The 56,725-nt window shown below is 66.1% G+C and carries 54 protein-coding genes and 2 other RNA genes (1 of these 56 cut by a window edge); 32 read left to right on the top strand and 24 right to left on the bottom strand.

What is annotated here, in order from left to right:
• The 7 genes from LL964_RS17995 to LL964_RS17965 form a co-directional block, all read left to right on the top strand.
• Positions 1-556: the 3' end of a TldD/PmbA family protein gene (locus LL964_RS17995; RefSeq protein ID WP_104588695.1), read on the top strand. 779 nt of this gene lie to the left of the window's left edge; 556 of the gene's 1,335 nt are visible here — the last part of the coding sequence; its start codon lies off the left edge, out of view; it ends in the stop codon at positions 554-556.
• Positions 557-828: 272 nt separating this feature from the next.
• Positions 829-1,479: a DUF4159 domain-containing protein gene (locus tag LL964_RS17990; protein WP_208621491.1), complete on the top strand. Its 651-nt coding sequence runs from the start codon at positions 829-831 to the stop codon at positions 1,477-1,479.
• Between the two features lie 85 nt (positions 1,480-1,564).
• A complete protein-coding gene (locus tag LL964_RS17985) occupies positions 1,565-2,557 on the top strand; it encodes an AAA family ATPase (RefSeq protein ID WP_104588696.1) in 993 nt (330 codons plus the stop codon).
• Positions 2,558-2,573: 16 nt separating this feature from the next.
• Complete coding sequence (locus LL964_RS17980; RefSeq protein ID WP_104588739.1) at positions 2,574-3,464, top strand: DUF58 domain-containing protein; 891 nt, start codon at positions 2,574-2,576, stop codon at positions 3,462-3,464.
• A gap of 43 nt (positions 3,465-3,507) precedes the next feature.
• The gene (locus LL964_RS17975; protein WP_104588697.1) at positions 3,508-4,692 is read left to right on the top strand and encodes a BatA domain-containing protein; all 1,185 of its coding nucleotides are present in this window, start codon (positions 3,508-3,510) and stop codon (positions 4,690-4,692) included.
• Positions 4,689-6,983, top strand: a complete 2,295-nt coding sequence (locus LL964_RS17970; protein ID WP_104588698.1) for a hypothetical protein — start codon at positions 4,689-4,691, stop codon at positions 6,981-6,983. Before LL964_RS17975 ends, LL964_RS17970 begins: the two co-directional genes overlap by 4 nt.
• Complete coding sequence (locus LL964_RS17965; RefSeq protein WP_104588699.1) at positions 6,983-8,761, top strand: hypothetical protein; 1,779 nt, start codon at positions 6,983-6,985, stop codon at positions 8,759-8,761. The genes LL964_RS17970 and LL964_RS17965 overlap by 1 nt, the downstream gene beginning before the upstream one ends.
• Positions 8,762-8,954: 193 nt before the next feature.
• Here LL964_RS17965 and LL964_RS17960 read toward each other — a convergent pair whose 3' ends face one another.
• Positions 8,955-9,596 carry a DUF938 domain-containing protein gene (locus LL964_RS17960; protein WP_146092442.1) on the bottom strand — a complete coding sequence of 214 codons (642 nt, stop codon included), beginning with the start codon at positions 9,594-9,596 and terminating at the stop codon, positions 8,955-8,957.
• 812 nt (positions 9,597-10,408) lie between these two features.
• A complete protein-coding gene (locus tag LL964_RS17955; RefSeq protein ID WP_146092443.1) occupies positions 10,409-11,227 on the bottom strand; it encodes an EcsC family protein in 819 nt (272 codons plus the stop codon).
• 142 nt (positions 11,228-11,369) lie between these two features.
• Between LL964_RS17955 and LL964_RS17950 the strand changes: the two genes are divergently transcribed.
• Positions 11,370-11,828, top strand: coding sequence for an SRPBCC family protein (locus LL964_RS17950; protein WP_167395440.1), 459 nt, complete (start codon positions 11,370-11,372; stop codon positions 11,826-11,828).
• Positions 11,829-11,843: 15 nt separating this feature from the next.
• Here LL964_RS17950 and proP read toward each other — a convergent pair whose 3' ends face one another.
• The 5 genes from proP to LL964_RS17925 all read right to left on the bottom strand — a co-directional run bounded on the left by proP (position 11,844) and on the right by LL964_RS17925 (position 16,548).
• A complete protein-coding gene (proP, locus tag LL964_RS17945; protein ID WP_104588700.1) occupies positions 11,844-13,334 on the bottom strand; it encodes a glycine betaine/L-proline transporter ProP in 1,491 nt (496 codons plus the stop codon).
• A gap of 388 nt (positions 13,335-13,722) precedes the next feature.
• On the bottom strand, positions 13,723-14,064 hold the full coding sequence (locus LL964_RS17940) for a thioredoxin family protein (protein WP_104588701.1): 342 nt from the start codon (positions 14,062-14,064) through the stop codon (positions 13,723-13,725).
• Between the two features lie 17 nt (positions 14,065-14,081).
• Positions 14,082-14,480 (bottom strand): host attachment family protein, encoded by a 399-nt coding sequence (locus tag LL964_RS17935; RefSeq protein WP_104588702.1) that lies wholly within the window; start codon positions 14,478-14,480, stop codon positions 14,082-14,084.
• 250 nt (positions 14,481-14,730) lie between these two features.
• On the bottom strand, positions 14,731-15,771 hold the full coding sequence (locus tag LL964_RS17930; RefSeq protein ID WP_104588703.1) for an AI-2E family transporter: 1,041 nt from the start codon (positions 15,769-15,771) through the stop codon (positions 14,731-14,733).
• Positions 15,772-16,110: 339 nt separating this feature from the next.
• Positions 16,111-16,548, bottom strand: coding sequence for an NUDIX domain-containing protein (locus tag LL964_RS17925; RefSeq protein WP_104588704.1), 438 nt, complete (start codon positions 16,546-16,548; stop codon positions 16,111-16,113).
• Between the two features lie 146 nt (positions 16,549-16,694).
• On the opposite strand from LL964_RS17925, the gene LL964_RS17920 reads away from it, so the two are divergent.
• Entirely contained in the window at positions 16,695-17,351 is a 657-nt protein-coding gene (locus LL964_RS17920; protein WP_104588705.1) for an SDR family oxidoreductase, read from the top strand.
• Positions 17,352-17,996: 645 nt separating this feature from the next.
• Here LL964_RS17920 and LL964_RS17915 read toward each other — a convergent pair.
• Positions 17,997-18,470 (bottom strand): SRPBCC family protein, encoded by a 474-nt coding sequence (locus LL964_RS17915; protein ID WP_228329487.1) that lies wholly within the window; start codon positions 18,468-18,470, stop codon positions 17,997-17,999.
• 218 nt (positions 18,471-18,688) lie between these two features.
• On the opposite strand from LL964_RS17915, the gene LL964_RS17910 reads away from it, so the two are divergent.
• The gene (locus tag LL964_RS17910; RefSeq protein WP_146092444.1) at positions 18,689-19,858 is read left to right on the top strand and encodes an HDOD domain-containing protein; all 1,170 of its coding nucleotides are present in this window, start codon (positions 18,689-18,691) and stop codon (positions 19,856-19,858) included.
• A gap of 20 nt (positions 19,859-19,878) precedes the next feature.
• Here the strand turns inward: LL964_RS17910 and LL964_RS17905 are convergent, their stop codons facing one another.
• Positions 19,879-22,071, bottom strand: a complete 2,193-nt coding sequence (locus LL964_RS17905; RefSeq protein ID WP_425478215.1) for a PAS domain-containing protein — start codon at positions 22,069-22,071, stop codon at positions 19,879-19,881.
• 231 nt (positions 22,072-22,302) lie between these two features.
• Here LL964_RS17905 and LL964_RS17900 point away from each other — a divergent pair.
• Positions 22,303-22,372, top strand: a non-coding RNA gene (locus LL964_RS17900) — sX9 sRNA.
• Positions 22,373-22,658: 286 nt separating this feature from the next.
• Positions 22,659-22,850: a CsbD family protein gene (locus LL964_RS17895; protein WP_104588709.1), complete on the top strand. Its 192-nt coding sequence runs from the start codon at positions 22,659-22,661 to the stop codon at positions 22,848-22,850.
• 125 nt (positions 22,851-22,975) lie between these two features.
• On the opposite strand, the gene LL964_RS17890 is transcribed toward LL964_RS17895, so the two are convergent.
• Positions 22,976-23,383, bottom strand: coding sequence for a VOC family protein (locus LL964_RS17890; RefSeq protein WP_104588710.1), 408 nt, complete (start codon positions 23,381-23,383; stop codon positions 22,976-22,978).
• Positions 23,384-24,257: 874 nt separating this feature from the next.
• Here LL964_RS17890 and LL964_RS17885 point away from each other — a divergent pair.
• The 4 genes from LL964_RS17885 to LL964_RS17870 all read left to right on the top strand — a co-directional run bounded on the left by LL964_RS17885 (position 24,258) and on the right by LL964_RS17870 (position 28,653).
• Positions 24,258-24,788: a hypothetical protein gene (locus LL964_RS17885; RefSeq protein WP_104588711.1), complete on the top strand. Its 531-nt coding sequence runs from the start codon at positions 24,258-24,260 to the stop codon at positions 24,786-24,788.
• 16 nt (positions 24,789-24,804) lie between these two features.
• Positions 24,805-26,691 (top strand): XVIPCD domain-containing protein, encoded by a 1,887-nt coding sequence (locus tag LL964_RS17880; protein WP_104588743.1) that lies wholly within the window; start codon positions 24,805-24,807, stop codon positions 26,689-26,691.
• Between the two features lie 384 nt (positions 26,692-27,075).
• Positions 27,076-27,297 carry an XAC0095 family protein gene (locus LL964_RS17875; RefSeq protein ID WP_167395441.1) on the top strand — a complete coding sequence of 74 codons (222 nt, stop codon included), beginning with the start codon at positions 27,076-27,078 and terminating at the stop codon, positions 27,295-27,297.
• Positions 27,298-27,489: 192 nt separating this feature from the next.
• Positions 27,490-28,653 (top strand): MFS transporter, encoded by a 1,164-nt coding sequence (locus LL964_RS17870; protein WP_228329486.1) that lies wholly within the window; start codon positions 27,490-27,492, stop codon positions 28,651-28,653.
• A gap of 115 nt (positions 28,654-28,768) precedes the next feature.
• Here the strand turns inward: LL964_RS17870 and LL964_RS17865 are convergent, their stop codons facing one another.
• On the bottom strand, positions 28,769-29,101 hold the full coding sequence (locus tag LL964_RS17865; protein WP_104588714.1) for a winged helix-turn-helix transcriptional regulator: 333 nt from the start codon (positions 29,099-29,101) through the stop codon (positions 28,769-28,771).
• A gap of 254 nt (positions 29,102-29,355) precedes the next feature.
• Here LL964_RS17865 and LL964_RS17860 point away from each other — a divergent pair, with 254 nt between their 5' ends.
• The 3 genes from LL964_RS17860 (at position 29,356) to LL964_RS17850 (ending at position 31,891) form a co-directional block, all read left to right on the top strand.
• The gene (locus LL964_RS17860) at positions 29,356-29,967 is read left to right on the top strand and encodes an NAD(P)H-dependent oxidoreductase (RefSeq protein WP_104588715.1); all 612 of its coding nucleotides are present in this window, start codon (positions 29,356-29,358) and stop codon (positions 29,965-29,967) included.
• A 224-nt stretch (positions 29,968-30,191) separates the two neighbouring features.
• Positions 30,192-30,929 (top strand): SDR family oxidoreductase, encoded by a 738-nt coding sequence (locus LL964_RS17855; protein WP_104588716.1) that lies wholly within the window; start codon positions 30,192-30,194, stop codon positions 30,927-30,929.
• 62 nt (positions 30,930-30,991) lie between these two features.
• Complete coding sequence (locus tag LL964_RS17850) at positions 30,992-31,891, top strand: SDR family NAD(P)-dependent oxidoreductase (protein WP_104588717.1); 900 nt, start codon at positions 30,992-30,994, stop codon at positions 31,889-31,891.
• Positions 31,892-31,916: 25 nt separating this feature from the next.
• On the opposite strand, the gene trhA is transcribed toward LL964_RS17850, so the two are convergent.
• Positions 31,917-32,582, bottom strand: coding sequence for a PAQR family membrane homeostasis protein TrhA (gene trhA / locus LL964_RS17845; protein ID WP_167395443.1), 666 nt, complete (start codon positions 32,580-32,582; stop codon positions 31,917-31,919).
• A 170-nt stretch (positions 32,583-32,752) separates the two neighbouring features.
• Here trhA and LL964_RS17840 point away from each other — a divergent pair, with 170 nt between their 5' ends.
• Together LL964_RS17840 and LL964_RS17835 are read left to right on the top strand one after the other, a co-directional pair.
• The gene (locus LL964_RS17840) at positions 32,753-35,248 is read left to right on the top strand and encodes a DEAD/DEAH box helicase (RefSeq protein ID WP_167395444.1); all 2,496 of its coding nucleotides are present in this window, start codon (positions 32,753-32,755) and stop codon (positions 35,246-35,248) included.
• Positions 35,245-36,747 (top strand): ribonuclease H-like domain-containing protein, encoded by a 1,503-nt coding sequence (locus LL964_RS17835; RefSeq protein ID WP_104588719.1) that lies wholly within the window; start codon positions 35,245-35,247, stop codon positions 36,745-36,747. Before LL964_RS17840 ends, LL964_RS17835 begins: the two co-directional genes overlap by 4 nt.
• A gap of 207 nt (positions 36,748-36,954) precedes the next feature.
• Here LL964_RS17835 and LL964_RS17830 read toward each other — a convergent pair whose 3' ends face one another.
• A complete protein-coding gene (locus tag LL964_RS17830; protein ID WP_104588720.1) occupies positions 36,955-38,316 on the bottom strand; it encodes an MFS transporter in 1,362 nt (453 codons plus the stop codon).
• A 115-nt stretch (positions 38,317-38,431) separates the two neighbouring features.
• A complete protein-coding gene (locus LL964_RS17825; RefSeq protein ID WP_104588721.1) occupies positions 38,432-38,983 on the bottom strand; it encodes a YdeI/OmpD-associated family protein in 552 nt (183 codons plus the stop codon).
• 248 nt (positions 38,984-39,231) lie between these two features.
• Here LL964_RS17825 and LL964_RS17820 point away from each other — a divergent pair, with 248 nt between their 5' ends.
• Together LL964_RS17820 and LL964_RS17815 are read left to right on the top strand one after the other, a co-directional pair.
• A complete protein-coding gene (locus tag LL964_RS17820) occupies positions 39,232-39,780 on the top strand; it encodes an RNA 2'-phosphotransferase (RefSeq protein ID WP_104588722.1) in 549 nt (182 codons plus the stop codon).
• A gap of 166 nt (positions 39,781-39,946) precedes the next feature.
• Entirely contained in the window at positions 39,947-41,212 is a 1,266-nt protein-coding gene (locus LL964_RS17815; protein WP_167395445.1) for a phospholipase D-like domain-containing protein, read from the top strand.
• Between the two features lie 3 nt (positions 41,213-41,215).
• Here the strand turns inward: LL964_RS17815 and LL964_RS17810 are convergent.
• Positions 41,216-41,292: non-coding RNA, sX9 sRNA (locus LL964_RS17810), on the bottom strand.
• A 61-nt stretch (positions 41,293-41,353) separates the two neighbouring features.
• A complete protein-coding gene (locus tag LL964_RS17805; RefSeq protein WP_104588746.1) occupies positions 41,354-41,887 on the bottom strand; it encodes a CcdC protein domain-containing protein in 534 nt (177 codons plus the stop codon).
• A gap of 242 nt (positions 41,888-42,129) precedes the next feature.
• On the opposite strand from LL964_RS17805, the gene LL964_RS17800 reads away from it, so the two are divergent.
• Complete coding sequence (locus LL964_RS17800; protein ID WP_104588723.1) at positions 42,130-42,336, top strand: hypothetical protein; 207 nt, start codon at positions 42,130-42,132, stop codon at positions 42,334-42,336.
• Entirely contained in the window at positions 42,323-43,435 is a 1,113-nt protein-coding gene (locus LL964_RS17795) for a type II toxin-antitoxin system RelE/ParE family toxin (protein WP_104588724.1), read from the top strand. The genes LL964_RS17800 and LL964_RS17795 overlap by 14 nt, the downstream gene beginning before the upstream one ends.
• Positions 43,436-43,924: 489 nt before the next feature.
• Here the strand turns inward: LL964_RS17795 and LL964_RS17790 are convergent, their stop codons facing one another.
• On the bottom strand, positions 43,925-44,326 hold the full coding sequence (locus tag LL964_RS17790; protein ID WP_104588725.1) for a DUF2384 domain-containing protein: 402 nt from the start codon (positions 44,324-44,326) through the stop codon (positions 43,925-43,927).
• Between the two features lie 637 nt (positions 44,327-44,963).
• On the opposite strand from LL964_RS17790, the gene LL964_RS17785 reads away from it, so the two are divergent.
• Positions 44,964-45,512, top strand: coding sequence for a hypothetical protein (locus tag LL964_RS17785; protein ID WP_228329485.1), 549 nt, complete (start codon positions 44,964-44,966; stop codon positions 45,510-45,512).
• 531 nt (positions 45,513-46,043) lie between these two features.
• The gene (locus tag LL964_RS17780; protein WP_208621492.1) at positions 46,044-46,475 is read left to right on the top strand and encodes a hypothetical protein; all 432 of its coding nucleotides are present in this window, start codon (positions 46,044-46,046) and stop codon (positions 46,473-46,475) included.
• 408 nt (positions 46,476-46,883) lie between these two features.
• Here LL964_RS17780 and LL964_RS17775 read toward each other — a convergent pair whose 3' ends face one another.
• The 7 genes from LL964_RS17775 to LL964_RS17745 all read right to left on the bottom strand — a co-directional run bounded on the left by LL964_RS17775 (position 46,884) and on the right by LL964_RS17745 (position 53,090).
• Positions 46,884-47,561: a hypothetical protein gene (locus tag LL964_RS17775; protein WP_228329484.1), complete on the bottom strand. Its 678-nt coding sequence runs from the start codon at positions 47,559-47,561 to the stop codon at positions 46,884-46,886.
• Complete coding sequence (locus LL964_RS17770) at positions 47,558-47,872, bottom strand: hypothetical protein (protein WP_228329483.1); 315 nt, start codon at positions 47,870-47,872, stop codon at positions 47,558-47,560. Before LL964_RS17770 ends, LL964_RS17775 begins: the two co-directional genes overlap by 4 nt.
• 349 nt (positions 47,873-48,221) lie before the next feature.
• Entirely contained in the window at positions 48,222-48,701 is a 480-nt protein-coding gene (locus LL964_RS17765) for a nuclear transport factor 2 family protein (protein ID WP_104588729.1), read from the bottom strand.
• Between the two features lie 19 nt (positions 48,702-48,720).
• Positions 48,721-49,299: a TetR/AcrR family transcriptional regulator gene (locus LL964_RS17760; protein WP_104588730.1), complete on the bottom strand. Its 579-nt coding sequence runs from the start codon at positions 49,297-49,299 to the stop codon at positions 48,721-48,723.
• A gap of 291 nt (positions 49,300-49,590) precedes the next feature.
• Entirely contained in the window at positions 49,591-49,848 is a 258-nt protein-coding gene (locus LL964_RS17755) for a hypothetical protein (RefSeq protein WP_228329491.1), read from the bottom strand.
• A 133-nt stretch (positions 49,849-49,981) separates the two neighbouring features.
• Positions 49,982-50,878, bottom strand: coding sequence for a pseudouridine synthase (locus tag LL964_RS17750; protein ID WP_104588732.1), 897 nt, complete (start codon positions 50,876-50,878; stop codon positions 49,982-49,984).
• Between the two features lie 169 nt (positions 50,879-51,047).
• Positions 51,048-53,090 (bottom strand): TonB-dependent receptor, encoded by a 2,043-nt coding sequence (locus tag LL964_RS17745; RefSeq protein ID WP_104588747.1) that lies wholly within the window; start codon positions 53,088-53,090, stop codon positions 51,048-51,050.
• Positions 53,091-53,349: 259 nt separating this feature from the next.
• Between LL964_RS17745 and LL964_RS17740 the strand changes: the two genes are divergently transcribed.
• The 5 genes from LL964_RS17740 to LL964_RS17720 all read left to right on the top strand — a co-directional run bounded on the left by LL964_RS17740 (position 53,350) and on the right by LL964_RS17720 (position 56,654).
• Positions 53,350-53,607: a hypothetical protein gene (locus tag LL964_RS17740; RefSeq protein ID WP_228329493.1), complete on the top strand. Its 258-nt coding sequence runs from the start codon at positions 53,350-53,352 to the stop codon at positions 53,605-53,607.
• Positions 53,608-53,648: 41 nt separating this feature from the next.
• Positions 53,649-54,470, top strand: a complete 822-nt coding sequence (locus LL964_RS17735; RefSeq protein ID WP_244181112.1) for an alpha/beta fold hydrolase — start codon at positions 53,649-53,651, stop codon at positions 54,468-54,470.
• The gene (locus LL964_RS17730; protein ID WP_228329490.1) at positions 54,461-54,781 is read left to right on the top strand and encodes an alpha/beta fold hydrolase; all 321 of its coding nucleotides are present in this window, start codon (positions 54,461-54,463) and stop codon (positions 54,779-54,781) included. The genes LL964_RS17735 and LL964_RS17730 overlap by 10 nt, the downstream gene beginning before the upstream one ends.
• Positions 54,782-54,969: 188 nt before the next feature.
• A complete protein-coding gene (locus LL964_RS17725; protein ID WP_104588733.1) occupies positions 54,970-55,464 on the top strand; it encodes a hypothetical protein in 495 nt (164 codons plus the stop codon).
• Complete coding sequence (locus LL964_RS17720; RefSeq protein ID WP_228329481.1) at positions 55,461-56,654, top strand: hypothetical protein; 1,194 nt, start codon at positions 55,461-55,463, stop codon at positions 56,652-56,654. Before LL964_RS17725 ends, LL964_RS17720 begins: the two co-directional genes overlap by 4 nt.
• Positions 56,655-56,725 lie beyond the last annotated feature (71 nt).

The raw sequence follows: 56,725 nt of genomic DNA, 5'->3' as shown, positions 1-56,725 counted from the left end.
GGGCGGCGGCAACAAGCTCGGCGAGCAGGTCTACGACCCGCGCGTGAACATCACCGCCGATCCGTGGGACGCGCGCGCCGCGGTCATGCCGTGGGACGAGGAAGGCCTGCCGCGCGAGAAGATGTCCATCGTGGAGAACGGCAAGATCGCCAACCTGCAGTATTCGCGCTATTGGGCGCAGAAGAACGGCAAGCGTGCGGTCGGCGAACCGGGCAACCTGCTGATGGCCGGTGGCGACAAGAACATCGCCGAGCTGGTGCGCGGCACCGAGAAGGGCATCCTGGTCACGCGCACCTGGTACATCCGCATGGTCGATCCGCAGACGGTGCTGCTCACCGGGCTCACCCGCGATGGCACGTTCTATATCGAGAACGGGCAGATCAAGTACCCGGTGAAGAATTTCCGTTTCAACGAATCGCCGGTGATCATGCTCAACAACATCGACGAGCTGGGCAAGCCGGTGCGCGTGGCCGGCGATGAATCCAGCTACGTGATGATGATTCCGCCGATGCGCCTGCGCGATTTCACGTTCACCTCGTTGTCGGATGCGGTGTGAGTAGGGGCCGGGACTCGGGGTTCAGGAGCCGGGACTGGGGACCCGGGACCCGGGACCCGGAAGGCAACGGCGGGGCTTTGCAGTCCGAGCCATTGCCGCCTTGCATGCCATGCGAACGTCCGGGTTCTCTGATCGCCGAAAGCGAGAACGCTTCACTGCCATCCGAAGTCTTACCGAGATTCTCACTCCGGGTCCCGGGTCCCGGGTCCCGAGTCCCGGCTCTGACCTCCCGCCGCCACGCCCTGGGTCTGCTGCTCGGTAGCGTCGCCACTCTGGCGCTGCCATGGCCGGTGCGTGCGGCCGGCAACTACGATTTCTGGTTCACGCGGTTGCGCTACGACTCCGGGGATTGGGATGTGGATGCGCGCATGCCGTCCAACCTGATCACCTCGTTGATCGACTACACGCAGTTGCGGGTGGACCCGCAGGAACATGTGGTCGACCTGGCCGATCCACGCATGCTGCAGGCGCCGTTCTGCTATCTGTCCGGACACAAGCTGGTGGAGTTCAATCCGGCCGAGCGGCGCAACTTCGAACGCTATGTGCGCAGTGGCGGTTTCGTGTTCGTGGACGATTGCAACCACGACATCGACGGCTTGTTCGCCACCTCGTTCGAAGCGCAGATGCGCGCCATCTTCGGCACCCACGCCCTGCAGAAGTTGCCCAATACCCATCGCCTGTACAGCGCGTTCTTCAAGTTTCCCGATGGCCCGCCGGCCACCAGCTTCGAACTCAATGGCTGGGGCGACGATCTGGTGCACGATTACCTCAAGGGCATCCACATCGACGGGCGGCTGGGAGTGCTCTACAGCAACAAGGACTATGGCTGCGAATGGGATTACGACTGGCGCAACAAACGCTTCCTGGCCGAAGACAACACCAAGTTCGGCGTGAACATCGTGATGTACGCGCTGACCAACTGAACGGCCGCGCAGGCAACCCGCACAGAGTCAGCACAACCGTTCAATCACGCCAGCCACGCACGTCGCCACATAACGAGATCGCCGCATGACGTCCCCGAACGAACAAACGCTCGCCGCCCAGCTCTTGGAACTTGGCGCGCTGCGCGCTGCCCTGGCGCAGGCCGTGGTCGGGCAGGAGGCGGTGGTGGAGCAGCTGCTGATCGGCCTGCTGGCCGGTGGCCACTGCCTGCTGGAAGGCGCGCCCGGCCTGGGCAAGACGCTGCTGGTGCGTTCGCTCGGCCAGGCCCTGGAGCTGCAGTTCCGCCGCGTGCAGTTCACCCCCGACCTGATGCCCAGCGACATCCTGGGCACCGAATTGCTGGAAGAGGACCACGGTACCGGGCACCGGCATTTCCGCTTCCAGCAGGGGCCGATCTTCACCCATCTGCTGCTGGCCGACGAACTCAATCGCACGCCGCCCAAGACCCAGGCCGCGCTGCTGGAAGCGATGAGCGAACGCACCGTCAGCTATGCCGGCACCACCTACGCCTTGCCGGCGCCGTTCTTCGTATTGGCCACGCAGAACCCCATCGAGCAGGCCGGTACCTATCCGCTGCCGGAAGCGCAGCTGGACCGTTTTTTACTGCACGTGCGCGTGGATTACCCCAGCGAACAGGAAGAGCGCGACATCCTCGCCCAGACCACCGGCACGGCCAGCGCACAGGTGCCCAAGGTGATGGACGCCGCCAGCGTGCAGGCGCTGCAGCGCCAGGTGCGCGAGGTGCATGTCGGCGCGGAGTTGCTGACCTGGATCAACCGTCTGGTGCGTGCCAGCCGGCCCGGTCCGCAGGCCAGCGACGCGGTGCGTCAGTGGATCAAATGGGGCGCCGGCCCGCGCGCCGGCCAGGCGCTGGTGCTGGCATCGAAAGCACGTGCGCTGTTGCATGGCCGGCTCGCGGCCACGCGCGAAGACGTCGTGGCGCTGGCCGCACCGGTGATGCGCCATCGCCTGCTGCTGTCCTTCGCCGCCGAGGCGGAACAACGCACCGCCGACGATGTGATCGCCATGTTGCTGCACGCCGTGCCGTTCCCGTCCTGATCGGGCCGTGGCGCAGATGCCGTTGCCGCCGCTGATTCCCGCCGATGTGCGCAGCCGCCTGCGCGGCCTGCAGCTGCGTGCGCGGCACGCACAGGGCACGCATGGCGTTGGCCAGCATGCCAGCCGCAGCCGTGGCGCCGGGCTGGAGTTCGCGCAGTACCGCGCCTACGAGCCGGGCGATGCGCTGCGCCAGATCGACTGGAAACTCTACGCACGCTCGGACCGCTTCTTCGTGCGCGAAGCCGAACGCGAAAGCCCGCTCACGCTATGGCTGCTGCTCGATGCCACCGCTTCGGCGGGGCAGGCCGACAGCGCGCGGCCGGATCACACCCGCCTGCAGACGATGGCGACGCTGGCCGCCTGTGCTGCAGAGGTGGCGCTGCAGCAGGGCGACCGGGTCGGCCTGTACGCCTTGCATGGCGGCGGCCTGGTCGCGGTGCCGGCCGGTGTCGGCAGTCGCCAGCGCGACCGGCTGTGGCTGGCCCTGCATGGCTTGCGCGCGGGCGGCCGCTGGCCCGGGCTGGACGCGCTGCGGCCGCTGTGGGAACGCATCGCCGTGCACGATCTGCTGCTGTCCATCGGCGACGGTTTCGATGAGGAGCTGGCCGGCGCACTGGAGAAATTCGCCACCGCGCGTCGCGACGTGCTTCAGCTGCAGGTGCTGACCTGCGACGAGCGGGACTTCCCGTTCGACGGTGGCCATCGCTTCCGCGACCCGGAAACCGGGCAGGAGCTGCTCGGCGACGGTGCGGCCATGCGCGCGGACTATCTGCAGCGCTTTGCCGAAGCGCAACGCGCACGGCAGGCCCGCTGGCAGGCCGCCGGCATCCGCCACGCCGTGCACTATCTGGATGCGCCGGCCGATGCCGCATTGCGCCAGTTGTTCGCGCAAGGCGCGCCCCGATGAGCGGGCTGTTGGTCCGCGCCCACGCCGTCGGGTTGGTGCCGCAGTGAACCTGCTGTTGCTCTTCCCGGCCGGCCTGGCGGCGCTGGCGGCGCTGTTGATGCCGCTGCTGATCCATCTGGCACGGCGCAGCGAGCATCGGCCCACCGACTTCGCCGCCCTGCGCTGGCTGCGTGCGATGCCGCGCCCGCGCCACCGGGTGCGCTTGGACGAGTGGCCCTTGTTGCTGCTGCGCCTGCTGTTGCTGGCCGCGCTGGCGCTGCTGCTGGCCGAACCGGCACTGCGCGACCGGCCGGACAGCCGTCCGCGGATCGCGGTCAGCCCGGGCGTGGATCTGGCTGCGGCGCGTGCCTTGCCGCATGCCGACGATGCGCAGTGGCTGTGGCTGGCGCCGGGCTTTGCACCGATCGATGTCACCAACGCGGACCACGATCGCACGACGCTCGGCACTCCGCAGCCGGTCGGCAGCCTGTTGCGCGAACTCGATGCCGGCCTGCCGGCCGAGGCCACGCTCAGCGTGATCGTGCCCGCGCAATGGGGCGCACTGGATGCGCGACGCGTGCAACTCGCGCGTGCGGTGCACTGGCAGGTGCTGCCGGGCCGCTCGCCGCTCGCGCCGGCGCCGGCCCGCGCCCCGCCATCCCTGCTGGCGGTGGCCGACACCCCTGCCATGCCGGCGTTGCGCTATCTGCGCGCCGTGCATGCGGCCTGGGCGCTGCCGGGCAGCTTGCCGGTGACCACGCCCGCGGCAGCGCAGCCCGCGCGCTGGGCACCCGGCACGGTGGTGATCTGGCTGTCGTCCACCCCTCCGTCCGCATCGGTCATCGCCTGGGTCGCGGCCGGTGGGCAGCTGGTGCTGGGGGCGCAGGCGCCGGTTCCGCACGCATCGGCCGCCCCGCTGCAAGCGGTGGGTGAGCCCGATGGCGACGCGCTGCTGGACGCCGCGCCGCTGGGCCGCGGCCGCCTCCTGCGCTGGAGCGCGCCGCTGGAACCGCAGCACCTGCCCGCCGTGCTGGAGGCCGACTTCCCTGCCCGCCTGCGTACCGCGCTGCAGCCGCCCCCCAATCCGCAGACCGCGCCGGCGCAGACCCAGTCCCCGCAGCGTGGCGCCGCCATCCGGCTGCGCGTGCCGCCGCAGTCGCTGGCGCCGTGGCTGATCGGCCTGGTGCTGCTGCTGTTCGCCCTGGAGCGCTGGCTGGCCACCGCACCCCGCCGGAACGCGGCGCCATGAGCACGCCACAGCTGCAGCGCGCGTGGCAGGCCGCACGCCGGCGCACGGCATCCGGCGTGCTGTTGTTCGGGCTGCCGCTGGCGGTGCTGCCGGCGGTGCTGGCCTGGCGTCTGCAGATGCAGGCCGCGCTCGTTCCGCTGTTGCTTGCAGGCCTGCTGGCGCTGGCCGCGGTGGCGCTGCAGGCGGCACGCCGGCTGGACCAGGCCTGGCTGATCCGCCGGCTGGACCGTGCGCCGGAGCTGGAAGACAGCAGCGATCTGCTGTTCGTGCCCACCGATCGGCTCGGCCCGCTGCAGGCGCTGCAGCGGCAGCGACTGGAGCAGCGCCTGCGCAGCACCCCGCGCGACCTGCGCCCAGCCTGGCCGTGGCGGCGCGCCGGGCCCTGGAGCGCACTGGGCGTGCTGGTCTGCGCCACGCTGCTGCTATGGCCATCGCGTGTGTTGCCGCCAGCGGAAAAGGTGGACCGCGCCGCCGCCCGTGCCATCGGCGCAGGGCCCACGCTGCGGCAGGCACGGCTGCAGAGCACGCCGCCGGCCTACACCGGCCTGCCGGCCGCACGGCTGCCCGGCCTGGACGCCCGGGTGCCCGCCGGCACCCGGCTGGACTGGCAGCTGCAGGTCGGCCCTGCCGCGCGCACGGTGGCGCTGCGGCTCGGCGACGGCCGCCTGGTCGCGCTGACCCGGCAGGGCCGCTCCGACCACTGGCACGGCCAGTGGCTGGCCCTGCAGCCGGCGCTGTATCGCATCCTGATCGACGGCGCACCGGCCGACGGCACGCTGCACCGGCTGGACGTGCTGCCGGACCGCCCGCCGCAGGTGCGGGTGCTGGCGCCCGAACAAAGCCTGGTGCTGTGGACACCGGCACCCACCGGCGATCGCGGCTGGGTGCTGCAGTTCGAGGCCAGCGACGACTATGCGGTGGCCGCCAACGCCGAGCTGCGGCTGACCCTGGCCCAGGGCAGCGGCGAGAACATCACCTTCACCACCCAGCGCCGCACGCTCACCGGCAGCGGCCCCGCCAACCGCCGCCGCTTCGCCGCCACCGTGCAGCCACAGGCGCTGGGCATGGCTGCGGGCGACGACCTGATCGCCCAGCTCATCGTCCACGACACCCGCCAACCCGGCCCGCAGGAAGCGCGCAGCGCCAGCGTGATCCTGCGCTGGCCGCCGCCGGAAGCAAACATGGCCGCCGGCCTGGAGGCCAGCGTCAAACGCACCCTGCCCGCCTATTTCCGCAGCCAGCGCCAGATCATCATCGACGCGGAGGCGCTGCTGAAGGAGAAGCCGCGCCTGGACGCGAGTACCTTCCTCAGGCGCTCCGACGCCATCGGCGTGGACCAGCGCCTGCTGCGGCTGCGCTACGGCCAGTTCCTGGGCGAAGAGAGCGAAGGCGCGCCCCAGGCCCCGCCCACCGCCGACGCCGACGCCGCGCCCGGCAGCGCCGCGCCGGCCGACGATCTGCCCACCGCAGACATGCCCACCGCCGATGCGCCAAGCGCACCCGCCGCCCGTTCGGACACTCAAGCGCACGCCGGGCATGACCACGACGATCACGACCATGACGCCCATGCCGCCGAATCCGGCGCCGCCGCGCTGGACGACCACGATCACGACCACGGCGGCGGCAACGGCCGGCCCGAGCGCAGCGGCTTCGGCCAGGCGGAGAACGTGCTTGCCGAATTCGGCCACACCCACGACCACGCCGAAGCCGCCACCCTGCTCGACCCGCAGACCCGTGCCCTGCTGCGCGCTGCGCTGGATCAGATGTGGCAATCGGAAGGCGAGTTGCGCCAGGGCCATCCCGAGCGCGCGCTGCCCTATGCCAACAAGGCGCTGGGCTTCATCAAGCAGGTGCAGCAGGCCGAGCGCATCTACCTGGCGCGCGTGGGCACGCAACTGCCGCCGATCGACCCCAGCCGGCGCATGAGCGGCAAGCGCGACGGGCTGGTCCGCGGCGCCGATGCGCTGGTGCCCCGCACCACCGCCGATCCGCAGCCGGTGGCGCTGTGGCAGGCGCTGGGCGAACCCGTCGGCAGCGGCGATCGCGCCGCACTGGACGCCTTCGCGCGCTGGCTGCCCGCGCACGCCACGGCCATCGACGGACCGCTCGACCTGGCCGCCGCGGTGGAGACCCTGCGCACCACGCCGGCTTGCGCCGCGTGCCGGCAGCGCCTGCGCGCACTGCTGTGGCCGCTGCTGGTTCGCCCACCGGCCGCCGTGCAACCGCGCGTGGCGCCGGATGTCGGCGGCCAACGCTATCTCGATGCCTTGCACGCACCGGAGCGCCCCTGATGCCGGCATGGACCGCCCTGGCCACCGTGGTCACGATCACCCTGCTGGCCTGGTGGCGGCTACACCGTGCGCGCCTACCGGCCCGGCGTAAGGCCGCGGTGCTGGTGCTGCAACCCGTCTGCGCGGCGCTGCTGTATTGCGCCCTGCTGCCGCCCTCGCAGCCCGGCGGCACGGGAACCCTGGTGGTGGCCACCGCCGGCGCCAGTACTGCGGCGTTGCAGGCCGCCGCTGGCGACACCGTGATCGCCCTGCCGGAAGCGCCCGCGGCCCTGCGCACGGCCGAGCGCATGCCCGATCTGGCCACCGCCCTGCGGCGTCATCCCGGCACCACCGCGCTGCGTATCGTCGGCGCCGGCCTGCCCGCGCGCGACCGCGACGCCGCGCGTGGCTGGCCGCTGCGCTACAGCCCGCCACCGCCCGCGCCGGGCCTGAGCGCGCTGGGCACGCCGGCGCCCGTCGCACCCGGCAACGAGGTGACGATCCAGGGCCGCATCGCCGGCCTGCGCGCCGCCAGGCTGGAGCTGCTGGATCCGGCCGGCCGCCGCGTGGATCTGGTCGCAGCCGGCGACGATGGCCGCTTCCAGCTCACCGGCAACGTGCGCGCCGCTGGCGACAGCGTGTTCCTGGTGCGCGTGCTCGGCCCCGATGGGCGCGCGCGCGACCAGGCCAGCGTGCCGGTCTCGGTGGTGGAGAGCCCGGCGGCCAGCCTGTGGATACTGGCCGGCGCGCCGCAGCCCGAACTCAAGTATCTGCGCCGCTGGGCGCACGACGCCGGGCTGCAACTGCACACCCAGATCGCCACCGGTGGCGGCATGCAGCTGGGCGATGCGCCGCGTACGCTCGACGCCGCCACCCTGGACCGCAGCGACCTGTTGATCGTGGACGAACGCGCACTGTCCGCACTGTCGCGCGCGCAACGCAGCGCCCTGCGCGCCGCAATCGAACGCGGACTTGGCGTGCTGCTGCGCCTGAGCGGCCCGCCCGATGCCGCCCATCGCAGTGCGATCGCCGAACTCGGCCTGGCGCTGCGGGGCGATGGCGCCGCGGCGCCCGTGCGGATGGCCGCCGCCGCCGTGCCACCCGCTGCGGCGACGGCACAGCCGCCGGTCACCGCGGCAGGCGACCCCGCAGCGGACGCCTTACCCGTGCTGGAACGTCGCGCCGTGCTGCCCGCCGATGCCGACGCCATCGCCGTGCGACGCACGCCCGACGGCACACCGTATGTCTGGTGGCGTGCACTGGGACGCGGGCGCGTCGGCCTGGTCACGGTCACCGACAGCTACCGCCTGGTACTGAGCGGCCGCCCAGACCTGCACGCTGCGGTGTGGAGCCGCACGCTCGCGGCGCTGACCCGCGCCAAAGCCGTCGCCTACGCACCTGTCCGTAGTGGCTGGCGCGACCAGCGCAGCGACGTGTGCGGCCTCGGCAACGCAGCGCGGCTGCAGGCGCCGGATGGCAGCGTCGGGCCGCTGCTGCCGGCCCCCGACACCGGTCATGCCGCCTGCGCGGGCATCTGGCCCGAACAGACCGGCTGGTATCGCTGGCAGGACGGCAGGCGCAGCGGCGCGCTCTATGTCCGCGCTGCCGCCGATGCACCCGCGCTGTTCGCCAACATGCAACGCAGCGCCACGCTGGCACTGGTCAACACCGGCGCAGCGCCGCATGCGGCAACGGCCACATCGCGGCCGGGGCCGCGCTGGCCGTGGTGGCTGGGATTCGTGCTTGCCGCGGCGTTGCTGTGGTGGCTGGAACGGCGGCCCAACCCACGAGCGAGGTAGGCAGCCCGGTCGTTGTCGGCATGCACAGCACGCGGTTCCGCACCCCTGCATGGCCAAGCTGGATGCGCGTGCGGATGGCATGCGATTGATCTTGCCCATGGCAGCAAGGCTGCGCACGCGACGCATCCGCCTTTGCGGCAACGTCTCCCGGCGGGAACACCAGCCACCTGCCGCATCGTGGGTCGGATGAGGGCTACCTGCGCAGCCATACCCGGCAATGGTTGTTGGCCGGCAACGCCACATCGTCGATCAGGCGCAATCCGGCCGCTGCCGCCAGCGCATCCACCGCCTCGGCATCGCGGATGCCCGATGCAGGATCGCGCTCGCGCAGCATCGCATCGAAGGCACGGTTGCTGTCGCTGGTGAACTGGCCGTTGCGATTGAAGGGGCCGTAGATCGCCAGCACCGCATCGGGCGCCATCAGTGCCGGCAGCCCGGCGAACAGGGCCTGCACCTGCGGCCAGCCCATGATGTGCAGGGTGTTGGCGCTGTAGATCGCGTCGAAACCGCGCTGGCCATCCGGCAGCACGGGCATGGCCGGGAGCGGCGCAAGCCCGGGCGCAGGCATCACCACCGCCTGCAGTGGAATGGGCGGCGGCGTATTCGGCAGCGCCGCTTCGTCCAGCCACTGCTGCATGCCCGGCAGATGATCGGCATGGTCGCTGGCCTGCCACTGCAACCACGGCATCGCCGCAGCGAAGTGCACCGCGTGCTGGCCGGTGCCTGCACCGATTTCCAGCACGTGGTGGCGATCGGCGAAATGCCGCTGCAACACCGCAAGAATCGGATCGCGGTTGCGCGCGCAAGCGGGTGAGAACGGCTTGGAAATGGTCATGTGTCTTTATAGCCTTTAGCGATTATCCGCCACGGCGCAACTGCGTGATCTGCGCCGCTGCCGTGCCGATCAGGGAAATAGTGCGAAAAAATGGTGACTGTGGAAAAGGTATCGCAGCACCCACGTACTGAGCGACTGGTCACAAACAACGTACGCACTCTGAAAATGTTTGGAATGAATTGATGAAGATCGTTTCAATCTTTGTTTCTTCGAGAAGGTTCTTCTTCAAAAGCGAAGCTACGTTCAATGAGAAAATCATACTCATATAGTGTGCGACTGCATCGTTCGATCGATGCACTCGACCGACACTCAACGACCACGCATAAGAGGCCTAGATATGAAATCTCGCCATGATCGATTCCTGAGTTCCAGAACACTGGCGCTCTGCGTGCTTTTCGCCGCTACGCTTTCGACTGTACAACATGCCCAAGCGCGCGATATCGGCTTGGTCAGAGTGACAGGCACTGTTACCGGAGATCCAAGAAATGCAAGGCCTACCAACCAAGAAGTCTTCAATTCGCTCTGGGGCGCAGGTTACGCCGCTTGCAGGACCCGAAACGGCGCCACGAAGTCGATAGCCTTGAGACGGGCGGCTGTTCCGCAAAGCAGTCTGACCGGAAGATGGGAAAATGTCACTGCAGAATGGGTATGCCGCGACACCCCATGACGCCCAGCTCGGAAAATCGGTCATATTCGGCTGATGTTTGTTGTCCAAAGGCACGTTTCTGCTGGTTTGCCAATATCTTGGGACGCTGGAAGGTGATTGGAGTTGCGCGCTGCGGATCGCGGCGCGCGTTAGAAGAAGACTCTTTTCACCGCGGCGCAGACAGCGCTTCATACGCCCGCCGCACCGCCTCCTCGCCGAAGCGCCGCTCCAGCCGGCGCACGATGAAGTGCCCGCGGGCCATTGCCTGGAAGTGGCGCATGAACACAGTATTGAGCGTGGCGCCGCTGACCGCGCCCACCAGCGGCACCGCCTGCACGGCCAGCTTTTCGCCCACGTTGACCGAGAACTTGGCGGCGATGCGCGACAGCAGCGACACCAGCGCCGGTGCACCCTTGCTGGCGAAGCCGTGCGCCGCCACGTGGCGGGCGGCGGCACTGAGTTGCTGCGCCATTGCCGCACGCACTGCGAAATAGCCCGATTCGGCGCCATCGTCGACCGCGCTGCGGCCGCCGTGCGCCAGCACTTCCAGGCAGGCCAGCGCGGTATCCGGATCCTGCAGCGATTCTCCTTCTGCGCGGGCGATGTCGGCGATCGAGCGCAACATCACCGTGGTGGTCAACGGCAATTCCACCATCAGCCCGGGCAGCCCGAAGAAGCCGCCCGCACCGCCCGCCACCGCAACTGCCACCGTATGCCGTGTGGTGGCGGCCGGTTGCAGCGCCGGAGCATCGCCACGCAAGCTCAGCAGCGCCGACTTCATCGCCACCTGCAGGGCACGGCGGGTCACACCGTCGATGCTGCGGGTGACCAGTTTCGGCAGCCGTTTGCTGATCAGGCTTTCCAGCGGCGCGCCCAGCGCGTTGGCGAGCTGCGCCGCCACGCCGGGGTTTTCCAGCAATGCGTGGGCAGCGGCCAGATCACGCTGCGCCGCAGCATCCAGTACGGGAATCGGAAGCGTCGTCATGCCTGCTCTCGTCGTGGAAGGGCTGCTGCGATGGTACCCAGCGCCGTGTGAGTATTGGACGAGCGCGCCCGACCAGCCGCGACCGCTGCAATCTGCAGGCAAAATGCGCGATCATCGGTATCCACGCCGCCAATCCCGCCAGATGACCCGTGAGATCCGCCACCGCTTCGTGATTGCCGCCGCACCGGAAGTGGTGTCGGCCGCACTGTCCGAGCCCGCACAGCTGGGGCGCTGGTGGACGCGCGAGGTGCGCCAGCTGGAAGACCGCGTCTGCCTGGGCTGGAGCGGGCATGGCTGGCAGGTGGAATTGCGCATCGACGAAGACGCCGACCACCGGCAGGTGTGCTGGCGCTGCGCGCGCTCCAACATGCTCGACACCGATGCCTGGGAGGGCACGGTGCTGCGCTTCGATCTGATCTCCACCAGCGAAGGCACCCAGGTGGAGTTCGTGCAGTCCGGTTACCGCGATTCGCCGTGCTTCGACACCTGCGCGCAGGGCTGGCGCTTCTTCCTGGGCAGCAGCCTCAAACGCTATGTCGAGACCGGGCAAGGCATGCCGTATCCGGACATGCCCGATACCCGCGACCCGGCGCTGCGCTGAGCGCAGCCTGCGCGCTTACGCGGTCCGCGCCTGGCCGACCGCAGGTGCGGGACTCACCGGCAACTGCGCGTCCACCGTGACCGGGCTGTCGGTCTGCAGCAGCGCGCGCGCTTCGGCATCGCTGGCCACCGCAGGCGGCGAGCCACGCAGCGGCAGGCCGGCGGTTTCGCGCACGAACAGCATGGTGACCAGGCCGATCGCCGCAGCGCCCATCAGGTAATACGCCGGCATCAACGGGTCACCCGTGCGTTCCACCAGCCAGGCGGTGATCAGCGGCGTGGTACCGCCGAACAGCGATACCGAGACGTTGAAGGCGATCGACAATGCGCTGTAGCGCACCGGCGTGTAGAACAGCGCCGGCAGCGTGGACGGCATCGAACTGGTGAAGCACACCAGCGCCAGGCCGAGCAGCATCAGGCCGGCGAAGATCAGGCCGTCGTGGCCGCTGCCGATCAGCAACAGGCAGGGAATCGCCAGCGCGAACAGCGCGATGCAGGCGCCGATGATCATCGGGCGGCGGCCCAGCTTGTCGCTGAACAGCCCACCGACGATGTTGAGCGGCATCATCACCAGCATCACCAGGATGATCAGCAACAGGCCCTTGCTTTCCGCATAGCCCATCGTGACGCTGAGATAGCTGGGCATGTAGGTCAGCAGCATGTAGTCGGTGACGTTGAACACCAGCACCAGTCCCACGCACTTGAGCAACTGCGGCCAGTGCAGGCGCAGCAGCGTCATCAGGCCCTGGCCGGCGGTCTGGCGTTCGCGTTGCTCGGCCTGCTCCGCATAGGCGCGAAACGCCGGGGTTTCCTCCAGTTTCATGCGCATGTACAGGCCCAGCAGACCGAGCGGGCCGGCGATCAGGAACGGCACCCGCCAGCCCCAGTCCAGCATCTGCGCCGGGGTGATGCTCATATGCAGCGCGGTCACCGTGGCGGCACCGGCGATGTAGCCGCCCAAGGTGCCGAATTCCAGCCAGCTGCCCATCAGGCCGCGATTGCGGTCGGTGGCGTATTCGGCAATGAAGGTGGCCGCACCGCCATACTCGCCGCCGGTGGAAAATCCCTGCACCAGACGCGCGATCAGCAACAGCGCCGGCGCCCACAGGCCGATGCTGGCGTAGGACGGGATCAGACCGATGCTGAAGGTTCCCAGCGCCATCAGGATCATCGTGGCGGCCAGCACCTTCTGCCGCCCGTAGCGATCGCCCAGCGGGCCGAACACCATGCCGCCGATGGGCCGTACCAGGAACGCGACGGTGAAGGTGGCGAAAGTGGCGATCAGCTGCGCGGTGGGGTTGCTGGCGGGAAAGAACACCTGGCCCAGCGTCACCGCCAGATAGCCGTACACGCCGAAATCGAACCATTCCATCGCATTGCCCAGCGCGGCGGCACCGACCGCCTTGCGCAGCATGCCGCGGTCCACCACGGTGACATCGTCCAGCTGCAGCTGGCGGCGGCGTTTGAACCAGCCGAAATGCGATCGGATCGCGCGGGTATCGTGCATAGGTGCAGTCTCCAGACGTGTGCTCCAGAAGCGGCCACCGCTGCCTGCTCGTCCCGGCCAACGCACAGGACACGGCCCATCACCACGCACGGCAGTCGCACATGCACCGAAGAGCCGGAGGCATTCCCGGACGGCCGCGTCAACTCAGCGGCGCTGCGGGACAGATGACCAAAGGGGTGGGCGGATGCCCAAGGATTGATCGGCGCTTATGGTACTACAGCTCGCCCAAGCCTGCAGACGCGAGCGTGTGCCAGACGCCCGGCAGTCTGATTTTTCAGCGGTTTTCCAGTGATTTATCGCAGGTCATCGCGATGTCGCAGATGCGTCGATGAGGTTGGCACCTGTGCCGTGCACATGCATGATGCGTCTGCACGTGCGCATCACGCGATCAGCGTGCGTGGTCGCGTGTCTCCAGGATCTCCAGCATGGCCTGCAGATCCTGTCGGGTCTGCGGCCGCACCGCACGCGCGAGTTCTTCGCCATCGCGCAGCAGGATCACCGTGGGCCAGAGCTTGACCTCGAAGGAGCGGCCCAGCGGCCGCCCCTTGCCATCTTCGACCTTGCGATAGTCCAGATCCGCGTAGCCTCCCAGCAGCTTTTGCAGCAAGGGCTGCGCGGCGATGCAGTGGCCGCACCAATCGGTGCCGAATTCCAGCAGTTGCAGACCGGCGTGTGCATCGACCGCGCGACGCTCGGGTGCCTGTGCAGCGTAGTCGCGGACGAACCCCATCGGCGGTCTCCGATGTTTCAGGACAACGCGCGCTGGATGTCTTCCAGCGGCAGGTTGGTCAGATCCTTGGCCAGATCGCCAACCAGCCGTTGCTGGGTTTCCTTGTGCAGGAGCGGGCGCACACGGCCCAGCGTGGTCGGGTCGGCCACCAGCACGAGATGCGTGTAATCCTGCTTCAGGGCGCCATCGTTCAATGCCTGCGACAGCTGCTTGGCGAAGGTCGCTTCGTCCAGGTCCGCCTCGGTGAGATCGCGTGGTGCCTTGCCTGCGGGGCCCTCGTCGTCGACGTTCTGCACATCGGTGCGCGCGTGCTGGCGCAGCACCACCCTGGTTTCGTCGCCGGTGTTGGTAAACCAGCGCGCTTCGCCACCGTCGGCCACCACGACCAGGGCGCCCTGAGGAATTCGCAGACTCATCCGATTTCTCCTTTGCTGTCTTCGGCGCGATGCGTGTGCACCGCGATCTCAACCTAGGCGAGAAGATGTAAGCATTGCGGCTAGCCGGTGTCAGCATGGCGTTAGCGCGAATGGCCGAGCCTTCGACGTCGCGCACCTCGGTCGAGGCAGCGGTTGATCGCCGCCCCATGCGCTGCTGCGTGCGCGCCCGATGCACAGCGCGCCGCACGTCCCGTGCTGGCTACGACGCGTTACGCGCAGCGCTCAGCGCTCAGCGCTGTGCTTGCCCCGGAATCGACGTGGGCGTGCCCAGCGCTTCCTGCACGTACAGGCGCTTGATCAGCACGAACGCCACCACCGTCAGCGGTGCGGCCAGCAGCACGCCGGGCGGGCCGAGCAGCATGCCGATGCCGAACAGCGAGAACAGCAGCAGCACCGGCGGCAGGTCCACGGTGCGTTGCTGGATCAGCGGCAGCAGCAGGTTGCCTTCGATCTGCTGCACCACCACGAACAGCGCCGCCGTGGCCAGGGCCATCTGCGGGCTGACCGTGAATCCCAGCAGGATGGCCGGGATCGCCGCCACGATCGGCCCCACGATCGGCACGAAATCCAGCAGGCCGGCGAGGATGCCGAGCGCCAGCGCACCGGGAATGCCCAGTGCCCACAGCCCGAGGCCGGTCAGCACCCCGACCACCGCCATGGCCATCAGCTGGCCACGCAACCACAGCCGCAATGCGGTAGCGCTCGCCTGCAACGCCTCGTCGGTGGTTGCCCTCACGTGCGCCGGCAGCAGCAGCAACACCCCGCGCCGGTACAGCTGCGGCTGCGCGGCCAGATACACCGCCCCGGCCAGTACCAGGAACAGGTTGGCCACGCTGCCGGTGAGCCCCAGCGCGAAGGCGCCGGCACGCGGGGCCAGATTGGACACGCGCGTCGGCGCCTGGCGCGTCAGCTCGTGCAGCGCCGGCCCCAGTGGCCCGGCCGCGATCCAGTCGTGCAGACGCGTCCACGCCTGCGGCAGCGTGCGCTGCAGGGCACCGACTTCCGACGCCAGCTGCGAGCCGAACAGCCAGGTCAGCGCCACCAACACCACGGTCAGCACGATCACCACCACTGCCAGTGCCCAGCCGTCGGACAGGCGCGTATGCCGGGTCAGCCGGCTGGTCAACGCGCGCAGCAGCACCGCCACCACGATCGCACCGAACACCATCAGCAACAGATCCGCCAGCTTCCAGAGCAGGCACGCGCACGCCACCAGGGCCAGGACAAGGATCACCCGGACAACGAAGGCGCGAAGCTCGGAGGAAGGCATGGGCGGCTCACTGCAGAATCGGCCACCAGCCTAGCGAGGGTGACGAGAAGAGCATGTGCCCGCGCGCGCGGCAGGTGCCCCGGCCGGCGCCCGCAGGATCGGCCGCGTGCACGCGACCAGCCGCTGAGACGCGATGCCCACGGCCGCTGCGGCAACGGCAGGGTCGCCTCACTGCCACGCGTCCGTGCAGCCTTGCCGGGCCATACGGCAACCGAGCGGCATAGCGGAAGCCACTGCTGCCGGGCACTGGCGACCGGCGCGGCGCCTGTCGCTGCGCGGTCGATGTCGGGCGCGCAGGCGGCCGGCAGCGATGCCGGGTTCAACGCGACAGCTGGCCCATCACACGGTGGCGTCGCGCTCGGCCTGCACCTGCTGCACGGCCTGTCGCGCCGAGCGGGTCAGCGGCGTTGGCAAGGCATCCAGCTCGAACCAGCCGATGTCGTGCAACACCTGTGGCTCGCGCAACTGCGCCTGTTCGCTGCCTTCGATGCGGGCAAGGTACACCGGCGCCACCCAGTGCTGCGGCGGCTGCATGTCCGGTTCGAAGTGGCTGACCACGCACAGCACGCGTTGCGGGTGTACCTGCAGGCCGGTTTCTTCCAGCACCTCGCGCACCACGGTGGCTTCCACCGTTTCCATCCAGTCCACCTTGCCACCCGGCAACCCCCAATGCCCCGGCTCGGGTGCACGCCCGCGCAGCACCAGCAACACGCGGCCATCGGCACGCTGGATGAAGGCACCGCAACCGACACGGGGGCGGAGATCGGAGGTGGGCATGGCAGGTCTCGTAATCGGGTCTGGGGATGAGTGTCCCAGATGTCGCCGCTGCGGTCAGTGCCCGCACCGAGTGCGGGCACTGACGCGCGCTTAGCGCAGCGCTGGTGAGAATGGCGACCTTGCACGCACGTCCTGCTGGAGCTCGTATGTCTCGTCTATTGGTGGTTGGTGGTCATGGCAAGGTCGCACGCTTGCTCACTCCGTTGCTGGTGCGCGGCGGGCACCAGGTCACGGCGCTGTTCCGCAATCCCGAGCATGAAGCCGATCTCGTTGCCGATGGCGCCACCCCGTTGCTGTTCGACATCGAGCATGCCGACACCGCCGCCATCGCCGCGCAGCTGGCCGGCCACGATGCGGTGGTGTGGTCGGCCGGTGCCGGCGGTGGCGATGCCGCGCGCACCTATGCGGTGGATCGCGATGCGGCGATCCGCTCGATGCAGGCAGCCGAACAGGCGCGCGTGCGCCGCTATGTGATGGTGTCGTATCTGGGTGCCGGGCTGGAACACGGCATCGGGCCGGACGATCCCTTCTTCGCCTATGCCCAGGCCAAGGGCGCGGCCGACGCCTACCTGCGCGGTACCACGCTGGACTGGACCGTACTCGGGCCCGGCCGGCTGACGCTGGATCCGCCCACCGGCCGCATCGCCTGCGACCCCGGCAGCGACGCCGATGGCGGCGTTTCGCGTGCCAATGTGGCCCAGGTGATCGCTGCTGCGCTGGCGACGCCGGCCACCATCGGCAAGACGGTGGGCTTCATCGACGGGCAGACCCCGATCCCGCAGGCCTTGTCGCAGCTGGACTGAACACGCGCCCTGCCGGCACCTTCGCCAACAGTCGCCGGTGCCTGATCGATTTCGCCACACTCCCGACGCGGCGATGCGCCCCAGCTGCACTGCCCTTCTGTAGAGCGTCCCTGGGCGCGAGGGCCGTACCGGTAACGCCCGTCGCGCCCGGGAACGCTTCTACGGGAACGCTGTCGGCGAGATGGCCTGGACAGCAGCATGCTCACGTCCAGCCCGTTGGCCTTGCGCACCACATTTGCGCACTACACAAACGAAAACAGACACCGCGCGGTACGCGATGTCTGCAGGAAGTGGTCCAACTGCGGATGCCTGCACCCTTTAAGCTGCCTAGATGCTCTAGAACTGCACAGCTGGTGACGCATGGTGAGGCCATGCGCGTTAGCGCGGCGTGCAGCACAGCGGTCAGTGCGAAGACACCTCAGTCATGCTGCACTGCAGCTTGGCCAGCGTGCGCAGCATGCCGCACGGGTGCACGCGTCTGGCGCGATGACATGCGGCGACATGGAATCGATACAAGGCCGCTGCACCAGGCATTCGTCGCATGGCGGCACCTGCGCAGCCCGTCTGCGTAGGCAACGTCGCGATGAACGCAGCCAGAGCCGACGAACGCGCCGGCCCGATGCACAGCGGCGCGGACCACCCAGGCTAGCCTTGCGGCGGCGCTTCCAGCAGATGGGCCAGCAAGGTCAGCGAGTCCTGCCAGCCCAGATGGCAGGCGTACGCCGGAATCTGCTCGGGAATGCCTTCCTGCACGATCTGCAGATCGGTACCGCAGGGCAGCGGGTGCAGGCGAACCGTGGTGTGCAGGGTACCCGGCAGGGACGGATCGTCGAACACGTCGTTGTAGCGCAGCAAGGCGCCGGGCTGCAGCTCCAGATAGGTACCGCCGAAGGCATGGCGCTGCCCGCTGGCGAAATGGGTGAAGGCCATCCGGAAGGTGCCGCCGACCTGGGGATGCAGATGCTCGATGGTGCCGGTGTAGCCGGACGGCGGCAGCCACTTGACCATGGCATCGGCATCCAGGAAAGCCCGATAGACCAGCTCCGGGCTGGCACGCACAACACGGTGTAGCGTCACGGTGGACATGGACGGGCCCTCGGCTGGAAGTGGAACACCCATGCTACCGGCCAATGGCGCGCGCGGAGATGTAACGCGTGCGCGACCGGCGCAGCCCCGGTCGGGTCCGGTCGTCTGCAGTGCACCGCTGTCCTCGCGGACGTGCGCGGTACGCTATCGTCCGGGCGCGCGCGCAGCCGGCAGCGTCACGAACGCATTCCGCATTGCCGCCGTGGCCGGCATCGCCGATAGTCGCGACACTGATCGAACGACTGCCCACAATGCTCGCCAACGTGTTGTTGCTCGCTGCCGGATGCGTCGTTGCCGCGACGATCGTCGGTGCCCTCGTATGGATGCATCTGCGCCGGCGGGCGCCGTCGTCCGTTGCCGCCGCGGCCACGACGACCACCGCGGCATCCGGTGCCCCGGCCGACCCGGTCGCTCCCTCGCCGGTGCCCATCCCCGAAGCCCCGCTCTCGCCGCCAGCGCCATTGGCCGCCAGCGCGCAGCCATTGCAGACCGCACCGCCGCCGATGCGTCCGCTGCTGCGGCGTATGTATGCCGCGGTGATGGCCACCCCATCGCTGGCCGATGGCCACTTACCGACCGATCCTGCACAGGCGGCCGTGCTGGAGGCCGTGGGCGGTGCGCTGGCGCATGTCGACCTGCGCCCGCAGCTGCTGCCGCGACGCCCGCATCTGTTGCCGCAGCTGATGCGCGCGGTCAACGACCCGGACGCCTCCGGCCGCGGCATCGCCGCGATCATCGCGCAGGATCCGGCGCTGGCCGCCAACCTGCTGCGCATCGCCAACAGCGCACTGTATCGCCCGCAGGGCGCCCCGCTGGAAAGCCTGGAACGCGCAGTGGTGCATATCGGCACCGAAGGTGTGCGCCAGATCGTCGCCGCGGCCGTGATGCAGCCGGTGTTGAGCCTGGACGGTGGCCTGCATGCGCGCCTGCCCGCCGCAGTGTGGGATTACGCCCTGCGTACCGCCACCGCGGCGGCGGCCTATATGCGCGAACGCGGCGGCGACACCTTGTCGGCGCAACTGGCCGGCCTGCTGCAGGGCCTGGGCGCGGTGGTGATCCTGCGCGTGCTGCGCGATGCCTATGCCGAACGCCCAAACCTGCCCTACAGCCTGGAGGTGGCCGCCGCCCTGGTCGAGCGGCACACCGCGACCGTGGCCAAGACCATCGCCACCACCTGGGAACTGCCGCCGCAGCTGGGCGCCGCGCTGGACGAACAACGCCCCGAACACGACGCCACCCTGTTGGCCACCACCCTGGGCCGCGCGCTGCAGTACGGCCGCCTCGCCGCAGCGCTGGCCATGCTCGCCCGCCACGGCGCCGAGCAGGAAGGCAGCGCCCTCGGCATCCTCGCCACCCTGGAGCCGGACGAGACCGCCAACGCCGCGTTGTGGCAGCGGCTGGTGGCGACGAGCGTGGAGTGAGCGCCGGCGCACCGATGCACTCACCCCTGGGTGGCGATCAACTCCTTCACCCGCGCAGTCAGCACGCTCACGCTGAAGGGCTTGGTCAGCACCGCCATGCGCGGCTCCAGGTGATGGTCGTCCAGCAGCGCGCTCTCGGCGAAGCCGGTGATGAACAGCACCTTGAGATCGGGGCGGTGCGCGCGGCTGGCATCGGCCATCTGGCGGCCGTTCATACCGCCGGGCAGGCCCACATCGCTGATCAGCAGATCGATGCGTGCCCCCGATTGCAGGATCTCCAGGCCAGCCGCGCTGTCGCCGGCTTCGATCACCGTATAGCCAAGTTCCTGCAGCACCTCGCCCAGCAACTGGCGGATGGTGGGTTCGTCGTCGACGATCAGTACCGTCTCGCCATCGTCGGTCGGCGTCAGTTGCAGTAGCGGCGTGTTCGTATCGGCATGTGCCGGATCGCTCAGATGGCGCGGCAGGTAGATGCATACCCGCGAGCCCTTGCCCACTTCGGACTGAAGACGGACCTGCCCGCCGGACTGCTTGGCGAAGCCGTAGATCATCGACAATCCCAGCCCGGTGCCCTCGCCGAGCGGCTTGGTGGTGAAGAACGGATCGAAGGCACGCGCCACCACATCCGGCGGCATGCCGGTGCCGGTATCGCTGACGCACAGCGACAGGTACGGCCCCTCGCGCATGCCCAGTTGCTGCGCCAGATCGTGGTCGATCCAGTGGTTGCTGGTGTCGATGCGCAGCCGTCCTCCGTCGGGCATTGCGTCGCGCGCGTTGATGCACAGATTGAGCAAGGCGTTTTCCAGCTGCGAGGCATCCACCAGCGCCGGCCACAGCAGCGGGCTGGGCACGTTCTCCACGCGGATGCCCGGGCCGACGGTGCGCTGCACCAGCTCCAGGATATCGGCGATCAGCTGGGTGACATCGGTGGGCTTGGGCAACAAGGTCTGGCGGCGCGCGAAGGCCAGCAGACGGTGGGTCAACGCCGCTGCGCGGGTGGTGGCGCTCTGCGCGATGCCCAAATAGCGCGGCAGCTCCGCAAACCGCTGCTGTTCCACCCGCAGGGTCATCAGTTCCAGCGCGCCGGAGATACCGGCAAGCAGATTGTTGAAGTCGTGCGCCAGCCCGCCAGTGAGCTGGCCCACCGCTTCCATCTTCTGCGATTGCCGCAGCGCTTCCTCCACCACCATCAGTTCGCCGGTGCGCTCGCTGACGCGCTGTTCCAGGGTCTCGCTCAGCTCGCGCAAGGCGACCAGGGCGCGGTCGCGTTCTTCGGACAGCGCGTGGCGTGCGTCGATGTCCAGCAGCACCCCCGGAAACCGCAGCGGCGTGCCATCCGGCGCGCGCTCCACGCGCCCGTTCGCCTCCAGCCAGTAGTAATTGCCGTCGCGGCGCCTGACCCGGTACTGGTGCGCATACGCACCGCCACGCGCCAGGGCTTCGCCGATCGCCGCACGCAGGCCGTCGCGATCGTCCGGATGCACATTGGCGAGTACCGTTTCCATCGGCAGGTCGGTCCGGCTGCTGGACGGATCGAAGCCGAAATTTTCCGCGAATGCCTCGTCCACCGAGAACGCATCGTTGGGCACGTCCCAGATCCAGGTCCCGATGATGGCGCCGGCCGCCAGCGCCAATTGCACGCGCTCGGCATTGCGGCGCGCGGCGGTCTCCGCCTCCAGCGCCCGATCGCGCTCGCTGGTACGGTTGACCACCTCGTGCACCAGATGCGTGTTCTCGTTGCTCAGCATGGCGTTCTGGATATCGCGATGCCGGTCGGCCGCCACTTGCGCAGTGGTTTCGATGGCGATGTTGAGCAGCCCCACGATGCTGCCGTCCTCGCCGCGGATGGGAGAGGCGGTGGCATTCCAGTAGGTGGTTTCGCGCACCCCGTTGCGCAGCATCGGCAAGGCGACCACGCCCTGGCCGTAGCCCTCGCCGGTGCGCATCACCCGCGCGAAATCCTCGGCGATCGGCGCATAGGTGTCGCCCCACACCTCGGCCACTGGCTGCCCCAGCGCATGAGGGTGACGGTCGCCCAACGATTGCAGATACACATCGTTGTAGAACAGGCGCAGCTGCGGCCCCCAGAGCACCGCACCGAGCAGCCTGGCATTGAGTACCATCGACAGCGCCGAGCGCAGCGACTGCGGCCAGGTCTGCGGCGCGCCCAGCGGCGTGGCGGCCCAATCGTGCGCGCGGATCGTCGCGCCCATGACCCCACCACCGGACAGAAACTCCAGGCCGCTCGGCGCAACGACAGGATGGACTGTGCTCACGTGGCAGCCGTGCCCGGTAGGAAGTGGCCGCATTGTGGCATGCACGCCAGGACAGAATGTGGGTCGCAGGGGACGGGGCGTTGACCAAAACCAACGCATTAACCTGGAGCGGCCAACAAGACGACCGTGTCCGCCCCCAGACGGGCGTGGGCGGTGCCCAGAAACTGCATATACCATGCGTACCCTCCGGTTCCTGCGCGCCGTCCACACCCACCAGACGGCTGCTGTTTCGTTGGCCGTTCTTCACCGGCGCTGCGTGGCAAGCGGCAGGCAGGCAACTGCTGGCGTCCGGATCGACCCTTGCGTCTGCGTGCACCCTGCAGCCCCCGGGGTGTGCCGGGCGGCGAGCGGCTGCCGGTGTTCCGCTGTCAACACCTCGACCCGTACGCGGTCGCATGTAATGAAACTTCACGTGCCGACGGCACGGCGTAACGGCAGCTGAGTGCGGCGGACGCGAGCGCACGCCATGCTCACACAGGCATGCACAGACTGGCCGCGTTCCCCAACACTATGCGAGACATCCAATGGATAAGAACCGTATCGAAGGTGCCGCCAAGCAGGTCAAGGGTTCGGTAAAGGAAGCGGTTGGTCGCGTTACCGGCAACAGAAGCACCGAGCTGGAAGGCGCCGCCGAAAAGAACATCGGCAAGGTACAGCGCAAGGCTGGCGAAGTCGCCGACAAGGTGCGCGACGCATCGAAGCAGTCACGGCACTGAGTTCGCGGTTTACAGGCAACTCCGCGCCTCACCAGCAACGTAGCAGAACGCCCCGACCTGGTCGGGGCATTTTGTTTGCGGCGAGTGTTATCCACGCGGGATAACGCGTGTTGGGCTTCGATCGATCAGGACGCCACGGCGTCGTAGCCGGCCGCCGTGAACTCGATCAGGCAATAGCCATGCCCGAATGGATCGGCCATCAGCGCGATGCGGCCCCATGCGTTGTCACCGATCGCCTGCTCTTGCGTCGCGCCAGCAGCGAGCGACTGCGCAATGGCATGCTCAAGGTCGTCGACAACGAAATCCAGATGGATCGGTGTCCAGTGCCGTTCGTAGCATCTCGGCTGATCCGCATGCGAGACCGCCTGCGTGCCTGCCGCTTTCGCCAGCAGATAGAGCTTGGACGAAGTGCCAATCAGCTCAACCGCGTCCCTGCCGAACCTGCGTGCGGGCCGAAGGGCGAACGCGGCGCAGTAGAAGCGCTCGGCGGCTCCGATATCGTCGACGTCGATGTTGACCAGAATGTCGGACATGGCAATTGTTCCCAAGGTTTGGCGATCTACGGAATTTGGATGAGTACTCTTGCACGGCGGCAGGTATCGTGTGCGGCCATGCACACTTGCCAGCGTGTCCCTGATTGGACGTAGCCTTTGGGCAGACTGGTGCCGTGGCTTGAAAGCCGGCAACGAGAGAGTTGTTGACAGCCTTAGTTAGCACAACTAACCTCACACCCTCGAGCCGCAGAACGGAACCAGCCAGTCAGCCAGCGATGGCTGCGCGATACTGGAAGTATCGCCTTGATCGCGGCCTTTGGCAGGCCGGGTAACAGGTGATGAAGTCGTCTGCAAGTCAGAAACTAGCCCAGTTCATCGCTCGGCGTCTGAGGGTATACCGCGTACTCAGCAAGCGTTCGTTATGGCGGTCCACAAGAACGAATGATTGAAGCAACACTCCGGATCCAAATGGTCCAGCCTTTCTCCTGAAGACGAGCGGATAGGGGCCATGGAGAAGGGCGATACTGGCATTGTTCGAAAAGTGGTAACCGGCTCATCAAGCCAGACGTGCATTAAATCCATCACCACGCTGAATGGTAGGCAATACGCTAATGGACGTGCTGATTCACAGCCGTAAGCTCAAAGCCGCATAGTCCCCACAGCCAATCATAGGTCCGAGTGAATCGATTTGATGGCAATCGAAGGTTTCACAAGTAGGTTACGTATGCGCACGAAATAGCTGATGCCGCCTTTAACTTCCTAAAGTATCATGACTAGCCCACATGGACGATTGCTGATGAGACCCAAAAGAGCTGCGTTACTCTCACTTCTCGTCCTTGGCCAAAGCATGCTTTGTGCATGTGCGCATACGCCTGCTAACTCAACCTCGCCACTACCAGAAGAGCCACGCGCAATGACAACGCCTGAGACCTCGTCGGTCAATCCTACGCTTAGCGCTGTTGAAATTGGTGAGAGTTTTTTGAAGTTGCTCCAAGGCTTGGAGTCCAGAAAAGATTTGACAGTTGAGCGGGTACGTGAAGTCACCGGAGTTTCTTTGAGAAAAGTCTCTTTCCCAGCCGAAAATCTTGATTCATACATCTATGGCCAAGCGCTTGGCAATGGTTGGAGCTACTCACTGGAACTCATCCCCGAGTCTCGCTCACTGAAGCAGGGGATAAGCCTGTCTTTCGTCAACGAAGAGAATGAATATTCCAGGCTGGAGCACAATTGCATCGATTTTGAGAGATACAAGAATTCTCTGGTGGAAGCTGGATTCGTGGATTCGCCTGTGTACGGGGAGATTGGTCAATTACAGAGCTGGCGGCTTTCGAAATTTGCGAAAGACGGAAGTGATAACAATATTGTTATCTCGATCGTTCCACAGAACGAGACGCCTGGTTCGCCTAGTAGGCTCTGCGTCAAATCAATTGGCACCTTGAACTAGCCAAGGATGGATGCTGATGATGATCCCGAATCAACAACTTGAAGCGGCGTTAGCTCAGTTTGTTGGATCTGGCGTTACGCCGGATCAGGCAGCGCAGTTGCGCGGCGCAATTGTGGCGGACCCCAGATTGTTACAGCAGTTCAACCACCAAGCACAAGCTGGCCATCTTCGGAGCTTCGCCCTACAAGCTGCGTCCGGCTCGGCGGCAAATCTTGCGGGAACTTACGATATACAGAGCGGCGTAGTGACTCTTCCGCTAGCCGATGTCCAGCCTACCGGGAATACGTCAAGCAGCAACCTGAGAGCGACGCTACAAGTTCAGCAGATGTCCATAGCGTTTGCACACAGCACCTACCAAGACGCTGCAAGAGCTAGTCATCCTGTCACGCAGGACATGGTCGATAACCTGCAATCAACGATCAATGGTTCACCGTTTTTAGCTACAGAGATCAAGAGGTCGGCAACGACAATCGATCAATCGGATACGCAAAACCCGAAGAGAGCACAACTTGAGGGCTTTGGGTTCCTAGGGCCGGGCATAGCGGCTGGGGGTACCTACGACGGTGGCAGAAAAGTCATGAACTTGCCGCCGATAGGGCTGCAAACTGGCTCAGCGGCCAATCCTCGAGGGATGTTCAACGACAAGGACATGACATTCGTACTTGGGCATGAGATCCAGCATAGCTTTAACCACGCTGCAAAGACACAGGCAACGCAGAAGTTCTTGACTGACGTTGAAACTCAGTCGAAAGCTCGGGGCCCTGTACATGACTACACGGACGAGCTTCGTGCGTACATACAGGCTGGACGTGAGGATGAGGCGAGGGCGGAGATTGCTGGTTGGAATGCATTGCTTAGTAAGCAACAGCAGATGAACCCCAACGCAGGCCTCAAGGAGATGCAAGCAACTCAAATCGACAGGGTCAAGGACTTCATTGCAAATCATCCTTCCACCGGTATTGTCGTCGGACGTCCGGGTTTGACATTCAATCAAGACGGCAGTCTCTCTCAGACGTCGGGCAACATTGCCGCAATGGGTCAGCACTACTTCGATCGACCCTCCCCGCTCTACGCACAGCCTGGCCAGCGCCCGGTGGGTATTGGCGAGCATCGCAATCAGGCAGGCCAGCTGCAGCCGACGGCGGACTATGCCAACTACTACGGCACCTGGGGAATTGAGCAGATCCTGCAGGCAGAAGATCGTGCAAACGTATTGCATCAGGGCGCGCGGCCGCGTGTCACCATCGACATGGCTGCGCTGGGATTGAAGGAACACCTGATTGAGAACGAAGGCCTGGACCGCGGGCAGAACAAGGCACCGTTTCCCTACCACGACAGCAGCACCACTCCGCCGACGCTGCACCATTTCGATCATACGCAGAATGGCAGCGTGAATCCCGCGCACGACCATACCTACGTGCCCGTCGTCCCCAGCGCGCCTGCGACGATTCGCCCACGTGGGCCCGACGATCCTGCGCACCCGGACCACACCATGCTTGAGCAGATCCGTAGCGGTGTCCGCAAGATCGACGACAGCGTGGGCAAGCCCTACGACGAGATGAGCGAGCGCGTGAGCCGCTGCCTGCTGGCGGCCTGCAAGGACAACCGCGATGCCTATCCGGGTGTGGGCGAGCGCTCGCTGGCTGACAACGCGTTGAGCCGGGCGGATCATGTGGTGATGGGCAAGACCGGTCACCTCTTCGCTGTGGAAGGCCGGCTGGACGACCCCGCGCACAAGCGGGTGCATGTGGAGCTCGATCAGGCGATCCGCACGCCGGTCGAGCAATCGGACCACAAGCTGCTGGCCGCCAATCAGGCCATCGCCCAGGAAGCCGCGCTCGCCCAACAACTGGAGCTGGCGCATGGACTGCACGAGTCGGGTCACCCTGCTCCAACGCGGTAGACCAATGAATGTCGCACCAACGCGACAGCAAGCCCACCGCCATCTTTCGCATGCGCAAGACGCGCGAGCCGTCTTCGAAGAGCAGTCACCATGGGCAGCGGACAGGCATTGATCGCCGTGCTGCTTGACCCCTGTGGGGCGCCGTCGCACACTCCTACCCGGAGCCTAGAAACTCCATACAGACAGCGGCACCCACCTCCGAGAATTTGGTGGGTTTTTTGTGTCCGGCCGAAAGGCTTGGCACGGCTCGGCGTTCCTGCGCCGGGAGGGCGGCGAATACAATACCCGCAAGGGGAATAAGCCCGCCGGCTGTCTGCGGTTTCTAGCCTCCCGGCATCCCGCTGCGTTGTGCAGCGGGAGCTGCCACCTGGCAAGGAGAGCGGCATGCACGACGAACCCGGCTACTGGATGTCCGAAGGCACGCAATACCACCTGCTACGCGTCCGCGACCAACTGCACTTGCTCGCCACCCTGGCCACGCCGCGCACGCGCGAAGAAGGTGCCATGGGCATGCCGGCCATCCCGTTGCAGCAATGGGCGCATTGCCTGCAGCAACTGGCTGAGCAGGTCGATGACGTACTCGATGATCTGAGTGGCGCCCCATAGTCCTTCCGTGCACTCGCCATTTTGGCGTGCAGTCAACCGCCTCACGGGCTTTTGCCAAGTGGACCGAAGCACTGAAAAGCCACATGCGCCCCCAAGTCTCCACGCAGCTTCAGGCATGATCTGGCGATGCGCACCGATCGGGCCGACTCCATGAGTTCCGCAATTACGACATCCAGACGCTCGAGCGCTGCGTTGGCGACGATTGTCGTGGCGCAGTTGTTCGGCACGTCGCTATGGTTCTCCGCCAATAGCGCGGCCGACGATGTGATGCGCCAGTGGAACGTGGGTGCGGCAGCCATCGGCTGGCTGACCATGGCCACGCAGGTGGGCTTCATCCTGGGCACGTTGAGCTTTGCGCTGAGCGGGTTGGCCGACCGGTTTGCGGCCAGCCGCCTGTTTGCCTGCTGTGCGGTGGCAGGAGCGGCGTGCAACCTGGGTTTTGCGCTGTTCGCCAGTGACGTGGCCACAGGCGTGCTCTGGCGCTTCGCAGTCGGACTGTGCCTGGCCGGCATCTACCCGATCGGGATGAAGCTGGTGGTGCAGTGGGCGCCGCAGCATGCAGGCAAGGCGCTGGCGTGGCTGGTGGGCATGCTCACGCTGGGCACGGCGCTGCCGCAGGGCATCAAGGCGGTGGGTGGGTCACTGCCTTGGCAGACGCCGATGGTGGCGGCCTCGGTGCTGGCGGTGATTGCAGCGGTGATGATCCTGCGCCTGGGGCAGGCACCGGGTGCACCACCACAAGCGGGCGGCAGGCTGGCGTTCGGTGCGGTGTGGCAGTCGTTTGCGTTGAAGGACTTTCGTGCGGCCACTTTCGGCTATTTCGGCCACATGTGGGAGCTGTATGCGATGTGGACGCTGACGCCACTGCTGATTGCGCGCACGGGGTTGGCGCAAGCGCTGGGGGTGAGCGCGGCGACCTTGGCGTTTGTGGTGATCGCTGCTGGCGCAGCAGGCTGTGTGCTGGGTGGGCAGTTGAGTGCGCGCATCGGCAGCGCGCGCGTGGCGGCGTTCGCGATGGGGGTATCGGCGCTATGTTGCCTGGCATTTCCGTGGGTGGCTGCACAGACCGCGACTGCTGCGCTGGCCTTGATGGTGATCTGGGGTGCCAGCGTGGTGGCAGATTCACCGCAGTTCTCCGCCCTGGCTGCACGCGCATGCCCTGCCCCCATCGTCGGCAGTGCGTTATCGATACAGAACGCGATCGGTTTTGCGATAACGGTGGTTGCGATCGGGATCACAACACGGTTGGTGGATCTACTGGGATTACAGATCGCCTGGGTGCTGCTTCCCGGGCCATTGCTTGGATTGATTGCGCTGATGCCGTTGTGGCGCAGGCGCCCTGGCACCTTGGCCTAGCGTGACATTGGCGCGGGCCTGCCGATACAGCCATGCGTAGGATGCAGGGCTGTAGCTGTGATGCTGGGACCTCGCCGCGTAGCCGCTCTTCGCTGGAAGAAGCAACACACCATGCTCAGCGCGGTTGTTTGCGCGCCTCGCCCCAGGCCAGCATCGCATCCAGCGCAGGACACAGCGCCTGCCCCCAGGCCGTCAGACGGTAATCCACCTGGGGTGGGACCTGCGGGTAGACGGTGCGTAGCACCAGGCCGTCGCGTTCGAGCTGACGCAGCTGCTGGGCGAGCATCTTCTGCGAAATGCCGGGAACCAGGCGCTCCAGGTCGGAGTAGCGCTGCACCTGGCCGTCGAACAGGTGGAACAGCAGCAGCAGTTTCCAACGGCCCTGGATGAGGTTGAGCAGGGCTTCGACATCACAGGCGGCGGTGTCCGGGGTGTGCGGCTTTCCCATGGGTGCGTTACTTACCTTTGCGTGCGTTCTTGTGGCCGGCGTGGCGGTTGCCGATGATGGCATACACGTTTGCGCTGGATAACACGCAACGGCGCCTGCGTTACCTGTTGCGCCTGGTTGCGATTCCATCGCCCACATGCAGGCGTGGCGATACTGCGAGGTGCGCTGCAGCCAACGCGCAGCTGCGCCCATGTGCGGCGGCTGCGTGCCACACCCTTTCTCCCTCATGACCGCTCTCCAGGAGTTCTTGCCGCATGCATTCCCTGATCGTTATTGCACATCCCGAGCCGAGTTCGCATACGCATGCGGTGGCAGCGCAGGTCGTTGCGGGCTTGACCGCCCACGATGCGGGCCACACGTTCGACGTTGCCGACCTTGCTCAGGAAGGTTTCGACCCGCGCTTCACGCTGGGCGATGTCGCGCTGTTTCAGCAGCGTGCGCCGGCACCGGCGGATGTGGCCGCCGAGCATGCGCGGCTGGAGCGCGCGGATGCGTTGGTGCTGGTGTACCCGGTTTACTGGTGGGGGTTTCCGGCATTGCTGAAGGGCTGGATCGACCGCGTTTTCACGCTGGGCTGGGCGTTCGACGAGGCGCCGGACGGCAGGATCGTCAAACGGCTGGGGCAGCTGGATGTGCATCTGCTGGCCATTGGCGGTGCCGACGAGCGCACCTATGCGCGCCACGGCTACTTCGGCGCGATGAAGAGCCAGATCGACCACGGCATCTTCGATTTCTGCGGTGCGCCGGTGCGCACCAGCGAGCTGCTGACCGTGCCCGACCCGGCGTTTCCGGAGTCGCATTTCGAAACGGCGCGTACGGTGGGCGGGCGGCTGTTTGCGGGCAAGGCGGGCGCTGCTGCGGGTTAGCCGGGTAGCGGCCGCGTGTGCCGCCAGTCCGTTGCCGATACGGTCGATGCGGCCCGTACTGCGGAAGCGCCCTCAGCCGCGCGGCAACGAACCGAACCTTGGGCTCGCCACGCACTGTTCGCGCACCGGGAACAGTGTTGTGCGGTTTGGCGTGATGATCGTCGTGTCATTGCATTGGATAGTTTTCGCAACGCCGCAGCCCCGCGGTGCAAACGGACACATCCATGAGTCAACAACAGAAGGTTGCCCTTGTCACCGGAGCCTCGCGCGGTATCGGCGCGACCATCGCACAGCGCCTGGCGCGCGACGGCTTTACGGTGGTGCTCAATTACGCCGGCCATGCCGACGAGGCCGAACAGCTGGTGCGCAACATCGAAGCAGGCGGTGGCCGCGCCATCAGCGTGCAGGCCGATGTCAGCGACCCGGCGGCGGTGGAGCGCTTGTTCGCCGCAGCACACAGCGCGTTCGGTGGTGTGGATGTGCTGGTCAACAACGCCGGCATCATGCAGTTGGCCACATTGGCCGACAGCGACGATGCCTTGTTCGACAAGCACATCGCGATCAATCTGAAAGGCACCTTCAATACGCTGCGCCTGGCTGCGCAGCGGCTGCGCGATGGCGGGCGCATCGTCAACCTGTCCACCAGCGTGGTTGGCCTGAAACTGGAAACCTACGGTGTATATGCGGCCACCAAGGCGGCGGTGGAAACGCTCACCGCGATCCTGTCCAAGGAGTTGCGCGGACGTGGCATCACGGTCAATGCGGTAGCTCCCGGGCCGACCGCCACCGCGTTATTCCTCGACGGCAAGCCGCCGGAGCTCATCGAACGCTTGTCCAAGGCCAATCCGCTGGAGCGGCTCGGCGAGCCGGAGGATATCGCCGCCGCAGTGGCGTTCCTGGTCGGCCCGGACGGCGGCTGGATCAATGGACAGGTGCTGCGCGCCAACGGCGGCATGGTCTGAGCTGCACCGGCGCGCGGCGTTACGCGCGCGCCGCGTCCTCCCCCCCTTGAAGGAGCAAGCACATGAGCAAACGCATCCTGGTGACCGGCGCATCCAGCGGCTTCGGGCGATTGACCGCGCAAGCGCTGGCGGCCGCCGGCCATACCGTCTACGCCTCCATGCGCGATACCGCCGGGCGCAATGCCGGTGTGGCACAGGAAATGGCCGCGCTGGCCGGCGACCGGCAACTGGCCTTGCGCGCGATCGAGCTGGACGTACAGTCGCAGGCATCGGCCGATGCGGCAGTGGCCGCCATCGTGGCCGAGGCCGGCGGACTGGACGTGGTGGTGCACAACGCCGGGCACATGGCGTTCGGGCCAGCCGAAGCCTTCAGCGCCGAGCAGTTCGCGCACCTGTACGACATCAACGTGCTGGGTACGCAGCGGGTGAACCGCGCCGCCCTACCGCAGTTGCGGGCGCAGCGGCAGGGGGTGTTGGTGTGGGTGTCCAGCAGCAGTTCGGCCGGCGGCACGCCGCCGTATCTGGCGCCCTACTTCGCCGCCAAGGCGGCGATGGATGCGCTGGCAGTGCAGTACGCGCGCGAGCTGGCGCGGTGGGGCATCGAGACCTCGATCATCGTGCCCGGCGCCTTCACCAAGGGCACCAACCACTTCGCGCATGCCGGCGCCCCCGACGATGCCGCGCGCGCGGCCGCGTACGAGGCGGGCCCATATGCGCGATTCGGCGAACAGGTGCAGCAGGCGTTCGCGCGCATCGTCCCCGAGGACGCCGACGTGGCCGAGGTGGCGCAGGCGATCGTGCAGGTGGTGGATGCGCCGTTCGGCACGCGGCCGTTCCGGGTGCATATCGATCCGGCCGGCGATGGCGCCGACGTGGGCTTTGCGGTGCTCGATCGCCTGCGTGCAGAGATGCTGCACCGTGTGGGGCTGGCGGATCTACTGGTGCCTCGCGCGCCGGCGTGAGCGGCGGCGGCGCGACCCTGGCGCCTTACGCGCCTTCCACCACCGGCCGCAGGCACAGCCAGATGGCGCACCAGTGCGACAACGCGCCGCCCAGCACATGGGCGTGCCAGATGGCGCGGTTATAGACCATCGACTTGCGCACGTAGAACGCCACGCCCACGGTGTAGAACGCGCCGCCGGCCACGATGAGCCACAGCACCGCGCTGTCCAGGCCGGCGATCATCTGGTTGATCACCACCATGCCGGCCCAACCCAGCAGCAGGTAGATCGCCACCCAGAAACCCTTGGCGATGCCGGGCAGGCACAGCTTGGCGAACACGCCGAATAGGGCCACGCCCCACACCGACAGGATCATCGCCCAGCGCCAGGCGCCATCGAGCGCGACCAGGAAGAACGGCGTGTACGAGCCGGCGATCATCACGAAGATGCCGGCATGATCGAACTTGCGCAGCATCGGCTGGCGCTGCGGCGGAGCGAAGTTGTAGGCCGCCGAGCAGGCGAACATCACCAGCAGGCCCAGCGCATACACGCAGGTGGCCAGCAGCAGGGTCTGGTTGGCATGCGCGCGCCAGATCATCCAGGCGCCGCCGACGATGGCCAGGAACAGCCCGGCAGCGTGCACGATCACGTCGGCACGGCGGGCAGCGGGGGTCTTGTAGTGCGGAGCGGGGGCGCTGGGGGGCACGGGCACGGCGGATCTTCGGGAGGGGGAACCCACCGCGCAGATCGGGCGCAACGCGGCGGGGGCCACAGCATACCCGCTTGCTGAATTCGCTCAGTGACACCGGCTCGCGCATTCGGGCCATGTCTCATACCCTGAGACGCCTCCCCTGTCTCATGCGCCTCTTTGGGAGCCGCCGTATGCCTCCGTTTGCCCTCGCTCCCCGTACCGATTCCGCCGAACGCGCGCTGGCCACCACCGATGGTCGCCCCAGCCGCGATGGTGCGCTGCTCACCCAGCGCCTGGAACGGCGCTACCACGACCGCATCACCGGCAGCTTCACCCTGCCCGGGCGCGAAGGCCGCTACGCGCCGATCCCCGACGATGTGCCGGCCGCGCTCGCCGATGCCTTGCGATCGCGCGGCATCGATCAGCTGTACAGCCATCAGGCCGAGGCCTGGACGGCCAGCCAGCGCGGCGAACACGTGGCGATCGTCACGCCCACCGCCTCGGGCAAATCGCTGTGCTACACGCTGCCGGTGGTGAGTGCGGCGATGACCGCCGGGGCCAAGGCGCTGTACCTGTTCCCCACCAAGGCGCTGGCGCAGGACCAGGTGGCCGAGCTGCTGGATCTCAATCGCGCCGGCGAGCTGGGGGTCAAGGCCTTCACCTTCGACGGCGACACCCCGGGCGATGCGCGCCAGGCGATCCGCCTGCATGGCGATATCGTGGTCAGCAACCCGGACATGCTGCACCAAGCCATTTTGCCGCATCACACCAAGTGGGCGCAGTTCTTCGAGAACCTGCGCTATGTGGTGATCGACGAGATCCATACCTACCGCGGCGTGTTCGGCAGCCACGTCACCAACGTGCTGCGCCGGCTCAAGCGCATCTGCGCGTTCTATGGCGCCAGCCCGCAGTTCATCCTGTGCTCGGCCACCATCGGCAACCCGCATGCGCACGCGCAGGCCTTGATCGAAGAACAGGTGCATGCCATCACCGAGTCCGGCGCGCCCACCGGCGACAAGCATGTGCTGCTGTGGAACCCGCCGGTGGTCAATGCGGATCTTGGCTTGCGCGCCTCGGCGCGTTCGCAGAGCAACCGCATCGCGCGCATCGCCATCAAGAGCGGGCTGAAGACGCTGGTGTTCGCGCAGACACGGCTGATGGTGGAGGTGCTGACCAAGTATCTGAAGGACATCTTCGATCACGACCCGCGCAAGCCCCCACGTATTCGCGCCTACCGCGGCGGCTATCTGCCCACCGAGCGGCGCGAAGTGGAGCGCGCGATGCGCGCCGGCACCATCGACGGCATCATTTCCACCTCCGCGCTGGAACTGGGCGTGGATATCGGCGCGCTGGACGTGGTGGTCCTCAATGGCTACCCAGGCAGCGTGGCGGCGACCTGGCAGCGCTTCGGGCGCGCCGGGCGGCGCCAGCAACCGGCGCTGGGCGTGCTGGTGGCCAGCTCGCAGCCGCTGGACCAGTACGTGGTGCGGCATCCGGATTTCTTTGCCGACGCCTCGCCCGAGCATGCGCGCATCGCACCGGACCAGCCGCTGATCCTGTTCGACCACATCCGCTGCGCGGCGTTCGAATTGCCGTTCATTGCCAGCGAACCATTCGGCCCGATCGACCCGCTGGTATTTCTGGAAGCCTTGGCCGAAAGCGAGGTGATCCACCAGGAAGGCGACCGCTGGGAGTGGATCGCCGACAGCTACCCGGCCAATGCGGTGAGCCTGCGTTCGGTGGCCGACGGCAACTTCGTGGTGGTGGACAAGAGCGATGGCAAGCAGCAGATCATCGCCGAAGTGGATTATTCGGCCGCCGCGCTCACCTTGTACGAAGGCGCCATCCACATGGTGCAGAGCACGCCGTACCAGGTGGAGCGGCTGGATTGGGAAGGCCGCAAGGCCTACGTGACGCGCACGCACGTGGACTATTACACCGACAGCATCGACTACACCAAGCTCAAGGTGCTGGACCGTTTCGATGGCAGCGTGGCCGGCCGTGGCGATTCGCATCATGGCGAAGTACACGTGGTGCGGCGCGTGTCCGGCTACAAGAAGATCCGTTACTACACGCACGAGAACATCGGCTACGGCCCGGTCAACCTGCCCGACCAGGAACTGCACACCACCGCGGTGTGGTGGCAGCTGCCGCAAGCCACGCTGGGCAAGGCGTTCGCGTCCAAGCAGGATGCGCTGGACGGTTTCCTGGGCGCCGCCTATGCACTGCACGTGGTCGCCACGGTGGCGGTGATGGCCGACGCGCGCGATCTGCAGAAAGCCGTGGGCAATGGCGATGGCGCGTGGTTCGCGGTGGCCGACCAGACCGGGCGCGGGCAACTGCGCGGCTTGGAAGAAGGCGAGCATGCTGCGGTGGAACTGCAGCAGGCCTTCGTGCCCACGGTCTACCTGTACGACAACTTCCCCGGCGGCGTGGGCCTGAGCGAGCCGCTGTGGCTGCGTCAGGCCGAGCTGCTGCAGCGCGCGGACGAACTGGTGCGCCGCTGCGACTGCAGCGCCGGCTGCCCGGCCTGCGTGGGCCCGGTGCTGGCCGCGCATGAGCAAGGCAAGGGGCAATCGCCCAAGTCGCTGGCGTTGACGGTGCTGGCACTGTTGTTCGACGCCGATGCGCCATTGCGGCATGCCACGCAGGTGGACGACGACCTGGCGCTGGACGTGCTTGCATGAGTGTGAGTGCAGACCGGCTGCGCTTGCTGCGGCGTCAGGCCGGGCATGCGGATGTGCGTGCGCCAGCGGCGGTTGTGGATGGCGCGGCAGTGGATGGTGCGGATGTTTCCGCTGCGGACAATGCGCAGGCCGATGCGCACCCGCTGCGCGCGGCAGTGGTGGCGCGTACCTCGGATGATGCAGTCGGTGCGGTGATAGTGGCAGGCGATGCGCGCACGCGTGTCGCAGGTGACATGCCCGCAGCGGCGCAGCCGATGCGTGCGCTGGCAGCACCGGTGCCTGGCAGCGATCCTGGGGTGAGCGCAGAACGTTTGCGCCTGCTACGCCGCCAGGTCGGCGGGCTGACGCCCACGGCGCGCAAGGACGATGCGGTGCTGCCCACGCGTTCGCAACGCCAGCCTGCGCCGGGCGCTGCTGCATCTGGGTCACGCGCGTTGCCGCGCAAGCCGGCTGCGGGAAGCGCGCAGCCCGGCAGCGCAGAGGCTGCCGGCGCGCCGCGTGCCCAGCCCACCGCACCGGCCATGACGCGCCGCGCCCTGCAGGCGCCGGTTGCCGCAGCGCCTGCGCGCGATAGCTCGGCGTTTGCCTGGGTGGACCACGATGTGCGCCACAAGCCGGCGGGCGCGGCAGCCGCTGCGGCAGCGCGCGTGCCGGCTGTACGCACGGCACCGGCTGCGCCCACATCACTGCCGTCACCACAACGCCGCACCGACATCGCCGGCTTGCGCAAGATGATCGGCCTGCGCGAACGCGCGGTCTCCGCGCACACACCGGTCCGCGCGCCATCCACCGACCGATATCTGCCTGGCGACGAGATCGCGCCCGGCCTGCATCTGATCCAGGCCTTCCTGCCGCAGGCGATCCCACGCCAGGCGCTCTCGCTGGCCTTCGCCAAACGCGACGATGCCGTCGATCCGCTGAACCTGCTGTTCTTCGATACCGAAACCACCGGCCTGGCCGGCGGTACCGGCACGCGTGCCTTCATGATCGGCGTGGCCGATTGGTATGTCGACGCTACGCAGGGCAGCGGGCTGCGCGTGCGCCAGCTGATGATGTCCACGATGGCGGCCGAGAGCGCGATGCTGGATCTGTTCCGCAGCTGGCTGTCGCCGCGCACCGTGCTGTCCAGCTACAACGGGCGTTGCTACGACGCGCCGTTGCTCAAGACGCGCTACCGGCTGGCGCGCCGCGGCGACCCGCTGTCGGCGCTGGATCACGTGGACCTGCTGTTCCCTACCCGCCGGCGTTACCGCGGCACCTGGGAGAACTGCAAGCTGTCCACCATCGAACGGCAGCTGCTGCGCGTGGTGCGCGAAGACGACCTGCCCGGCTCCGAGGCACCGGCCGCCTGGTTGAGCTATCTGCGCGGCGGCAGCGCGCGCAACCTGCGCCGCGTGGCCGAGCACAATCACCAGGACGTGGTGACGCTGTCGCTGCTGCTGCAGCGCCTGGTGGCGGTGGAGGCGCAGGAGCGCGAGGCGCTTGCCTTGATGCGCTAGCGCATCAAGGCAAGCGCTTCGCATCGGCTGAACGTGGATGTATTGCTGCACAGGCGATCTCGCCGACCGCGTCATCCCGCAGACGCGTCCCTGGGCGCGACGGGCGTTACCGGTAAGGCCCTCGCGCCCGGGGGCGCTCCGACGGAACGGCCATGCGGGTGGCGCGCACCGCCGTGTCTTGCGGATCTGCGCGATGCCGGCGGGCGCTCAACGCTTGCGCTGCTGCATCGCCGCTTCGTCGTCCAGCCAGTTGCTGCCCTTGTTGGTCAGGAAGAACATGTAGACCACCAACGACACCGCAGTGACTGCCGTCGCATAGATCACGAATTCACTGACATGGCCTGTTTTCAACGAGGCCTGGTACAGCAGCGGCGCGGTGCCGCCGAACGCGGAGTTCGCCAGCGCATAGCCGAGTCCCACGCCCAGCGCACGCACATGGGTGGGAAACAACTCGGCCTTCACCACCGCGTTGATCGAGGTGTAGCCGGTCAGGATCACAAAGCCCACGGTGAGGATGGCGAAGGCGCTCAGCCAATCGGTCTGCCTGGGCAGCTCGGTCACCAGGAACCAGGTGTACAGCACCCCGCCGATACCGAAGAACACCAGCAAGGTCTTGCGGCCGACGATATCCGACAACCAGCCGCCGACCGGCTGCATCAGCATCAGCAGCGTCAGCGCGACCAGGTTGATGATGGTGCCGGCCATCACGTCGCCACCGGCGAAGGCGGTCTGGATCATCTTCGGGCCGGTCACCGAGTAGGTGTAGAACGCGATCGTGCCGCCGGCAGTGATCAGGAAGCACAGCAGCAACGGGCGCCATTGGTTGACGAACAACTCGCGCAGCGAACCGGACGCCTTGGCCTTGCCGGTGCGCGAATCGGCGATGGATTCGGAACTCAGCGATTCGTCCATGGTCCGGCGCAGCCAGAACACCACCAACGCGCCGATGCCGCCCAGGCCGAACGCCACGCGCCAGCCCCAGGCCGAGACCTGCTCGGCATCGAACACCTGCAGCATCACCAGCAGCGTGGCCTGCGCCAGCACATGGCCGCCAACCAGGGTCACGTAGTGGAACGAGGACAGGAAGCCGCGCCGCCCGGGAATGGCCGCTTCGGACATGTAGGTGGCACTGGTGCCGTACTCGCCGCCGGTGGCAAAGCCCTGCAGCAGGCGCGCCAGCAACAGGATGATCGGTGCGGCGATGCCGATGGTCGCCACCGTGGGCGTGATCGCGATGACGAACGAGCACAACGCCATCATCGACACCGAGATGGTCAGCGCCAGACGCCGCCCGTAGCGGTCGGCGAAGCGGCCGAAGTACCACGCACCGATCGGCCGCATCAGGAAGGTCATCGCGAAGATCGCCCACACGAACAAGGTGGCGTTCTTGTCTTCCTTGGAGAAGAACTGCGACTCGAAATAGGTGGCGAACACCGAGTAGACGTAGACGTCGTACCACTCGACCAGGTTGCCGGCCGATCCCTTGAGCGTGTTGGAGACCGAGCGGCGAAGGCTGCCGGGCGCGGCGGCGGAACCGGCGGCGATCGGAGACGATGGGGGTACGCTCATGCGGTCGGAACCTCTCGGGTGGGACAGCCCCGAAGTATAGGTGCGCGCTTGTGTGACGCATGTAAGCATTTCGGCGCATATACAAGCAGCCGATCGAGCCGAACCTTACCGCGCTTCAGCTCGCTTTCGGCGTCGGTGCAGCAAGCGATTTGCTGTACATCCCGGAGCGGTCGAAGCAGCACGCACGGCGCTTGCCTGCCGCCAGCATGGCACAGGCGGTGGCGATGCGCTTGACCCGCGTCTGGGCTTGCTTGCCCGACACGATCCAGAAGATCCAGTCGCGTCGCGCCAGCGCGGTGATGTCGTCCCAGGTCGCACGCGCGGCCGGCTGCGCGGCCAGGGCGGCCTGCAGATCGTCCGGCACCACCGGCTCGGGTTCCACGTCCACCGGCGCGATTTCCAGTGCCACGGTGTCGCCGGCCGCCACGCCGGCCGCGCGCTGCAGCGTGGCGTCCAGCTTGAGCCAATGCCCGCCCTGCCCGTCCGGTTCAAGCGTGGCCTGCAACGGATGCCCGGCCAGGCTTCCGCGTACGGTGACCATGCTGCGGGTGGGCAACTGCGTGCTGGCCGCGGCAGGCAACCGCAGAAACAGCCAGGTCGCCGCCCCGGGCACATCCGGCGCCAGCAGCCTTGCCTTGCAACGAATCGGGGAAGCGCGCCTGGACATGCGCGGACCATAGCACCGCGTCCGCGTTCGATGTCACTGTGCGCACCCGTAACGGACACAGCCATTGCTGCACACTGCCAGCCACCGCGTCCGCGCCCCGCGCTGCCCACCCGAAGCGGTAAGACAGTGCATGGATCGTCTGCGCGCGTGGGCGCATCCGACAAGCGGCATGTCGCACCATTACCGCGGCCAGGTCGTCGACGGCCCCATCCTGCGAATAGAGGCAGACAGGAATAGAGGCAGACAGCATGCGTCAACCACTCACCGACATCAGTAAGTTTCTGAGCTATGTGCTGCGGCACGCGCCGGAGTCGATTGGCGTGACGCTCGATCGGGATGGCTGGGTGGACATCGATGCCATCATTGCCGGTGCCGCAGCCGCAGGCAGACATCTCGACGTGGCGCTGGTCAAGACGGTCGTCGCGCAGAGCGACAAGCAGCGCTTCACCCTGTCCGACGACGAGCTGCGCATCCGCGCCGCGCAAGGCCACAGCACCCCGGCCGTTGCAGTCCAGCACCAGGCGCGGCGCCCTCCCGACGTGCTGTATCACGGCACCGCCACACGCGTACTTGCGGCAATCCTGGTGCAGGGCCTGCTACCGGGCCAGCGCCATCATGTCCATCTATCCGCCGATCCGGACACCGCCACCAAGGTTGGAGCGCGCCACGGCACGCCGGTGGTGCTGCGCGTGGAGAGCCTGCAGATGCATGCAGCAGGCATTACGTTTTTCCAGGCCGACAACGGCGTCTGGCTGACGGCACACGTACCGCCGAGTTATCTGCGCGTGGCGGAGTAGGGGGAGCGGCCGCATCGCTTGCGTGATCCATCCCGATGCCCGGCACACGCGGTGGCGAGGGGAGGCCACGCCTGCGGCCGCCGGATCCTTCACGACCCCCATGCCACCAGCCTTGCCAGAATGCCCGCCGTTTATGCCCGCAATGGCGGGGATCGGAGTGGGGTGCATGATCTGGATCATCGTGGCTGCCGTGGTCGTCACCTTGCTGGTGGGGCTGCTGCTGCTCAACTTCGCCACGCCGGAGAAAAAGCTCCAGCACATTCCCAAGCACCTTTACGACGTTGCCGACCCGCAGTTCAAGCGCGAAATGTCGGTATTGCTGGGCCCGACCATCCTGCCCGGCAACCGCATCGACATGCTCAACAACGGCTGCGAGATCTTTCCGGCGATGCTGGAGGCCATTGCCGGCGCGCAGCACACCATCACCTTCGAAACCTACATCTACTGGTCGGGCGAGATTGGCCGCGAGTTCAGCCAGGCGCTGTCCGCGCGCGCGCGCGCCGGCGTGTCGGTACGCGTCACCATCGACTGGGGCGGCAGCCTGAAGATGGACCATGCGCTGGTGGACACCATGACCGACGCCGGCGTGGAAGTGCACCGCTACCGCCCGCTGGCCTGGTACAACCTGCACCGCGTCAACAACCGCACGCACCGCAAGCTGCTGGTGATCGATGGCCGGATCGGCTTCACCGGCGGCGTGGGCGTGGCAGACCAGTGGATGGGCGATGCGCAGGACCCGGAGCATTGGCGCGACACCCATTACCGCATCGAAGGCCCGGTGGTGGCGCAGGTGCAGACCGCCTTCAACGACAACTGGATCAAGACCACCGGCCGCGTGGTCAACGGTGCCCGGTACTACCCGGCGCTGGAGCCGGCCGGCGACAGCGATGCGCAGCTGTTCGTGGCCTCGCCGGCCGGCGGCAGCGAGAGCATGCACCTGATGTATCTGATCGCCATCGCCGCCGCCAGCAACACCATCGACCTGGCCGCAGCGTACTTCGTGCCCGACGCGCTGATCACCCGCGCGCTGCTGGAAGCCCGCGGCCGCGGTGTCAGGATCCGTGTGCTGCTGCCTGGCAAGCACATCGATGCGGTCTCGGTACGGCTGGCCTCCAAGGCCAGCTGGGAGCCGCTGCTGCAGGCCGGTATCGAAATCCACGAATACCAGCCCACCATGCTGCACACCAAGCTGCTGATCGTGGATGGCCTGCTGGTGTCGGTGGGCTCGACCAACTTCGACATCCGCTCGTTCCGCCTCAACGACGAGGCCAGTTTGAATGTCTACGACCGCACGCTGGCCGCGCGCATGACCGACGTGTTCGAGCGCGACCTGCAACGCGCCGAACGCTACACGCTGGAGCGCTGGCGCGCGCGGCCGCTGCGGCAGCGGCTGGGCGAAAAGCTGGTGTTCCCGTTCCGCTCCCAGGTTTAGAGCGGCTAACAGTACCTAGCGAGCGGTCGTCAGGCGGGTGTGGGCGGCGCGCTCGGAACCGCAGTGTATGAGCGGTACATGCCGATTCCGGGCACTGGCCGCGCCCGCCTGGCGGGGAGCGCAGTCGTTTTTTGGCCGCTCTTAGCTGGACGCTCGGCTCGCGTGTTCGCCCATGTCCAGCCGCAGCTGCCGCAGGCGCCACCACAGCCCGGCGGTATGCACCAGCGCGTACAGCACCAGGGCCGCCGCGATGCCCAGGGTCAGCGGGCTGGCCTGCGATCCGGCCACCGCCGCACCGTTGGCGAACGCACCGCTGGCCCAGCGCCAGGCCAGCCGCCCTGCCAGCACCACCATCAGTGCCGCGCCTATCCACGGGTTGGGCGTGTACCAGCCGCGGCCGTCCACCCACTCGGTGGGCGTGTAGCGCAGCGAAAGCACGCCCAGCCCGATGCCGACCAGCGCGCCAACGGCAATGCCGAGCCGCACCTGCGGCAACCCGTAGACCGCAAATCCCAGCGCCGCCGCCGCGATGAGCAGCAGCGTGGCGCGGATGCCGGTGGCCAGCGGCTTCCATGGCTGGCGGCCGAAACTGCGGCGGATGCGCCGGTAGTAGACGAATACGATGGCGGCCATCGACAGATAGGGGGCAAACGGGGCAATGGCATGGGCGGGCATGGCGCGGTCCTGGCGAAGTGGCCGCTGCAGAATGAAACCGGGCCGCAGCGCAGACAAGGTGCCAAGCGTCACTTTCTGCTGCCTGGCACGCGCCTGCTCCGCCAGACCAGGCGTCGCCGCTGGAGCGCCCTTGCTGGCAGCCAGCGCCGCCGATGAATCCCCCGCATGCGCGTCGGCGCTCGCCACACGCGGATCCAGGCCACGGCGGTAGACTTGCAGCCGTACTCCCCCATCGCAGTGCCATGTCCGCCATCAAGCAACACGCCCATACGCTGATCGACACGCTGCCGGACACGGCAGGGTGGCAGGATGTGGCCCGCGCCGTGGACGCCGCCCGATTCGAGGCGGCAGTACTGGAGGGCATCGCCGCAGCCGAGACAGGCGCGGTCCTCAGCGCACCGCAGCTCGCGACGCTGTTCGCCGGATGGGGCGTTGATGCTGCGGCGTGACTGGACCGTCCCGGCCGCCAGCCAGCTCGCTCACGCCCAGGATCACTACCACGCGCTCAACCCGACCGCTGCCGCCGCGATGGCGCGACGGGTGCTGGACGCGACCCGCACGCTGGCCGAACAACCCGGCCGCGGCAGCGCGGGCCGGGTGCCGGGCACCCGCGAATGGGTGGTGACGCAGACCCCGTACGTGCTGGTCTACCGCGTGCGCGAAGGGGCCCTGCAAATCCTGCATGTCCACCTCGATGCGCAGGACTGGCTGCCGCGCACCGAACCGCTGCGCGAACGCCTGGAGCCGTGGATCGCCGCACTGATCAGCGCACTGGTGCATGTGCTGATGCTGCTGATCCTGCTGTCGGCCTCCACGCCCACCGTGACCCCGCCGCAGGGCTCGTCCAGCGGCGGCCGCACCAAGGTGGACTTCGTCGGCGATACCGACCAACCGCAACAACCCACGCCTTCCCCCACGCCCACGCCGCCCTCGCCCACGCCGGCACCGGTCCAGCCGCCGCCGGCTGCCTCGCCCGTGCAATCCACGCTGGTGCAGGACGCCAGGAACCCGGTGCCGCCTCCAGGCGACACCCGTCGCGGCAGCCCGAACGAGCAGCGCCAGACCCGGCCGGTGCAGCGCCCCACGCCACCGCGGCCGCCGGCCGAACCGTCGTCGCCGCCGCAACGCCGCCCCGAGACCTGGACCGGGCGCCCACCGGGCATGCTCGACGAACCGGCCGATGCCGCCGAAGACGGCAGCGCGTACACGCCGACCATCAGCCAGGGCCGCCGCAACGACCGCAACAACGCCCAGCCGAGCATGGATATTGGCGGCTACCAGGTCTATTACGACGTGCGCAGCGAAACCCAGCTGCGGGTATGGAAGGAACAGGGCATGCAGGAGATCGCCATCATCCTGCCGGGCACGCAGCAACGCATGGTCTGCCCGCTGGAGGTCGCGCTCAAGCGCGGCTCCAGCAAGTGCCGCCTGCTGCCACCGGACTCGCCCGAGCTGAAGAACATCGGCGATGCCCGCGAGGTCATCAACATGATGGAGGTCTACCGCCAGGGCGAACCGGTGTGGCGCGGGCCGGGACCGTATCGGTGAGCCAAGGCTCGAGTGCCATGGCTTCCTGGATGACACGGCCGCGCAACTACCGGGCGGCTTGAGTCGACTGGATGCGTTGCCACTGTCTGGCGGCCGCCTGCCCGCAGTCGAGCGACAGGCACAGCGGGCAAGGCCGCGCTTGCATCGAAAACCAGAACCGCAAGGCGGCGGCAGCCATGCCGACATCGCTGCAACAGCAGCTGCACGAGCGCAGCATTGCCACGCATGGCGCGATGCCGTTCAAGGCAACGCATCCGGACGCCATCGATCCGTTGGGTCGAAGGCCTTGGTTACTTCAAGTTCGATCGAGCTACGTCAGGGAAACAATCGAAGGTCATTCGGTCGTTCGACACCACACGCCACCGATGCGTGTGGATGGATCGATGGCGCAGGCGAGGCTATGCACGCATCTCGATGCCGCATGGCCGACCAACGGTGGAGGAGGATGGCACCGACACAACGCAAACGGTGGTCAGACGTTTCGCGTGCTCACGCCAACCGCTTGGGCAACTCCCATTCGATCTGCTGCCTGAGCACCAGCAGCAATACCTTGATCTGACCGGCGCGCACCATCGCGGCGGGCGTCTGGCCATCCACGGCATTCATCGGTTCGCGGAACCAGCGGATCAGCGCGGCAGTGTCGCCGCCATGCAGGACCCAGGCGTGGCAGACGATTTCGCCCAGCGCTTCGATGCCGGCACTGCCCAGCAATTTCAGATGCTCCGGAGTGAACTTGAACAACGACAGCACCAGCTCGGCGTCGTCGGCCTTGCCGTGCTCGAGGTTCATCTGTTCGCTGTGGGCAGTACTGTAGCTGGATGGCTGCGCACGCATGGCTTCGGCCCGGCGCATGCCGGTGAGCAGGGAGGCAATGAGGTCGGCGCGTTCCATGGGCGATCCGGCAGTGTCTTGCGCGCACGCTAGCGGCGCCGCTGCCGGCACTCAATCGGGAGTCTCCCGACAAGCGGTGAACGGGTCAGCCCCGGATGAGCAACCTACTGAGAGATCACAACCAGCGACATCCGCGGCCCGGATCACGCTAGGCTTGAGCGGTTCGCCAGACCCGCTGCCAGGCATGGGCAGCCGCCAAGGAGAAACGCTGCATCGATCAGGCGATCAATGACCCGCGAACGAGGGAGCGGTTGGAATGAGCGCAAGAATGCGATACGGCATTGTCATTGCCACCGTCATGGTGCTTGCTGCCATCGTGCTGTGGCGCTCGCCTCGCGCCACTTCCGCCGTTCCTGCGCAGGCGAGCGCGCAACACCTGCAGGCCACGCCGCGCGGCCCGGCGCCTGTCGCGTCCATCTCCACGGCATCCACAGGCAACAGTGCAGTCGTAGGCTTCGATGGCTTCCCTGCCGATAGTGCGTTCGATCCCCGACGCCGCTTCGAGTTCGCAAGGAACTGCGCAAAGTTTCGTCACTTCGATGCGTTCTACAAAGCACAAGCAGCATCGGACCCCAACTGGCCATTGAACAACCCGAAGGCGCTGGCCGCGATGGACGCCGATCAGCGAGACAGGCTCGTGGATAACGCCCGTTTCCTGGTCGACCATCGGCAATCATGCGAGCCCTGGCTCGCATCGGTTTCGCAGGACCTGGCCAATGCGCAGATCTACCGGGCCACGCTGGAGGCTGCGCTGCAAGGCAATCGGCAGGCCGCCGCCTGCTTCATCATGGCGCCCTGGCAGACGCCGGACGAACGCAGCCCGTACTATGCGGACCTGCTGCAACATTATGCGAGCAGCGTTGGGCGCCTGGTGCAGGATGGCCTGAACACCGGGAATTGGGCAGTGGTGCTGGCCGCCTACCAGGCGTCGCTGGAGCAGCACGGGCTGCGGACCCAGGCCAACGTGTCCGACCAGCACGCCTACGTCATCATCCGCCTGATCCAGCGGGGAGCATCCGACAACGTCGAACGCACGCACCTGGCCGATGAGGCTGCGCGCAGATCCAGGCACCTGACAGCAAGCGAGGTGATCGCACTGGACGCGCAGGTCTCGGCGCTGCTCGAAGATCGATTCAAGGAACGCAGCGTGTCGATGCAGGCAGTCACCGACATGTGCGCGAACTGATCGTCGGGGATTTTCAAGACGCGCGATGTGGCGATCCGCGAACATGGCGCGGCGGCAATCGATGCGTTTCTCGACGGTTGACGCGCGCTTCTTTTCCCTGCGTAGAAGACGGTTGGCTCGCTGATCGGGCACAAGACCTCCCGGGTCCAGCAGCGTACCGGTGAGCGCGCCACTCGCTCGGTGCTGGTCGGTCACACTGGCAGACAGTGCGCCCGCTGCTGACGCCACCGCAACACCTCATCGGCAAGGCGCGCAACACGCACGCATCTGCACGCACTGGCCAACGGTGACGCAGCGGTGTCGATCATGCGCGTAGCTGCGTTTCGATTGCACCGCTCGCAGACGCGTGCGCAGTCACCTGCCCGGCCTGATGCACCTGGGCGCGAAGTGCACTCGTCCATCTCCACGGGATTTAACAACCGGCTTGCTAGCATCCGGGCGCCTTGCTGGCAGCAGCCCCGCGTGGCCGGGCTGCCTTTGGAGTGTCATCACAAGAGGAGTTGTCAGATGCCCTGGAAATCCGCACTTGCCCTGCTTGCCCTGTCCACTGCGTCCGTTCCTGCGCTGGCCCAGTCCGACCGCCAGGTGGCCGAGGACATGATCACCCGCGCGGCCAATGTCTGCCCTGGCCACAGCACCGAACGCACCAGCCCCACCGTCAAGGCCGTGCCGGTCGGCGCGCTGCGGGTGATGCTCGAACGCGGCCTGGTGATGTGCCCGGACCGCCGCCTGGATGCCGCCGCGCCGGCCGTGTTCTACGGCCGCCTCGGCGTGTTCGCCTGGAACCCGGAGGTACCCGCCGGCAAGACAGTGATCGTCAAGCAGATCGACAGCATGACCCGCAAGGACGATTACCCCACCGAGACCCTGGTGTGGGATGCCAAGGGCACTGCGCTCAAGCAGCAGACCGTGCCGATGTTCGAACCGCGGCCCGGCGCAGCGGTGTTGTACAAGGTGCGCTGAGTTGCCGGGTCGGGTGCACCGAAGCAGGTTTCGGCAGGTACTGACGCAGGCTCACGCCTGCATCAGTTGGGGGGCAAAATACACGCTCAGCGCGTGCTGAGTGGTTAGGGGCTGGGCAGGGGCAGCAGCGAAAGAGCTACTCCACCCGCAACTGCTACCAGCGCTGATGCACTTAGGGTCATGGAGTGTAGCCGCCTGGAAAAACTGGGGCGGCGCTGGATAGCTCGAAGGATGGCAATCGGAACCAATGCATAAAGAGTGCACAGTGCAATGTAGTACCAATTTAGTTGGTACGAGGACCCCTTCCCCATAAGGTTTCCAACCTGCAGGAGAACCAGTCCGCCGACGAGCGAAAGAAAGGACCGGATGGCGAATGAATTATTGGTTTGGATCTGATTATTCATATTCTCACATCACAACGATCTGACACATTGCCCCAGTTGGGGTGCTCGTACATGCTAGATGAAAACTACGATTAACTGGCCTTGTCGTGGCTCCCTGCCACCTTACGCCCAGATTACTAATGTGCTCAACCATCTGGTCACCCGCGTCCAAAGATTCCCGGTAGTTTGGGTATACGTAATTTCTTTCAGCATCTGTCCCCGTGACATCAGCTTTTGTCTCTGGAATGAAGTTTCCCGCGGCATCCTTAGCTGAGCCCTTCACGTATGAGTAATCTTTTAGGCTCCAATTCCATTCGACTTTAAAGTGAGACCCATCAGGGAACTGGATTATGTTTGTAACAACAAACGGGCTTCGTATGGCGCCTATGTTAATAACGCTTGTCAGGTTCGAGACCGCAACTCGCAGCTGCTCATTTAGATACCAGAACGGCTCGAGATTATCCATGCCTAGAGCTGCCCTCGTCGCAGTTTCTCGATAAACAGGAGTTGTTACCGCATCCATCGCAGTCATGGGGCGCATTGCTGCTGCCTGTGAACCAACCCGAGCTGCAATCTTTGTTGCTGCGGAAGATGTAGCAATGCTAATACTCGCCGGCAGAGTGCTCACAACGTAGGGAGATCCACCATTTGCATCGTAAACTGCGAGGCCTGCGGCGAGTCCTTGCAACTCGACAGCTGTCAAGGCAACTTCTTCACGATCAGTTGCCCCCCTGCTGAGGCTGTCATTCGTTGATCTGACGTGACTCGGGCGTAGTCCGCTGCAGGCATTGACATCGGGCTTGGTGGGCGACCTCCACCATTTACTGAAACGACCATGTGATAGACGGTCCGACGGTTGAAGTCCCAGAGATGGTGATCACCAACACCGAGCTCACGAGACATTGTCTGCTTCCGTCCAAGGTTGCAGTCATTACAAATTCCTACTCCAGCTTGAGCAGAAAAGGAAATGCCAAATCCTGCCGCAAGCAATGCACCCACAAGATACTTCTTCAATGTCAACTCCCTTTGCGATTCCATGGAACGAGATTGCTTCAGCGCATAGTCTCTATGTAGGACTGCAACTCGGTCAAAGTATGGGTAGTTGGGCTGTGACGGAGCGCACGGGCGCTAACCAACTAATGCGATTTGGATTGCTGAAGGCCTTAAGGTCATTGTGAAGCGCGTCTGCAGCTACGCCACCACCGATGGCACTCGCATTCACAACGGTGAGCTACGGTCTGCTGTTGTCGTGGTCAAGCTTAGAGGTCTTCGCGGATCAGTGTGGGCTCAATTACAGTGGACCGACAGCGGTATCCACATGGTCGTCAGCGAAGGCCGGATGCGGCGGCCACGGGATGCGCGCTCAGAGCCCCAGATCGGACAGGCCCGGGTGCGCATCGGGCCTGCGCCCGAGCGGCCAATGGAACTTGCGCTCGGCCTCCTGGATGGGCAGGTCGTTGATCGAGGAATGACGCGCGCGCATCAGACCGTCGGCGTCGAACTCCCAGTTCTCGTTGCCGTAGGAGCGGAACCAGTTGCCCGAGTCGTCGTGCCACTCGTAGGCATAGCGCACCGCGATGCGGTTTTCGTTGAACGCCCACAGCTCCTTGATGAGCCGGTACTCCAGTTCCCTGGCCCACTTGCGCTCGAGAAACGCCTGCGCCTGATCGCGGCCATTGACGAACTCGGCGCGGTTGCGCCAGCGCGTGTCCACGCTATAGGCCTGGGCCACCTTGGCCGCGTTGCGGCTGTTCCAGCCGTCTTCGGCCAGCCGCACCTTCAGCAAGGCAGTGTCGTGGGTGAAGGGCGGCAGCGGCGGACGGGACGATGCAGACGATGACATGGCAAATCTCCTCGAAGGATCAGGACGCGACAGGGGGTTGCCCAAGCAGCTGGCGGGCAGCGCCTTGGGCAGCAGTTGCAGACTCGGTACCACCGAACACCAGCGCCACGGCGATGGCGCCGTCGATCAACACCAACAGTTGCTGTGCCAGCGCGTCCGGGTCTGGCCGGCCGGCATCGTTTGCCAGGCCGTGCAGATAGTCGTGCAGGCGCTGCTTGTGCAGGCGTGCCGCCCTGCGGATCACGTGATCCGGGTCGCCTGTCTCGCCGGCGGCATTGAGAAACGCGCAGCCATGGAAGCGGCTGTCGCCAAACCAGCTGCGCAACGCATCGAAGCACGACAGCAGCCGCACCACCGGATCGTCGCTGTGCGAGCTGGCCGCCACGAACCACGCCATCCAGCGCTCGTCCCGGCGTAGCAGGGCCGCTTCCACCAACGCCTCCTTGGTCGGGTACAGGCGGTAGAGCGTCTTGCGCGCCACTCCCGACGTTTTGACGATCGCCTCCATCCCGGTGGCATGAATGCCGCCGGCATAGATCAGGCGCTCGGTGGCATCGAGCAATGCCGTGTTGGAGTGGGAGTCTGCTGGCGAAAGCATGGGCAGTCAGAGAATGATCGTTCTCGCAACGGTAGAACGATCGTTCTCTACTGTCAACCCCGGACGACGTCCACCCCGGAGTGGCTCTCGGTCGATGATCGGTCGTGCCTCGCACGCGCGCCCTTCAGTGCCTGGCCTTGCCCGGAACCTGGCCGGTGGCGAAGGCATGCAGGCAGGTCGACGACGCCCATCGAGGATAGGAACGGCCTGCTGCCAATACGCCCATACGCAACCACGCGCGGCGCATCGCCACCTTGCGATCCGACTGCCTGGCGTGTAGCAGGCCTGCCGCTAACGACTCAAGCGCTGTTCGTGGATCTCATCGACGATGCGGCGGAGCGCCCGCGCGGCGGTGAAGATTCCCTCGCCCAATACCGGCACGCTCCCGGCATCCAGCGCCGTTCGCCCGCAGACCGCCACCATGTCGCTCTGCGCGATGATGGTGCGCAACAGCGCGTGGAACTGGTCGATCTGCTGCAGGGTGACTCCGAAGGCCAAGTCTTTCTGCCCGGCGTCTGCGCGCTTGGGCGACGGCGGCCTGGATCGGATGGTCTTGGCAACGTTTGGTGGTGCCATGGCGGGCGTCCTTGGTGTGTGCGGGCTGGGTGCCTGCGGCATCACCGTAACCTAAGCTGCCGAATACCTGAAAATCAGATATTTGTCGCGCAACCCATGCAGCCCCTTATCGCAGAGTGGTGGGCGCGACAGTCGCCAGGAAGTGCCTGGCTTCGCCACTGATCGGGTCATCGAACGCCAACGTATGCGCGAACAGCTGCAGCGGACGTTGCGGATCGTCGGGCCGCTGGTCGTCCAGATCCGGATAGAAGCGGTCATGCAGGATCGGCGCGCCCAGCGCGGCCATGTGCACGCGCAGTTGGTGCTTGCGGCCGGTGATCGGCTCCAGCCGGTACGTCCAGGTGGTCTGGCTGCGTGCCACCACATCGATCAGCGTTTCGCTATTGGCCTCGCCTGCGCCTTCGCGCATGCGGAAGAACGGCTCGCCGGGGACCAGCCGGCTGCGATGCACGTACGGGAAGCGCAGACCCGGCAGCGGCGGCGCCACCGCCAGATAGTGCTTGCGGATCCGCCGCTCACGAAACAGCGCCTGGTAGATGCCGCGCGTCGCCGGGTTGGCCGAGAACAGCACCAGCCCGGCAGTGTCGCGATCGATACGGTGCAGCGGCACCAGCGACGGGTTGTCGAAGCGGTGGACCAACCGTGCCAGCAGCGTCTGGCGCACGTAGGCGCCTGCGGGAACCACGGGAAGGAAGTGCGGCTTGCAGACCACCACCACCTGCGCATCGGCGTGTACCACGGTTTCGGTCGCAGCGATCGCCGGCTCGTCTTCCACTTCGCGGAAGTAGTACAGCTCCGCACCAAGCCGGTAGGGCGCATGGACCTCCAGCCGCTGCTGCTGCGCATCCAGCACGCGGCCACGCGCAAAGCGCGCGCGCCACGTGGCCGCATCCACGTTTGGAAAGCACGCACACAGGGCCTCCAGCACCGTCGCCCACGGGCCGAGCGGCAGCTGGAAACGGCTGGCAGGGAGACCATCGCGGACCGGGCGGGCAGCAGACATGACGCGGAAACCAACGCAAGCACACAAGCCCGAATCGTACCCCGCTGCAGCGACGCTCACCGCGACGGTGCGCCAGGAGCCGGCCCACGCGCGGCGATATCTGCGCGCGCAGGCCGCCTGGCCCGCGCTCACCATCCCCGGCCGCAGCATCGGCCGCAGCCAGCCGACCTTACAGCTTCATGCTCACGCCGATGAACACCTGCCGGCCAGCGCCGGGCGAGAACATGGGCTGTGGCCGCTCCTGGAAGAAGCTGTCGTACCAGACGTACTCGTACAGGCGCCCGGTGACATTGCGCACCTGCAGGTCCACGCTCCACGCCGGAGTGACTTGATAACGCGCAGTGAGATCGAGCGTGGCCATGCTGCCGAACTTGCCGGCCACGTTGCGTTCTTCCAGGTAGTAATCGCTCTGCGCGCGGCCCTGCAGCCCCAGCTTGAGCGCTTCGGTCGCCTGGTAGTCGACACCGATGTTGCTGATCCGGCGCGGCGTGGCGATCACCTCGTTGCCTTCGATGGAAACGGTGGCATCGCGGCTGTCGCGCGCGATCTTCGCTTCCTGGTAGGCATGCGAGGCCCACACCGTCCACGCATCGCCCAGCTGCGCGTTGATCTGCGCATCCACGCCACGGCGACGGGTCTTGCCCAGCACCACATTGGTACCGGTGGCAGGCATGTTGGAGATCTCGTTGGTGGCGTCCTGTTGCCAGACCGCAAGGCGCGCCTGGCTGCGCGGCAGCGGGCTGAACTTCATTCCCAGTTCCATGCCGGTGTTGGTGGATGGCGCGATCGCGACCTGCCCGGGGGTCAGATAGGCGGGCGGCGTGGAGCCGGTGAGTACCTGGAACGTGCGGCCCCAGTTGGCGTAGACATTGGTGCGCTCGGTGAAGGCGTACACCACGCTGAGCTTGGGCTGCTCGATCGTGCCGTAGCGCTGCAGCGGCGCGCGTACGCCACCCGGCAGCGTGGTGTCGCCATCGAAGCGATCCACGCGGTAGGCCGGCACGATCTTCAACGCCTCGATCGGCTGGTAGATGGCTTGCACGTACGCGCCCCAGTTGTCGAACGTATACCGGTCGTCGTTCTGGATCCGCGCCGGGGGCGCGTTGAAGTTGGTCGGTTCGCTGTAGTTGAAGCGAACGCGCTGGTAGCGGTTGTCCTGGTGTTCGTAGTTCAGCCCTGCCTCCAGGGTCAGCCGATCGTCGGCACGCCAGGTCAGCGTGTTGAGCATGCCGATCTGCGCCTCGTCCCAGATGCGGCGCTGGCGTGGCGCATTGCCGGTTGGCAGGTCGCTAAAGCTCACCCGGCGGTCGTCTTCGTAACTGTTGTAGTACAGCTTGGTGCCGAAGAACACCGCATCGCTGAGATTCATATCGAGGTGAATGCCCACCTGACGCATGTCGCGGTCGCCGCCGTCGTTGAAGTTGTAGCGCGCCGACGGGCGGCGGGCCACGCGCAACTCGTCGGCGGTCAGGAAGCCCGGCTCGTCGGCCTCGCTGTGGTACGCGCGTGCGGTCAGGCCGATGCGCATGCCGTCTTCCAGATTGCCGAAATACCACTTGCCGCCCAGCGAGTACTTGTCGGAGCTGTCATGCCCGCGGTAGCCATCGGAGGCCTGCACTCCCACGAAGTAGTTCTGCGCGAACCCGTCGCGCTCGCGCCCCGCTACCAGCTGCGCATCGCGGGTATCGAAGCTGCCATACGACAGGCGGGCGTCGGTGTAGTTGCCGCCCTGGCGCGTGCCGAAATTGACGTTGCCGCCGATGTTGTGCAGCCCGTAGCGCGGATCGTTGGTACCGCGCACCACTTCGATGTAGCTGATGTCCAACGGGAACAGCATGTCGATGAAGCGCTGGTTGCCGCTGTTGACGTTGCTGGGGATGCCGTCGATCAAGGTCTTGATGGCGTTGATGTAGCCCTCGCCATTGAAGGCCCGGAAGGTCACCTTGCCCGATTCGTTGCCCTGCCGGGTCTCGGTGAGCTGGATGCCGGGCATCTGGCCCAGCAGCTCCCAGCTCTGCGTCACGTTCTTGTCTTCGATCTCATCGGCACCCAGCACGTCGACCGAGGTGAGCACCTGATGGGACGCCAGCTGGCCGTCGGCGTGATGGTGCACATCCACCTTGCCCAGCGTCAGCGCCGAATCCGACGACTGCGCGCGGGATTCCAGGGGAAACAGGATGGTAGCCAGGGAAGCTGCCAACACATGGGTCAACGACAGGGGCGAACGGATCACGGCAGCAATGGTCTACGGGCAAGGGGTGTGAAATAATATAACATTATTGCAGCGCTGACACAGTGTGGCAGCGCGACGCGACCGCACCGACACCGCGGGTTGGTGCCCTGCCCGCATCTGGCTGTGACCCGCTCTGCACACAGGCAGACGCTCCTCATCGACGGAGAGTGACTTTCGGGCGATACCAACAACGCCGCGTCGGGCAATGCTGTGGCTCTTTGCTCAGAGACGGAACTCGATGCCTCGTTCGACGATCTACGCTGCGGTGGTTTGCCTTGCCGCTGTGCTTGCACCGTGCGGTGCTGCGGCGCAGACACCGGCGCCATCCTTCGCCGCATGTGCCGACGCGGCGGCACGCACCCCGTTGGCCGGAAGCCAATGCCTGATCACCCAGGTGCCGCTGCGGCACGAAGCCCCGGACTCCAGCAGCATCGCGCTGTTCGTTCGCCGCTTGCCGGCAGTGGACCAGCGCAAGCGACGCGGCGAGGGTGGCTGATCGCCGGCGGTCCGGGCGAAGCCGGTGCTTCGCTCTATCCGATGATCGACACCTACCGGCGCGCCTTTCCCGGCTACGACCTGGTCATTCCGGACCATCGCGGCACCGGTCGCTCGGCACGCCTGTGCCCCATGCAGGAAGCGCCGGCCAGCCCCGATGGCGTGGGCCTGGCCGGCACCGAATGGGGCCCGTGCATCGGCGCACTCTACGCAGACGCGCAGCGCACCAGGGCCTTTACGATCACCGAAGCCGCGCAGGATCTTGCCCTGCTGATCCGCCAACAGCGACGCAAGGGCGAGGTGCTGCTGTACGGCGTGTCCTATGGCACGCAGCTGGCGCTGCGCACCCTGCAGGTGGCGCCCGTGCCGTTGGATGGACTGGTGCTGGATGGACTGGTGCTGGATGGACTGGTGCCGCCGGAGACCGCCACGCAGTGGGACCTGAGCCACCGCACCGCCGTGGTCGATGCCGTCGGGCGTGCGCTGCTGGACGACGCGCACACTGCCACCTATCGCCGCGTGCTCGATCGCAGCGACAGCGCCGCATGGCGCGCGCAAGTGCCCGGCAAGGACCTCAAGCGCTTTCTCGGCACCTTGCTCAACTTCCCCACCCTGCGCGATCGCATTCCCGCCATCATCGACGACCTGGCCCGCGACGATGCCAACTCACTCACCACCACCATCGCCGATCTGCAGACCGCGCTCGCCGCGATGGGCCAAGGCGGCGACAACCAGCCCGCCTTGCCGCTGGTGATGCTGATCGCCGCCTCCGAAAACAATGCACGCCCAACCCTCACCCGCGACACGGTGGCAGCCGAAGCCAAGGATGCGTTGTTCGTCAGCCCCATCCCGGCCTGCTGGTAGACACCAGCCTGCCCACCTACCCACGTGACGCCTGGTTCGGCCGCAGCCCCACCACCCTGCCGCGCACCCTGATCATCCACGGCACGCTGGATCCCAACACCCCATACGCAGGCGCGCAGGCGCACGCCGCGTTGCTGAAAGCCGCGGGCCCGGTGACCTTCAGTACCGTCGAGCGTGGTGCGCACTGGCTGGCGTTCGCGGCGCCACAGTGCTTTGGGCATGCGGTTGCTGCTTTTGTGGTTCAGCGTACGGTTGCTGCGCGTTGTCGTGAGCCTGATGGAGAACGATGGGCAGATGAAGTGCAAAAATGACTCCAACCCCGCTGTCGGAGACCCCAAACGGGACGTAGGGCGGGAAAGCATCTGCTTTTTAACAACGCCTTTCGCCAACGGCGTAGCTAGGAATATTGGCACAGTAACCGAATTGGAATCTGCTGTTTGCAGTAAAGTCGCCGTGCCCACGCCCGACTCGCCGATAGCGCAGATCAAGGGAGCGCTCAATGACAGCTCAAAGAAAATTCAAGAGAAAAGAGATCCTTCGTTGCATGTCACTCGTCGCAGTCGCGTTGAGTGCAGCATGCTCCAATGCTTCGCCACCGACTAGCGCCAGGGTCGACGACTTTGCAAACAAGTGGGCATATGCCACAGACTGCGGCTCTGGCCATTTTCTGAGCATGGATCTCAAGCAGCAAGAGGCCCATGTAACGGGAGAGTGGAGCGAGGGTACTAACGCTCGTGGCGGTGGCGGAAAACTGGAAGGGGATGTGCGTAGCGGAAAACTTTACGTTCGCTACTGCAGCGAAGATGGCGAGGCAGGCTATGAAGCATGCCCCAACTTCTCCGGTGAGGAAGATTACTTCGTTCTCGATAAGGGATCCTTGGTTCGCTACCAGAAATTCGGCAATGCGTATAAGCGAGATGTCGTCTTGCACCCGGATGTCAAGGGAAAGCAGATTCCATCTGAAACCTGCGCAGACACGGAGAGTGATTCATGAGCAGGCTGACAGATCAGGAGTTGCGCGCCACTCTGTACTTCGCTGTCGGTGTGACATCCGAAAGCGGATATGCCGCTTATCGATTGGAAGTCGCTGGCGACAACCTCAGGACACCGTTGCTAGAGCCAGCGGACAACAGTGGCTACACGATCGGGACGATCCAAACTGATCTGGGGCAACACTATCAACCGGATGTGCCTAACGGAGAGAACGTCCCAAGGGATCTTGTGAATGCCCACCAGCAGTGGGCGCATGAGCAGCAGCAAGATCTTGTTCTCAGTCAACAGCAGGTTGATGAAGCGATCGCTGATCTTGGCCGTAACGGCCGTGCTATCCGCGCTGATGCCGGTCGACCTCTTGATGCAGAGGTGAAATCCAGGCTGGACACCTTCCTTTCTTCCAACGAAGGCATCAGCTGGGTACACCAACGTGATGTGGCACAAATCGAGAAGTTGATGGATCGCGCTATTGCGCCCCTGCAGCGAAGTGAGCTTTACCAGAATGCCTCTTTGGACGACCAGGTTAAGCTGGCGACGATGGTTGGAAAAGCCTACAACCAGAACGAGGCGCGCACTGCATCAATGATCCGCAGTATCGAGACAAATCAGTACCATTCACTCGCCGATGTAAGTGCCGCCATTGATGGTTTGAATCCAAGAGTAACTGGGCGCGGCGACTACCTCGAATCCGGGCGAGACAAAGCGTTGGAGGGTGCCGATGTTGTAAATGCATTGCGGAATGCGGATTCGCATAGCCCGCTTGCAACAGCATGGAACAATGTAGTCGCCGACCCGCTTGTGGACCCGACAACACTCAATTCGCCCCGGGCAGGCCAAGCCTTGGCGCACGAGTATGCTGTAGTAAAAAACCTTTTTCTACATTACAACCGTGCAGAAGAATTTGTGAACGCGCTGGATCGTGGCGCCACCTATCAAAATGCTTCAACAGACCGGACAGATCCAACGCGATTCAATGGTGCCGGCTTTTATGCGGCCGGTAACAACCTGGTGAACTGGGATAAGACTGGCAAAGGTCATGCATTCTTAAATGGTGCATGGAGCGGAGTTGAGCGGCAGCACCTCACGCGAGCACGCAACGATGACGGAACAACAGATCTGAACATCAGCGAGAATGGTCAGACGCGTAGATTACTGAACCGCCCCGGGAACCCCGGAGGCTCCATTACTTGAGAAGATGGAGCCATGAGCAGAGCAAGCAAGTTTTCCCCCGAGGTCCGGGAGCGGTCGGTGAAGATGGTGCT

It is taken from the genome of Xanthomonas melonis, assembly GCF_020783655.1.
Taxonomy (GTDB): Bacteria; Pseudomonadota; Gammaproteobacteria; order Xanthomonadales; family Xanthomonadaceae; genus Xanthomonas; species Xanthomonas melonis.
Note: the sequence above shows the minus strand (reverse complement) of the source record. Positions and strands in the feature narration are given on the sequence as shown.

Bases quoted from the DNA above. Each gene is read 5' to 3' on its own strand.
- LL964_RS17985 (WP_104588696.1), top strand. From the start codon at position 1,565: ATGACGTCCCCGAACGAACAAACGCTCGCCGCCCAGCTCTTGGAACTT.
- LL964_RS17980 (WP_104588739.1), top strand. From the start codon at position 2,574: ATGCCGTTGCCGCCGCTGATTCCCGCCGATGTGCGCAGCCGCCTGCGC.
- LL964_RS17970 (WP_104588698.1), top strand. From the start codon at position 4,689: ATGAGCACGCCACAGCTGCAGCGCGCGTGGCAGGCCGCACGCCGGCGC.
- LL964_RS17965 (WP_104588699.1), top strand. From the start codon at position 6,983: ATGCCGGCATGGACCGCCCTGGCCACCGTGGTCACGATCACCCTGCTG.
- LL964_RS17960 (WP_146092442.1), bottom strand. From the start codon at position 9,596: ATGACCATTTCCAAGCCGTTCTCACCCGCTTGCGCGCGCAACCGCGAT.
- LL964_RS17955 (WP_146092443.1), bottom strand. From the start codon at position 11,227: ATGACGACGCTTCCGATTCCCGTACTGGATGCTGCGGCGCAGCGTGAT.
- LL964_RS17950 (WP_167395440.1), top strand. From the start codon at position 11,370: ATGACCCGTGAGATCCGCCACCGCTTCGTGATTGCCGCCGCACCGGAA.
- proP (WP_104588700.1), bottom strand. From the start codon at position 13,334: ATGCACGATACCCGCGCGATCCGATCGCATTTCGGCTGGTTCAAACGC.
- LL964_RS17940 (WP_104588701.1), bottom strand. From the start codon at position 14,064: ATGGGGTTCGTCCGCGACTACGCTGCACAGGCACCCGAGCGTCGCGCG.
- LL964_RS17935 (WP_104588702.1), bottom strand. From the start codon at position 14,480: ATGAGTCTGCGAATTCCTCAGGGCGCCCTGGTCGTGGTGGCCGACGGT.
- LL964_RS17930 (WP_104588703.1), bottom strand. From the start codon at position 15,771: ATGCCTTCCTCCGAGCTTCGCGCCTTCGTTGTCCGGGTGATCCTTGTC.
- LL964_RS17925 (WP_104588704.1), bottom strand. From the start codon at position 16,548: ATGCCCACCTCCGATCTCCGCCCCCGTGTCGGTTGCGGTGCCTTCATC.
- LL964_RS17920 (WP_104588705.1), top strand. From the start codon at position 16,695: ATGTCTCGTCTATTGGTGGTTGGTGGTCATGGCAAGGTCGCACGCTTG.
- LL964_RS17915 (WP_228329487.1), bottom strand. From the start codon at position 18,470: ATGGGTGTTCCACTTCCAGCCGAGGGCCCGTCCATGTCCACCGTGACG.
- LL964_RS17910 (WP_146092444.1), top strand. From the start codon at position 18,689: ATGCTCGCCAACGTGTTGTTGCTCGCTGCCGGATGCGTCGTTGCCGCG.
- LL964_RS17905 (WP_425478215.1), bottom strand. From the start codon at position 22,071: ATGGGCGCGACGATCCGCGCGCACGATTGGGCCGCCACGCCGCTGGGC.
- LL964_RS17895 (WP_104588709.1), top strand. From the start codon at position 22,659: ATGGATAAGAACCGTATCGAAGGTGCCGCCAAGCAGGTCAAGGGTTCG.
- LL964_RS17890 (WP_104588710.1), bottom strand. From the start codon at position 23,383: ATGTCCGACATTCTGGTCAACATCGACGTCGACGATATCGGAGCCGCC.
- LL964_RS17885 (WP_104588711.1), top strand. From the start codon at position 24,258: ATGACAACGCCTGAGACCTCGTCGGTCAATCCTACGCTTAGCGCTGTT.
- LL964_RS17880 (WP_104588743.1), top strand. From the start codon at position 24,805: ATGATGATCCCGAATCAACAACTTGAAGCGGCGTTAGCTCAGTTTGTT.
- LL964_RS17875 (WP_167395441.1), top strand. From the start codon at position 27,076: ATGCACGACGAACCCGGCTACTGGATGTCCGAAGGCACGCAATACCAC.
- LL964_RS17865 (WP_104588714.1), bottom strand. From the start codon at position 29,101: ATGGGAAAGCCGCACACCCCGGACACCGCCGCCTGTGATGTCGAAGCC.
- LL964_RS17860 (WP_104588715.1), top strand. From the start codon at position 29,356: ATGCATTCCCTGATCGTTATTGCACATCCCGAGCCGAGTTCGCATACG.
- LL964_RS17855 (WP_104588716.1), top strand. From the start codon at position 30,192: ATGAGTCAACAACAGAAGGTTGCCCTTGTCACCGGAGCCTCGCGCGGT.
- LL964_RS17850 (WP_104588717.1), top strand. From the start codon at position 30,992: ATGAGCAAACGCATCCTGGTGACCGGCGCATCCAGCGGCTTCGGGCGA.
- LL964_RS17840 (WP_167395444.1), top strand. From the start codon at position 32,753: ATGCCTCCGTTTGCCCTCGCTCCCCGTACCGATTCCGCCGAACGCGCG.
- LL964_RS17835 (WP_104588719.1), top strand. From the start codon at position 35,245: ATGAGTGTGAGTGCAGACCGGCTGCGCTTGCTGCGGCGTCAGGCCGGG.
- LL964_RS17830 (WP_104588720.1), bottom strand. From the start codon at position 38,316: ATGAGCGTACCCCCATCGTCTCCGATCGCCGCCGGTTCCGCCGCCGCG.
- LL964_RS17825 (WP_104588721.1), bottom strand. From the start codon at position 38,983: ATGTCCAGGCGCGCTTCCCCGATTCGTTGCAAGGCAAGGCTGCTGGCG.
- LL964_RS17820 (WP_104588722.1), top strand. From the start codon at position 39,232: ATGCGTCAACCACTCACCGACATCAGTAAGTTTCTGAGCTATGTGCTG.
- LL964_RS17815 (WP_167395445.1), top strand. From the start codon at position 39,947: ATGATCTGGATCATCGTGGCTGCCGTGGTCGTCACCTTGCTGGTGGGG.
- LL964_RS17805 (WP_104588746.1), bottom strand. From the start codon at position 41,887: ATGCCCGCCCATGCCATTGCCCCGTTTGCCCCCTATCTGTCGATGGCC.
- LL964_RS17800 (WP_104588723.1), top strand. From the start codon at position 42,130: ATGTCCGCCATCAAGCAACACGCCCATACGCTGATCGACACGCTGCCG.
- LL964_RS17795 (WP_104588724.1), top strand. From the start codon at position 42,323: ATGCTGCGGCGTGACTGGACCGTCCCGGCCGCCAGCCAGCTCGCTCAC.
- LL964_RS17790 (WP_104588725.1), bottom strand. From the start codon at position 44,326: ATGGAACGCGCCGACCTCATTGCCTCCCTGCTCACCGGCATGCGCCGG.
- LL964_RS17765 (WP_104588729.1), bottom strand. From the start codon at position 48,701: ATGTCATCGTCTGCATCGTCCCGTCCGCCGCTGCCGCCCTTCACCCAC.
- LL964_RS17760 (WP_104588730.1), bottom strand. From the start codon at position 49,299: ATGCTTTCGCCAGCAGACTCCCACTCCAACACGGCATTGCTCGATGCC.
- LL964_RS17750 (WP_104588732.1), bottom strand. From the start codon at position 50,878: ATGTCTGCTGCCCGCCCGGTCCGCGATGGTCTCCCTGCCAGCCGTTTC.
- LL964_RS17740 (WP_228329493.1), top strand. From the start codon at position 53,350: ATGCCTCGTTCGACGATCTACGCTGCGGTGGTTTGCCTTGCCGCTGTG.
- LL964_RS17735 (WP_244181112.1), top strand. From the start codon at position 53,649: ATGATCGACACCTACCGGCGCGCCTTTCCCGGCTACGACCTGGTCATT.
- LL964_RS17725 (WP_104588733.1), top strand. From the start codon at position 54,970: ATGACAGCTCAAAGAAAATTCAAGAGAAAAGAGATCCTTCGTTGCATG.
- LL964_RS17720 (WP_228329481.1), top strand. From the start codon at position 55,461: ATGAGCAGGCTGACAGATCAGGAGTTGCGCGCCACTCTGTACTTCGCT.